The 57,245-nt window shown below is 62.3% G+C and carries 52 protein-coding genes and 2 tRNA genes (2 of these 54 cut by a window edge); 23 read left to right on the forward strand and 31 right to left on the reverse strand.

From position 1 onward, the window contains the following. From AWB83_RS23480 to AWB83_RS23495, 4 genes are all read right to left on the reverse strand, one after another. On the reverse strand, window positions 1-498 hold the beginning of the coding sequence (locus AWB83_RS23480) for a methyl-accepting chemotaxis protein (RefSeq protein ID WP_087048092.1). 1,062 nt of this gene lie to the left of the window's left edge; 498 of the gene's 1,560 nt are visible here — the first part of the coding sequence; the start codon lies at window positions 496-498; its stop codon lies off the left edge, out of view. A 534-nt stretch (window positions 499-1,032) separates the two neighbouring features. Continuing rightward, complete coding sequence (locus AWB83_RS23485; RefSeq protein WP_087048093.1) at window positions 1,033-1,575, reverse strand: response regulator transcription factor; 543 nt, start codon at window positions 1,573-1,575, stop codon at window positions 1,033-1,035. 43 nt (window positions 1,576-1,618) lie between these two features. Next, the gene (locus tag AWB83_RS23490; RefSeq protein WP_087048021.1) at window positions 1,619-2,917 is read right to left on the reverse strand and encodes an ATP-binding protein; all 1,299 of its coding nucleotides are present in this window, start codon (window positions 2,915-2,917) and stop codon (window positions 1,619-1,621) included. Between the two features lie 159 nt (window positions 2,918-3,076). Then, window positions 3,077-3,298 (reverse strand): cysteine-rich CWC family protein, encoded by a 222-nt coding sequence (locus AWB83_RS23495; RefSeq protein WP_087048022.1) that lies wholly within the window; start codon window positions 3,296-3,298, stop codon window positions 3,077-3,079. A gap of 145 nt (window positions 3,299-3,443) precedes the next feature. Here AWB83_RS23495 and argB point away from each other — a divergent pair, with 145 nt between their 5' ends. From argB to AWB83_RS23535, 8 genes are all read left to right on the forward strand, one after another. Continuing rightward, on the forward strand, window positions 3,444-4,343 hold the full coding sequence (gene argB / locus AWB83_RS23500) for an acetylglutamate kinase (RefSeq protein WP_014190130.1): 900 nt from the start codon (window positions 3,444-3,446) through the stop codon (window positions 4,341-4,343). A 67-nt stretch (window positions 4,344-4,410) separates the two neighbouring features. Further along, complete coding sequence (locus tag AWB83_RS23505; protein ID WP_087048023.1) at window positions 4,411-5,175, forward strand: pyrimidine 5'-nucleotidase; 765 nt, start codon at window positions 4,411-4,413, stop codon at window positions 5,173-5,175. Window positions 5,176-5,427: 252 nt separating this feature from the next. Then, the gene (metX, locus tag AWB83_RS23510) at window positions 5,428-6,573 is read left to right on the forward strand and encodes a homoserine O-succinyltransferase MetX (protein WP_087048024.1); all 1,146 of its coding nucleotides are present in this window, start codon (window positions 5,428-5,430) and stop codon (window positions 6,571-6,573) included. Then, the gene (metW, locus tag AWB83_RS23515; RefSeq protein WP_087048025.1) at window positions 6,570-7,178 is read left to right on the forward strand and encodes a methionine biosynthesis protein MetW; all 609 of its coding nucleotides are present in this window, start codon (window positions 6,570-6,572) and stop codon (window positions 7,176-7,178) included. The genes metX and metW overlap by 4 nt, the downstream gene beginning before the upstream one ends. Window positions 7,179-7,224: 46 nt before the next feature. Then, complete coding sequence (locus AWB83_RS23520; protein WP_087048026.1) at window positions 7,225-8,511, forward strand: AmpG family muropeptide MFS transporter; 1,287 nt, start codon at window positions 7,225-7,227, stop codon at window positions 8,509-8,511. Next, a complete protein-coding gene (locus tag AWB83_RS23525; RefSeq protein ID WP_087048027.1) occupies window positions 8,508-9,422 on the forward strand; it encodes a M48 family metallopeptidase in 915 nt (304 codons plus the stop codon). Before AWB83_RS23520 ends, AWB83_RS23525 begins: the two co-directional genes overlap by 4 nt. 52 nt (window positions 9,423-9,474) lie before the next feature. Continuing rightward, window positions 9,475-9,984: a HEPN domain-containing protein gene (locus tag AWB83_RS23530; RefSeq protein ID WP_143750092.1), complete on the forward strand. Its 510-nt coding sequence runs from the start codon at window positions 9,475-9,477 to the stop codon at window positions 9,982-9,984. Then, window positions 9,981-11,510, forward strand: coding sequence for an ATP-binding protein (locus AWB83_RS23535; RefSeq protein ID WP_087048029.1), 1,530 nt, complete (start codon window positions 9,981-9,983; stop codon window positions 11,508-11,510). The genes AWB83_RS23530 and AWB83_RS23535 overlap by 4 nt, the downstream gene beginning before the upstream one ends. A gap of 43 nt (window positions 11,511-11,553) precedes the next feature. On the opposite strand, the gene AWB83_RS23540 is transcribed toward AWB83_RS23535, so the two are convergent. From AWB83_RS23540 to gatC, 5 genes are all read right to left on the reverse strand, one after another. Next, window positions 11,554-12,339, reverse strand: coding sequence for an exodeoxyribonuclease III (locus AWB83_RS23540; RefSeq protein WP_087048030.1), 786 nt, complete (start codon window positions 12,337-12,339; stop codon window positions 11,554-11,556). Window positions 12,340-12,364: 25 nt separating this feature from the next. After that, window positions 12,365-13,204, reverse strand: coding sequence for a PPK2 family polyphosphate kinase (locus AWB83_RS23545; RefSeq protein WP_087048031.1), 840 nt, complete (start codon window positions 13,202-13,204; stop codon window positions 12,365-12,367). Between the two features lie 89 nt (window positions 13,205-13,293). Further along, entirely contained in the window at window positions 13,294-14,769 is a 1,476-nt protein-coding gene (gatB, locus tag AWB83_RS23550) for an Asp-tRNA(Asn)/Glu-tRNA(Gln) amidotransferase subunit GatB (protein WP_087048032.1), read from the reverse strand. Further along, window positions 14,766-16,259 carry an Asp-tRNA(Asn)/Glu-tRNA(Gln) amidotransferase subunit GatA gene (gene gatA, locus AWB83_RS23555; RefSeq protein ID WP_087048033.1) on the reverse strand — a complete coding sequence of 498 codons (1,494 nt, stop codon included), beginning with the start codon at window positions 16,257-16,259 and terminating at the stop codon, window positions 14,766-14,768. Before gatA ends, gatB begins: the two co-directional genes overlap by 4 nt. A gap of 88 nt (window positions 16,260-16,347) precedes the next feature. Continuing rightward, window positions 16,348-16,647 (reverse strand): Asp-tRNA(Asn)/Glu-tRNA(Gln) amidotransferase subunit GatC, encoded by a 300-nt coding sequence (gene gatC, locus AWB83_RS23560; protein ID WP_087048034.1) that lies wholly within the window; start codon window positions 16,645-16,647, stop codon window positions 16,348-16,350. Between the two features lie 377 nt (window positions 16,648-17,024). Between gatC and AWB83_RS23565 the strand changes: the two genes are divergently transcribed. From AWB83_RS23565 to rodA, 5 genes are all read left to right on the forward strand, one after another. After that, window positions 17,025-18,068: a rod shape-determining protein gene (locus AWB83_RS23565; RefSeq protein ID WP_004189550.1), complete on the forward strand. Its 1,044-nt coding sequence runs from the start codon at window positions 17,025-17,027 to the stop codon at window positions 18,066-18,068. Window positions 18,069-18,267: 199 nt separating this feature from the next. After that, entirely contained in the window at window positions 18,268-19,386 is a 1,119-nt protein-coding gene (gene mreC / locus AWB83_RS23570; protein WP_087048035.1) for a rod shape-determining protein MreC, read from the forward strand. Beyond that, window positions 19,383-19,895, forward strand: a complete 513-nt coding sequence (mreD, locus tag AWB83_RS23575) for a rod shape-determining protein MreD (RefSeq protein ID WP_087048036.1) — start codon at window positions 19,383-19,385, stop codon at window positions 19,893-19,895. The genes mreC and mreD overlap by 4 nt, the downstream gene beginning before the upstream one ends. A gap of 89 nt (window positions 19,896-19,984) precedes the next feature. Then, window positions 19,985-22,267 carry a penicillin-binding protein 2 gene (gene mrdA, locus AWB83_RS23580; protein ID WP_087048037.1) on the forward strand — a complete coding sequence of 761 codons (2,283 nt, stop codon included), beginning with the start codon at window positions 19,985-19,987 and terminating at the stop codon, window positions 22,265-22,267. Window positions 22,268-22,289: 22 nt separating this feature from the next. Further along, a complete protein-coding gene (gene rodA / locus AWB83_RS23585; protein ID WP_087048094.1) occupies window positions 22,290-23,438 on the forward strand; it encodes a rod shape-determining protein RodA in 1,149 nt (382 codons plus the stop codon). A gap of 67 nt (window positions 23,439-23,505) precedes the next feature. Here the strand turns inward: rodA and AWB83_RS23590 are convergent, their stop codons facing one another. The 5 genes from AWB83_RS23590 to queC form a co-directional block, all read right to left on the reverse strand. Further along, complete coding sequence (locus AWB83_RS23590) at window positions 23,506-24,186, reverse strand: tetratricopeptide repeat protein (protein WP_087048038.1); 681 nt, start codon at window positions 24,184-24,186, stop codon at window positions 23,506-23,508. After that, window positions 24,183-24,965 carry an HpcH/HpaI aldolase family protein gene (locus AWB83_RS23595; RefSeq protein ID WP_087048039.1) on the reverse strand — a complete coding sequence of 261 codons (783 nt, stop codon included), beginning with the start codon at window positions 24,963-24,965 and terminating at the stop codon, window positions 24,183-24,185. The genes AWB83_RS23590 and AWB83_RS23595 overlap by 4 nt, the downstream gene beginning before the upstream one ends. A 188-nt stretch (window positions 24,966-25,153) precedes the next feature. Next, window positions 25,154-25,600 (reverse strand): 6-carboxytetrahydropterin synthase QueD, encoded by a 447-nt coding sequence (gene queD, locus AWB83_RS23600; RefSeq protein ID WP_087048040.1) that lies wholly within the window; start codon window positions 25,598-25,600, stop codon window positions 25,154-25,156. A gap of 17 nt (window positions 25,601-25,617) precedes the next feature. Beyond that, window positions 25,618-26,250, reverse strand: coding sequence for a 7-carboxy-7-deazaguanine synthase (gene queE / locus AWB83_RS23605; RefSeq protein ID WP_087048041.1), 633 nt, complete (start codon window positions 26,248-26,250; stop codon window positions 25,618-25,620). 28 nt (window positions 26,251-26,278) lie between these two features. Continuing rightward, window positions 26,279-27,013: a 7-cyano-7-deazaguanine synthase QueC gene (gene queC / locus AWB83_RS23610; protein ID WP_087048042.1), complete on the reverse strand. Its 735-nt coding sequence runs from the start codon at window positions 27,011-27,013 to the stop codon at window positions 26,279-26,281. Window positions 27,014-28,378: 1,365 nt separating this feature from the next. On the opposite strand from queC, the gene AWB83_RS23615 reads away from it, so the two are divergent. After that, window positions 28,379-29,350: a glycoside hydrolase family protein gene (locus tag AWB83_RS23615; protein WP_374729132.1), complete on the forward strand. Its 972-nt coding sequence runs from the start codon at window positions 28,379-28,381 to the stop codon at window positions 29,348-29,350. Between the two features lie 171 nt (window positions 29,351-29,521). On the opposite strand, the gene AWB83_RS23620 is transcribed toward AWB83_RS23615, so the two are convergent. The 9 genes from AWB83_RS23620 to def all read right to left on the reverse strand — a co-directional run bounded on the left by AWB83_RS23620 (window position 29,522) and on the right by def (window position 38,307). Next, window positions 29,522-29,597 (reverse strand) — tRNA-Phe (locus AWB83_RS23620). A gap of 83 nt (window positions 29,598-29,680) precedes the next feature. Continuing rightward, window positions 29,681-30,394, reverse strand: coding sequence for a response regulator transcription factor EsaR (gene esaR, locus AWB83_RS23625; RefSeq protein ID WP_087048044.1), 714 nt, complete (start codon window positions 30,392-30,394; stop codon window positions 29,681-29,683). Next, window positions 30,395-32,824 carry a sensor histidine kinase gene (locus tag AWB83_RS23630; protein ID WP_087048045.1) on the reverse strand — a complete coding sequence of 810 codons (2,430 nt, stop codon included), beginning with the start codon at window positions 32,822-32,824 and terminating at the stop codon, window positions 30,395-30,397. A gap of 22 nt (window positions 32,825-32,846) precedes the next feature. Then, window positions 32,847-33,443 carry a DUF4390 domain-containing protein gene (locus AWB83_RS23635; RefSeq protein ID WP_087048046.1) on the reverse strand — a complete coding sequence of 199 codons (597 nt, stop codon included), beginning with the start codon at window positions 33,441-33,443 and terminating at the stop codon, window positions 32,847-32,849. Then, a complete protein-coding gene (rsmB, locus tag AWB83_RS23640; RefSeq protein ID WP_087048047.1) occupies window positions 33,440-34,894 on the reverse strand; it encodes a 16S rRNA (cytosine(967)-C(5))-methyltransferase RsmB in 1,455 nt (484 codons plus the stop codon). Before rsmB ends, AWB83_RS23635 begins: the two co-directional genes overlap by 4 nt. Before the next feature lie 153 nt (window positions 34,895-35,047). Then, window positions 35,048-35,902 carry a zinc metalloprotease HtpX gene (gene htpX, locus AWB83_RS23645; protein ID WP_087048048.1) on the reverse strand — a complete coding sequence of 285 codons (855 nt, stop codon included), beginning with the start codon at window positions 35,900-35,902 and terminating at the stop codon, window positions 35,048-35,050. 133 nt (window positions 35,903-36,035) lie between these two features. Beyond that, on the reverse strand, window positions 36,036-36,686 hold the full coding sequence (locus tag AWB83_RS23650) for a LysE family translocator (RefSeq protein WP_087048049.1): 651 nt from the start codon (window positions 36,684-36,686) through the stop codon (window positions 36,036-36,038). Window positions 36,687-36,754: 68 nt separating this feature from the next. Next, window positions 36,755-37,747: a methionyl-tRNA formyltransferase gene (gene fmt / locus AWB83_RS23655; protein WP_087048050.1), complete on the reverse strand. Its 993-nt coding sequence runs from the start codon at window positions 37,745-37,747 to the stop codon at window positions 36,755-36,757. A 56-nt stretch (window positions 37,748-37,803) separates the two neighbouring features. After that, window positions 37,804-38,307, reverse strand: a complete 504-nt coding sequence (def, locus tag AWB83_RS23660; RefSeq protein WP_087048051.1) for a peptide deformylase — start codon at window positions 38,305-38,307, stop codon at window positions 37,804-37,806. A gap of 199 nt (window positions 38,308-38,506) precedes the next feature. Here def and dprA point away from each other — a divergent pair, with 199 nt between their 5' ends. From dprA to AWB83_RS23675, 3 genes are all read left to right on the forward strand, one after another. Next, complete coding sequence (gene dprA / locus AWB83_RS23665; RefSeq protein WP_087048052.1) at window positions 38,507-39,712, forward strand: DNA-processing protein DprA; 1,206 nt, start codon at window positions 38,507-38,509, stop codon at window positions 39,710-39,712. A 71-nt stretch (window positions 39,713-39,783) separates the two neighbouring features. Further along, a complete protein-coding gene (locus AWB83_RS23670) occupies window positions 39,784-40,161 on the forward strand; it encodes a thioredoxin family protein (protein WP_087048053.1) in 378 nt (125 codons plus the stop codon). Between the two features lie 171 nt (window positions 40,162-40,332). Next, a complete protein-coding gene (locus AWB83_RS23675) occupies window positions 40,333-42,975 on the forward strand; it encodes a DNA topoisomerase III (protein ID WP_087048054.1) in 2,643 nt (880 codons plus the stop codon). Window positions 42,976-43,056: 81 nt separating this feature from the next. Here the strand turns inward: AWB83_RS23675 and gvmR are convergent, their stop codons facing one another. Further along, window positions 43,057-44,145 (reverse strand): transcriptional regulator GvmR, encoded by a 1,089-nt coding sequence (gvmR, locus tag AWB83_RS23680; RefSeq protein WP_087048055.1) that lies wholly within the window; start codon window positions 44,143-44,145, stop codon window positions 43,057-43,059. A 344-nt stretch (window positions 44,146-44,489) separates the two neighbouring features. Then, window positions 44,490-46,361: a phosphoenolpyruvate carboxykinase (GTP) gene (locus AWB83_RS23685; RefSeq protein WP_087048056.1), complete on the reverse strand. Its 1,872-nt coding sequence runs from the start codon at window positions 46,359-46,361 to the stop codon at window positions 44,490-44,492. A gap of 482 nt (window positions 46,362-46,843) precedes the next feature. On the opposite strand from AWB83_RS23685, the gene AWB83_RS23690 reads away from it, so the two are divergent. Next, window positions 46,844-47,860 (forward strand): D-2-hydroxyacid dehydrogenase family protein, encoded by a 1,017-nt coding sequence (locus AWB83_RS23690; RefSeq protein ID WP_087048057.1) that lies wholly within the window; start codon window positions 46,844-46,846, stop codon window positions 47,858-47,860. Window positions 47,861-47,866: 6 nt separating this feature from the next. On the opposite strand, the gene AWB83_RS23695 is transcribed toward AWB83_RS23690, so the two are convergent. The 3 genes from AWB83_RS23695 to AWB83_RS23705 are packed head-to-tail and all read right to left on the reverse strand — an operon-like array spanning window position 47,867 to window position 49,635. Continuing rightward, a complete protein-coding gene (locus AWB83_RS23695) occupies window positions 47,867-48,343 on the reverse strand; it encodes an OsmC family protein (RefSeq protein ID WP_087048058.1) in 477 nt (158 codons plus the stop codon). Window positions 48,344-48,365: 22 nt separating this feature from the next. Further along, a complete protein-coding gene (locus AWB83_RS23700; RefSeq protein ID WP_087048059.1) occupies window positions 48,366-49,223 on the reverse strand; it encodes a patatin-like phospholipase family protein in 858 nt (285 codons plus the stop codon). A 4-nt stretch (window positions 49,224-49,227) separates the two neighbouring features. Then, window positions 49,228-49,635, reverse strand: a complete 408-nt coding sequence (locus tag AWB83_RS23705; protein ID WP_087048060.1) for a PaaI family thioesterase — start codon at window positions 49,633-49,635, stop codon at window positions 49,228-49,230. Between the two features lie 188 nt (window positions 49,636-49,823). Between AWB83_RS23705 and AWB83_RS23710 the strand changes: the two genes are divergently transcribed. The 3 genes from AWB83_RS23710 to AWB83_RS23720 all read left to right on the forward strand — a co-directional run bounded on the left by AWB83_RS23710 (window position 49,824) and on the right by AWB83_RS23720 (window position 51,798). Further along, window positions 49,824-49,899, forward strand: a tRNA-Lys gene (locus tag AWB83_RS23710). A 418-nt stretch (window positions 49,900-50,317) separates the two neighbouring features. Next, complete coding sequence (locus AWB83_RS23715) at window positions 50,318-51,205, forward strand: tyrosine-type recombinase/integrase (protein WP_143750093.1); 888 nt, start codon at window positions 50,318-50,320, stop codon at window positions 51,203-51,205. An 11-nt stretch (window positions 51,206-51,216) separates the two neighbouring features. Next, window positions 51,217-51,798 (forward strand): hypothetical protein, encoded by a 582-nt coding sequence (locus AWB83_RS23720; RefSeq protein ID WP_087048062.1) that lies wholly within the window; start codon window positions 51,217-51,219, stop codon window positions 51,796-51,798. Here AWB83_RS23720 and AWB83_RS23725 read toward each other — a convergent pair. Continuing rightward, entirely contained in the window at window positions 51,792-52,721 is a 930-nt protein-coding gene (locus tag AWB83_RS23725; RefSeq protein ID WP_159463074.1) for a hypothetical protein, read from the reverse strand. The genes AWB83_RS23720 and AWB83_RS23725 overlap by 7 nt on opposite strands. A gap of 381 nt (window positions 52,722-53,102) precedes the next feature. Next, the gene (locus tag AWB83_RS23735; RefSeq protein ID WP_087048065.1) at window positions 53,103-53,900 is read right to left on the reverse strand and encodes a hypothetical protein; all 798 of its coding nucleotides are present in this window, start codon (window positions 53,898-53,900) and stop codon (window positions 53,103-53,105) included. Between the two features lie 344 nt (window positions 53,901-54,244). On the opposite strand from AWB83_RS23735, the gene AWB83_RS23740 reads away from it, so the two are divergent. Together AWB83_RS23740 and AWB83_RS23745 are read left to right on the forward strand one after the other, a co-directional pair. After that, window positions 54,245-54,724, forward strand: coding sequence for a hypothetical protein (locus AWB83_RS23740; protein ID WP_087048066.1), 480 nt, complete (start codon window positions 54,245-54,247; stop codon window positions 54,722-54,724). A gap of 262 nt (window positions 54,725-54,986) precedes the next feature. Beyond that, window positions 54,987-55,250 carry a hypothetical protein gene (locus tag AWB83_RS23745; RefSeq protein ID WP_143750095.1) on the forward strand — a complete coding sequence of 88 codons (264 nt, stop codon included), beginning with the start codon at window positions 54,987-54,989 and terminating at the stop codon, window positions 55,248-55,250. A gap of 210 nt (window positions 55,251-55,460) precedes the next feature. Here the strand turns inward: AWB83_RS23745 and brxL are convergent, their stop codons facing one another. Beyond that, window positions 55,461-57,245, reverse strand: the 3' portion of a protein-coding gene (gene brxL / locus AWB83_RS23750) for a protease Lon-related BREX system protein BrxL (protein ID WP_087048068.1). Its footprint extends 261 nt past the window's final position; the window shows 1,785 of its 2,046 coding nt (coding positions 262-2,046); the start codon falls outside the window, past its right edge; it ends in the stop codon at window positions 55,461-55,463.

Genomic DNA, 57,245 nt, shown 5'->3' on the forward strand with positions numbered 1-57,245 from the left:
GGCGAGCCGCTGAAGCGCGTCGCGCGCCTTCTCGCTCGCGGCGATCGCGCGCGAGATGAGGCCCATCTGGTCGACGTCGACCGGCATCGGCTTTTTGCCCATCTGTATCAGCACGATGTCTTCCCATGCGGCGACGGACTTGCTCGCGGCGTCGTAGAGCGCGATGCCGTCGTCGGAGCGGATCGTCGGGCGCAAGCGCTCGAACGCGCGGTGCATGCTGTCGAGCGAACCCGACATGCCTTCCTTGAGCTTCGCCTTGCCGGCGTCGTCGGCGAAGGTCAGGTTGGCGGCGGCGAGATCGGTGTCGAGCTTGTTCTTGTTGACTTCCTCGACCCAATAGAGGCCGTCCATGTGACGGTCGCCGATGTCCTCGATCAGCCCGTGCATCTTCGCGAGCGAAATCACGCCGGTCGCGCCCACGCACGCGGTAAACAGAATCACCACCGCGAAAGACAGCAACAGCTTGCTGAGCACGGACAGGCGGTCAAACCATTTCATCGATGTCTCCTCTGCCGACCGGAGCGGCGCTTCGGCGCCCTGCTCCGGTCCCACGCCCCGCAGACGGCGTCCGCGGACAGCGCGGCGCGAACCCGGTTCGCGCACAGTGAGGCTTTACGGCGCTCGCTCCAACTTTCTTGAGCGCGCATGGAGGACATAACGGAGGCGGGATGGGAGCCAGAGTCCCGGCGAAAGAATCGCGAAAGCAACGAGAAAAAAACTGCCAAAAAGCAGACAAACTAAGCGGATTCTTAATTGGGAGTTTTCTTATTTGGATGCGGAACGCCGCACCGTATGCTGTCTACGTGCGTGTCCCCATGTTCGCGCATGTAGTCGTTGCAACTCTCCGATTACCGCCCTTGGCACCCGGCTTGGGCGGTTCTTTTTTTGGGCAGTTCTTTTTTGGCAATCGCGTTTGCGCGCGGCGCACGCGGGCGTTGCCGGTTCCCGTCGATATCACGTACTGTCCGCGCTATTTCGCGCGCGTCGGCAGACGTACTGCCGTTCGCACGCGAACTCTGCCGTCCGGAAGAATTACTGCCGCACCGGCTTCTTGGCCAGCTTGCGCTGCAAAGTCCGCCGATGCATGTTGAGCGCGCGCGCCGTCGCCGAGATATTGCCGTTGTTCTCGGCGAGCGCCCGCTGGATATGCTCCCATTCGAGCCGCGCGACGGAAAGCAGCGTCGGATTCTCGATCGCCTCCTCGGCGGTCTGCTCGCTGGCCTGCTCCTGGAGCGCTGAGAGAATCGTCTCGACGTTCGCCGGCTTCGCGAGATAGTTGTCCGCGCCGTCCTTCACCGCCTGTACGGCCGTTGCGATGCTGGCGTAGCCGGTCAGCACGAGAATGCGCGCATCGGGCTGCAGATCGCGCAGCGGCGCGACGAGCCGCAGGCCGGAATCGTTGCCCAGATGAAGATCGACCGTGATCTGGCCGAACTTGTGCTGGTTGGCGAGTTTCAGCGCTTCGTCCCCATCGTGCGCCTGATGCGGGGTGTAGCCGCGCCGTGCGAGACCGCGGGCGAGAATGCCCGAAAAGACTTCGTCGTCGTCGATGATCAGAAAATTGGTATCGCTCATGCTTTTTTCTCCGTAATGCTTGCCTGTGCGCCTGATTTCGAGTTCAGGCCGCGCCGCTTCGTTCAGTCCATGCCGCCTGCCCGTGCGCGGCGGCCGCGCCGCGGTTCGGCAGGCGCAACACCGCGTGCGTGCCGCGCGGCTCGCCATCGAAGAGTTCGATGGAACCGTTCAGGCGCGCCGCCGCGGCGAACGCCAGATAGAGCCCGACGCCGTGGCCGCCCTGCGTGCTGTCCACCGGCGCCGTGCCGAGCGCCGTGCGCAGCGCGGGGGGAATGCCCGGCCCGCGGTCGCACACGTCGAAGCGCACGGCGTGCTTCCCGTCGACGGTTTCGGCCGATGCCTGCAGCGTCACCGATTCGCTGCTCGCGCGCGCCGCGTTGTCGAGCAGAATCGTGAGGATCTGGCCGACCGCGACCGGATCGTCGATCGACGCGCCTGCCGGCGTCTGGCCGATCTGCGCGAACTTCACCTGCGGATGCCGCAGCCGCCATTGCTCGATGAAACTGGCGAGCCATTCGTCGAGCGCCTGACGGCTCGACGGCCCGGTCGCACGGCTGCGCAGGCGGGCGAGCGCCGACGTGCACAGCGCCATCTGCTGCTCGAGCAGTTCGAAGTCCGCTGCGTAGGGCGCGAGGTTCTTGTCGTGCGCGGCGGCGTCGCGTAGTTCCTCGGAGAGCATCGCGATGGTCGAGAGCGGCGTGCCCATCTCGTGCGCGACGGTCGCCGCCTGCACGCCGAGCGCGACCGCCCGCTCGTCGCGCAGATGGCGCTGCTGGACGTCGGCGAGCGCCGCATCGCGCGCGCGCAGCGCCCGCGACATGCGCGCGACGAACCAGCCGATCAGCCCGACGCTCACCATGAAGTTGACCCACAGGCCCATGCGGAAATAATCGAAGAGATTGGCAGGATTCTCGATATTGAGCGGCACGTAGTTGTAGCTGAGGAGCGCGTAACAGGCGACGGCGAATAGCGCGAGGCAGGCCATCATCGTCCACGGGAGAATCGCGGCGGCGATCGCGAGCGAGGGCAGATAGAGCGTGACGAACGGATTGGTCGCGCCGCCTGAGAGGAACAGCAGCGCCGAGAGCGCGCCCAGATCGACGCACATCTGGCCGAACAGTTCGAGGTTGGTCTCCGGACGCGCCCGCGCGACGCGCAGCCACGTGAGTCCGTTGAACACCATTTCCAGCGCGATCACGAGCAGCATCGCCGGCAGCGGGAGCTTCGCGCCGTAGAAGATCTGCACGACGGCGATCGTGCTCAGCTGGCCGATGATCGCGAGCGAGCGAAGCCAGAAGAGATGACCGAGATTGACCCGTCCGGTGTTGGTTATGCGATACATCTGATTGAGTGCCTGTCGTCGCCTGCATGAGCGCTTGAGCCGGGCCGCGGTCGGCGAACTCGCGCTCCCTGCGACATTATCCCGCTTGCATCAGGCTTGCTGCGGCATCTGGCGCGATTTGTCGCACCCCGGCTTGCCCGACGCCACGCGCGCCATCCGCTAGTCCGGCCGGGCGGCGCGCTCGATCTCGCGCGCGAGACACGCCGGACACAGGCAGCTCACGCCGGGCCGCAGACGATCGAGCGGCAACGCCGGCAGCGTCGCGCACCAGCAGGCGGCATCGCCCGCGAGCATGCCGCAGCGAAACGGCGCGCCGCACTGCGCACAAACTCGTGTGCCGTGCGCCTGCTCATCGCTCTGTTCAGGGGGGACGTTCATCATCTTGTCATCAATCGGCCAGAACGATGATCGCATGCCGGCGGCCCCGCCGGAAAACGTGAGGCCGCGTGCGGTAATTCGTCCTGTTGCGTTGCGTCAGTCCTGTACAATTCGGCGTGTTTAAACGCTCCTCGCCTCATTTGCCGCCATGTCCGAGCTACCCGACCTCACGCAAATCGCCCCGACCCTGAAGGCTGAAATCCTGGCCGAGGCGCTGCCCTATATCCGTCAGTATCATGGCAAGACGGTCGTGATCAAATACGGCGGCAATGCCATGACCGAGGAGCGCCTGAAGCAGGGCTTCGCGCGCGACGTGATCCTGCTGAAGCTCGTCGGCATCAACCCGGTGATCGTGCACGGCGGCGGCCCGCAGATCGACCAGGCGCTGAAGAAGATCGGCAAGCAGGGCACCTTCATTCAGGGCATGCGCGTCACCGACGAGGAGACGATGGAAGTCGTCGAGTGGGTGCTCGGCGGCGAGGTGCAGCAGGACATCGTCACGCTCATCAATCACTTCGGCGGCCACGCGGTCGGCCTGACGGGCAAGGACGGCGGCCTCATCCATGCGCGCAAGCTGCTCATGCCGGATCGCGATAATCCGGGCCAGTTCATCGACATCGGCCAGGTGGGCGAGGTCGAGGCCATCAACCCGGCCGTGGTGAAGGCGCTGCAGGACGACGCCTTCATTCCGGTGATCTCGCCGATCGGCTTCGGCGAAGACGGTCTCTCGTACAACATCAACGCGGACCTCGTCGCGGGCAAGCTCGCCGTCGTGCTGAACGCGGAGAAGCTCGTCATGATGACGAACATCCCCGGCGTGATGGACAAGGAGGGCAACCTGCTCACGGACCTTTCCGCGCGCGAGATCGATGCCCTCTTCGCGGACGGCACCATCTCCGGCGGCATGCTGCCGAAAATCTCCTCCGCGCTGGACGCGGCGAAGAGCGGCGTGCGCTCGGTGCACATCATCGATGGCCGCATCGAGCATTCGGTGCTGCTCGAAATCCTGACCGAGCAGCCGTTCGGCACGATGATCCGCTCGCATTGAGCCGCATCGCCCCGTTCCCGGCGCCCGCCCATGCGCGGGCGTTTTCTTTGGTGCAACGTAGAGGAACATGAGTCCACATCGCCCCGCTCGCCGTCGCCGCGTGAAGACGCGCGGTCCCGTCTGGCTCTTCGATCTGGACAACACGCTGCATCACGCGTCGCACCAGATCTTCCCGGCGATCAACCGCGCGATGACGCAGTACATCATGGATCGGCTGAACGTCGACATCGACGAGGCGAACCGGCTGCGCGTCGGCTATACGGTGCGTTACGGCGCGACGCTGCTCGGGCTCGTTCGCCATCACGGCGTCGACGCGGCCGACTTCCTGCACGAAGTGCACACCTTCGCCGATCTTCCGTCGATGCTGCGCGCCGAGCGCGGCCTCGCGCGGATGCTGCGCGCGCTGCCCGGACGCAAGATCGTGCTCACCAACGGGCCGACGCTGTACGCGCGCTCGGTGCTCGCGGAGCTGGGTATCGGCAAGCTGTTCGAACGCGTGATCGCGATCGAGGACATGCGCCGGGGCAACCGCTGGCGCGCCAAGCCCGACGCGCCGATGCTGCGCCATGCGATGCGCCGCGCGCACGTGCGTCTGGAAGATGCGATCCTCGTCGAGGATACGCGCGGGCATCTGAAGCGCTATCGGCGTCTGGGCATTCGCACGGTGTGGATCGTCGGACATCTGCCTGTCGCGCGGACGTCGAGCGGCGGCATGTCGGTGCGCATGCCGGGTGCGGGGCGGCCGCATTACGTCGATCGCACGGTGCGCTCGCTGCGCGCGCTGACGCTCGGCATGCGCGGCGGCGTGCCCAATGTGGCGAAGACGATCTGACGCGCGATCACGAAGCCCTCGAGCGCCCCGCTTGCGGGCCTTATGACGTTTTCCGCTATACTTCACCGCTAACGAGATTTTCTCGAACCATCCACAGCGCGCCGATTTGCTGACTCGATTGCGGGCGCGCGAACCTCAGTGCTTCGTAGCTGTTGGTTCACTATAAATGCGGCTAAAGAGGTCGTCAGCCGCGCACACCTTCCCTTCAGCGCTTCGCCGACACCGTTTAGCCGCTCAATCAAGGCGGAATGAATGGAATCGATCGGCATCGTCACTCCCCAAACACTGCGCTTCGCCGAGCCGCTCGCGATGCAGAACGGCTCGTCGCTCGCCGACTATGAGCTCGTCGTCGAGACTTATGGCGAGCTCAACGCCGCACGCTCGAACGCCGTGCTCGTGTGCCATGCGCTGAACGCGTCGCATCACGTCGCGGGCGTTTATGCCGATGAGCCGAAGAATGTCGGCTGGTGGGACAACATGGTCGGTCCCGGCAAGCCGCTCGACACGAATCGCTTCTTCGTCATCGGCGTGAACAATCTCGGCTCGTGCTTCGGCTCGACCGGGCCGATGAGCATCGATTGCGCGACGGGCAAGCCCTACGGCGCGCGCTTTCCCGTCGTCACGGTCGAAGACTGGGTGCATGCGCAGGCGCGCGTCGCGGACCGCTTCGGCATCGAACGCTTCGCGGCGGTGATGGGCGGCAGTCTCGGCGGCATGCAGGCGATGGCGTGGAGCATGATGTATCCGGAGCGGCTCGCGCATTGCATCGTCGTGGCTTCGACGCCGAAGCTTTCCGCGCAGAACATCGCGTTCAACGAGACGGCGCGCTCGGCCATCCTCTCCGATCCCGATTTCCACGGCGGCGACTATTACGCGCACGACGTGAAGCCGCGCCGCGGCCTGCGCGTCGCGCGCATGATCGGCCACATCACGTATCTGTCCGACGACGACATGGCCGTGAAATTCGGCCGCGCGCTGCGCCGCGCGGAGGGCGCGCTCGACGCGTACAACTTCAACTTCGATGTCGAGTTCGAAGTGGAGTCGTATCTGCGCTATCAGGCGGACAAGTTCGCCGAATACTTCGACGCCAACACGTACCTGCTCATCACGCGCGCGCTGGACTACTTCGATCCCGCGAAAGCCTTCGACGGCGATCTCACGCGCGCGCTCGCCAACACGCAGGCGAAGTACCTCGTCACGAGCTTCACGACCGACTGGCGTTTCGCGCCCGCGCGCTCGCGCGAGATCGTCAAGGCGCTGCTCGACAACAAGCGCACCGTGAGCTACGCGGAAATCGACGCGCCGCACGGCCACGACGCCTTCCTGCTCGACGACGCGCGCTATCACAACCTGATGCGCGCCTATTACGAACGCATCGCCACGGAGATCGGCGCATGAACCAGAACACACTCGATTCGCTCGCGCTGCGCTCGGATTTTCGGGCAATCGCCCGCTGGGTCGAGCCGCGCTCGACGGTGCTCGATCTCGGCTGCGGCGACGGCTCGCTGCTCTCGCTGCTCGGCGAGGAACTGGAGGTAAAGGGCTACGGCATCGAGATCAACGATGCGGGCGTGCTCGCGTGCGCGCAAAAAGGCGTGAACGTGATCCAGCAGAATCTCGAAGACGGCCTGCGTCTCTTCGAGGACGACAGCTTCGATTTCGCGATCCTCTCGCAGACGCTGCAGACCATTCATCAAACCGCCGCGATCCTGCGCGAGACGGTGCGCGTGGGGCGCGAGTGCATCGTGTCGTTTCCGAACTTCGGGTACTGGCAGCATCGGCTCTCGGTGATTCAGGGACGCATGCCGGTGTCGAAGTCGCTGCCCTATCAATGGCACAACACGCCGAACGTGCGCGTGCTGACCATCAAGGATTTCGAGGCGCTCGCGCCGGAAGTGGGCATCGAGATCCTGGACCGTGTGGTGCTGCACGACGGGCAATCGGTCCGTTGGGGCGCGAACTGGCGTGGTAGTCTTGCGGTCTATCGCGTGAAGCGCCGGTGATCCGACCCGGCTTATCGCGCATCGACAACGCATTGCCACCATCGATATGCCCGACACGCCACACGAGGCGCCCGCTCTAACTGCACACGAAGATCATCCCGGCTGGCGCGCGTTCCTGAACGCGCGCATCCTCATCTGCGTCTTTCTCGGCTTCACGTCGGGACTGCCGCTCTTCACGCTCGTCTATCTGGTGCAGGCGTGGCTGCGCACCGAAGGCGTGAACCTGAAGGAAATCGGCCTGTTCGCGCTCATCCAGTTTCCCTATACGTGGAAATTCGTGTGGGCGCCGCTCATGGACCGCTATGTGCCGCGCCTGCCCGGCTGGCGGCCAGGCAGGCGGCGCGGCTGGATGCTCGTCACGCAGATTCTCGTCGCCGTGGCGATGGGCACACTCGGCTTCGTGTCGCCGAACCGGGAAATCTGGACGGTCGCCGCGCTGACCACGCTCGTCGCCCTCTTCGGCGCGAGCCAGGACATCGCCATCGATGCCTACCGGCGCGAACTGCTCGCCGATACCGAACAGGGCCTCGGCAACGCCGTGCACGTGAACGCGTACAAGGTCGCCGCGCTCATCCCCGGCTCGCTCTCACTGATCCTCGCCGATCATCTGCCGTGGACGGCCGTGTTCATCGTCACCGCCACTTTCATGATCCCGGGCATGATCCTGACGCTCGTCGTCAAGGAGCCGGAGATTCACGGCGCGCCTCCGAAGAACCTGCGCGAGGCGATCGTCGAGCCGTTTCACGAATTCGTCACGCGCGACGGCTGGCGCGCGGCGCTGCTCGTGCTCGGCTTCATCTTCCTCTACAAGCTCGGCGACACGATGGCGACCACGCTGTCGACGTCGTTCTTTCTCGACATCGGCTTCAACAAGACGCAGATCGGCGTGATCGCCAAGACGGTCGCTTTCTGGGCGAGTCTCGCGGGCGGGATCATCGGCGGCGTGTGGCTGGTGAAGATCGGCATCGCGCGCGGCTTGTGGATTTTCGGCGTCCTGCAGATCGTCTCGACGCTGGGCTTCGCGTGGCTCGCGAAGCTCGGGCCGTCGCCGCTCGCGCTAGGTGCGCTGTACGGCTTCGAGACCTTCGCCACCGGCCTCACGATGTCCGCGTTCACCGCGTACATCGCGAGCACGACCGACCCGCGCTACACCGCGACGCAATTCGCGCTCTTCACGAGCCTCGCTTCGGTGCCGCGCACGCTCGCGTCGGCGTCGAGCGGCTTCATCGTCGCGCAGACGGGATGGTTCGAGTACTTCCTGATCTGCACTGCGCTGTCGATTCCGGGCATGTTACTGTTGCCCAGAATCGCGCCCTGGAGAACTCAACGATGACGGTGTCCTACTCGCTCCGCGCCCTGGCCTGCGCGCTGGCATTGGCGTCATTCCCGCCTCTGTCCGCGCACGCCCAGGACGAACAGCGCGTGCCGGCGCCGTACACCGCGCCGAACAACCAGATCCGTTTCGGCAATACGGCGCTCTTTCGCAATCTGATTCCGCCCGCGACGCTCGAGGCGCAGTCCGCCGAGGAATATGCGCAGATCATCCACAATGCGGAGCTCGACAAGACCCTGCTTCCCGACAGCAACCCGCTCGTGAAGCGCGTGCGCGAAATCGCGAATCACGAGATTCCGTTCGCGCTCAAGTGGAATGATCGCGCGAAGAACTGGAAGTGGGAGATCAACGTCATCAAGTCGCCCGACGCACGCATGTATTGCCTGCCGGGCGGGAAGATCGTCGTGTATAGCGGGCTCGTCGACAAGCTGCGTCTGAACGACAACGAGATCGGCATGATGATCGGCCACGAGATTGCGCACGCGCTGCGCGAGCATGCGCGCGAGCGGCTCGGCCGTCAGCAGGCGGCGCAGTTGGGCGGGGGCGCGATGCCGCAGCTCTTCGGCTTCTCGAACTATTCGGCGCAGCAGCCCGACCTCGGCGACGAGTTGCTCTCGATGCGTTACTCCCCCGCCGACGAAACCGAAGCCGATGTGATCGGCAGCGAGATCGCCTCGCGCGCGGGCTACGATCCGCGCGCGGCCGTCACCTTGTGGAACAAGATCGATTCGGGCACGCGCCGCGCGGATGAGGGCTTCATCTGGATGCATCCCTATGGGCCGGATCGCAAGCAGGATCTGCTCAAGCGCATGCCGGACATGATGCCGCTCTATGCGAAGGCGGTCGGCAAGACCATCGACCAGTTGTCGAATTACGCGGGAATGGGGCGGTTCAAGAAAACCGGCCGTTAGACATATTCAACAGTACTATCTAATAAGAAGGGACTCACGAGGGAGCAGGAAGGTGCATAAAGGTCTTAAGGAACCACATCTTTTCAACGCGGCATCAAATCCGCTCAAAATGATCCGAAATCTCGCAGGAATTCTGGCGGATTCTGAGTTGGACAAGATAAGAAAAGAAATCGACGCAAACGTGATTGGTCTCTACCGGCTCGGAGAAGCGCATTTCAGATTTGCCGCGGCGGTAGATGAAGGCGAATGGCGCCAGAAGATATCGAGATACTATTACGCCGCCTACAATGTGCGAAGAGCGGTTGCCTTGAAACATGATGGAACATACTCGTCCGACTCAAGTGATCACCAAAAAGTAGATCAGATTCCCGACACATTAAGCAATAGCGCTCTTTACAGAGTGAAGCTTAAGAATCTTCGTGACGACAGAAATCTTGCGGATTACAGCCATCTCGCAAATGAAAACGATTTATTGATAAGCATTGCCGAGGCAAAAACGGTTGTTTCGCAACTTCTAAATGACGCCAAGAAATTTCTTTCAGAAAACGGCATTACTATATGAATAATCTCTCTCCAAAGGACGATTCAGACATCGTTGTCAACGCATTCGCGATCGCCCTCGCCGGGATCAGCCCAGCATTCCATATTAAAGAGCGTCCGGACGGGAGTTTCCTCGTCTTCGAACTTGCCGCACCAAGCGCCCGCTTTTTCGAGTTGCTCGATGGAGTAAACGACAGCCTGCCCGATGAAAACATGTTCAAGAACAGAGTTAGCATTAGCGCTCGGCCTCAAAAACCAACAAATGTCCTGACGATCCCTGAAACTGCGATCCTTCAACAAGAATTATCCGCCAGCCTAACGGTGGACCGAAATACGTTTGGGTCTGATTTTCTTGCGCGCTACACGCCCTCGGTAACAAGCCTTGAGAAGGAAATCGTTGTTCCGACGAATCATATCGTCTACGGTCGACGAGGCTCTGGAAAGTCGAGCCTGCTAGCGTACTCCATGCACCACCTACGCCTATCGCGAAGCCCGTTTTGCTGGGTCGCGATGCAAGCTTATGCGGCTCGATCGGACCGACAGGCGATCGCGAGCGTGCTCTCCGAGATTTTCTCGGAAGCGGCACAGTACGCGGCATCTCCGACCGAACTTCACTCGCTTGCAGATGAGTTGCTGGCGCTCGGTGAATCTGATGATGAAGAAGTTGTTGCGAACAAGTTGAATCGCATGGTTCCCCGCATGCGCAAGACGCTTGCAGCGGTGTCTGGGGCGAAAAGCTTCACGGTTTTTCTCGATGACATTCATGTGCTCGACTATGCGCTTCAGCCAGAGTTATTGTCGTTTATCTACTCTCTGGCGCGGGGCAACAAGACGTATATTAAGGTTTCCGGTATTGAGCAACTAACCAATCTTTGGGCTGGAGATATCAAGCGAGGAATGGAGCCGCCGCACGATATTCAGATATTGATGCTCGACCATAATTTGACCAGCCCGGATCAGTCGAGATCTCACATTAAGAGCATTCTAGATAAGCATGCAGTGTATTGCGGGTTGCCAAATATCGACTATCTCGCAAACCAGGATTATATAGATCGGCTGGTTTTATCGGCTGCAGCAGTCCCTCGGGATGCCCTTAGCCTGTTTTCCAAATCAATCTCGCGCTCTGTGCTCAAGAGTCAAAAGAGCATTTCGATCACAAGCCTAAACGCGGCTGCGTCTGAGGCGATTGAGGAAAAGCTTAAAGACGTGCGCAAGGACGCCTTCAGTACCAGCGAAGGAACTGTCGCTCACCAGCTTCAGATAGTGAAACGCTTTTGTGCTGAAAACAAGAAGAACGCGTTCTTGGTAAAGATCGACAACGCGAACGATACGTATAACGGCGTTCAGAAGCTCGTAGCACTACGGTTTGTTCACGTCCTCCACCAAGGCATCACTCCTCATAAAGCAGGCGAGCGATATTTTGCCTTGATGCTCGACTACGGGTTTTATATAGGAATAAGGGCTGCGCGTAGCATGGAGCTGATTCCAGACACGCCGAGACAACTCGCGGCAAAGGAACTGAGAACGCTGCCAATTCTTCCGTCGTGACGTGCTCCATCCTGCGCTCCGGCGCAGGATGGAAGCGGGAAATTTACTTCTTCTTGCCGAGCTTCCAGTCGTAGTCGATAGTCAGCGGCGCGTGGTCGCTGAACTTGATGTCCCTGAAGATCGACGTCTCCTTCGCGGTCGCGGCGACCTCTTTCGTCGCGATCTGATAATCGATGCGCCACCCGACGTTCTTCGCATACGCCTGGCCGCGGTTGCTCCACCATGTGTATTGCTCGGGCCGCTGATCCAGCGTGCGGAATACGTCGACGTAACCGACCTCGTCAAAGAGCCTGGTGAGCCACTCGCGTTCTTCGGGCAGGCAGCCGGAGTTCTTCTGGTTGCTCTTCCAGTTCTTGATGTCGATTTCCTTGTGCACGATGTTCACGTCGCCGCACAGAATCACTTCGCGCTCTTTCGAGAGCTCGGCGAGATGCGGCATGAACTCGTCCATGAAGCGATACTTCGCCTGCTGGCGCTCGTCGCCGCTGGAGCCCGACGGCACATACACCGACACCACCGACAGCTTGCCGAAGCGCGCTTCCACATAGCGCCCTTCCGGATCGAACTCTTCCGAGCCGAAGCCGATGATCACGTCGTCCGGCTCATGGCGCGTGTAGAGGCCCGCCCCGCTGTAGCCCTTTTTCACCGCATGCTGGAAATAGCCCTGAAAGCCGTGCGGCGCGAGGAACTCGGGCGTCAGGTCGTCCTGTGAGCACTTGATTTCCTGCACGCACACGACGTCGGATTTCTGCTCGCCGAACCAGTCGAAGAAGCCTTTCTTGGCGGCCGAACGGATGCCGTTGAGATTGGCGGTAATCACGCGAAACATACGCTTCCTTTTTTATCGGTTTCGTTTACTCGACCTTCACGCCCTTGAGCGATTCCTTGGCCGGCGGGAATTCGAGCTTCATATCCTGCATCGTGCGCAGCAGGAGCTCAGCGATCATCACGTTGCGATGCGTCTTCGAGTTGGCCGGAATGATGTACCACGGCGCGTATTCGGTCGACGTCGCGCCGATCGCGTCCGCATACGCATCCTGATACGCGTCCCACTGCTTGCGCGCGTCGAGATCGGAGACGTCGAACTTCCAGTGCTTGGTCGGATCGTCGATGCGCGCCTGCAGGCGCTCGCGCTGCTCATCCTTCGAAATATGCAGGAAGCATTTGACGATGGTCGTGCCGCTGTCCGCGAGCAAGGACTCGAACTCGCGCATGTGGCGATAGCGGCGCTCGCATTCGTCGACGTCGATCTGCTTCAACACGCGCGGCACGAGCACGTCTTCATAGTGGCTGCGGTTGAAAATCGCGAATTCGCCGGCCATCGGCGCCTGCGCGTGCACGCGCCAGAGGAAGTCGTGAGCGGCCTCGCGCTCGGACGGCGCGCGAAACGGCACGATGCGCAAGCCGAGTGGATCGACGTCGTGAAAGACCGCGCGCACCGTACCGTCCTTGCCGCTCGTGTCCATGCCCTGCAGAACGAGCAGCACGCGCCGGCGTCGCTGCGCGTGCAGTTTCTCCTGCAAATCGTCCAGTTGTGCGCCGATCGCGGCGAGCCGGTCGCGGTCCGCGTCCTTCGAGCCGAGCGAAAACGGCTTGGCGGACGGATCCACCGCGCTCAGGTCGAACGGCTTCAGCTTCTTGCCGGCATCGAAGAAAGGTACGCGAAAGTCGTCCAGTTCAGATTTCTTTGCCATGTCTTTTTTTCACCTTCGCCAATGAAAACGGGCTGCTGCCGGGCTTAACCGGCAGCAGCCCGCGAGTCTCGCACGCTTGATTCAGGCGATCAGGATAGTTTCTTTTTCAGAAGCTCGTTGACTTGCTGCGGATTGGCCTTGCCCTTGGTCGCCTTCATCGCCTGGCCGATCAGCGCATTGAACGCCTTTTCCTTGCCCGCGCGGAATTCGTCGACCGATTTCTGGTTCGCCGCGAGTACCTCGTCGATGATCGCCTCCAGCGCGCCGGTATCCGAAATCTGCTTGAGTCCCTTCGCCTCGATGATGCGGTCGGCCGCGCCTTCGTCCGTCGCCTTCTCTTCCCAGATCGTCTGGAAGATGTCCTTCGCGATCTTGTTGGAGATGGTGCCGTCGGCGATGCGCTGCACGATCAACGCCAGTTGCGCGCTCGAAACCGGCGATTCGCTGATATCGAGCGACTCGCGGTTCAGTTGCGCGGAGACGTCGCCCATCATCCAGTTCGCGGCGATCTTCGCTTGCGCGGCGCCCGCTTTCTGCACGAGGGCCTCGAAGTACGACGCCATCGCCTTCGACGACGTCAGCACGCCCGCGTCGTACTCGGTCAGGCCGTAGATTTCGACGAAGCGCTTCTGCATGTCCGACGGAAGCTCGGGCATTTCGCCCTTCACGCGCGAGATCCAGCTCTCCTCGATCACGAGCGGCATCAGGTCGGGATCCGGGAAATAGCGGTAATCGTGCGCGTCTTCCTTGCTGCGCATCGAGCGCGTTTCGCGCTTGTCGGGATCGTAGAGACGCGTTTCCTGAACCACCGTGCCGCCGTCCTCGATCAGCTCGATCTGACGGCGCACTTCGTACTGGATCGCTTCTTCGAGGAAGCGGAACGAGTTCAGGTTCTTGATTTCCGCGCGCGTGCCGAATTCTTTCTGGCCGACCGGGCGCACCGACACGTTCGCATCGCAGCGGAACGAGCCTTCCTGCATGTTGCCGTCGCAGATGCCGAGCCACATGACGAGACCATGCAGCGCCTTCGCATACGCGACGGCTTCCGCCGCGCTGCGCATCTCCGGCTCGGTGACGATCTCGAGCAGCGGCGTGCCCGCGCGGTTCAGGTCGATGCCCGTCATGCCCGCGAAGTCTTCGTGCAGCGACTTGCCCGCGTCCTCTTCGAGGTGCGCGCGCGTCAGGTTGATGGTCTTCGAATACGCTTCCTTGCCGGCCTTCTCGCTGGCGGGAACCTGGATCGTGATCTGACCGCCCTGCACGACCGGAATCTCGTACTGGCTGATCTGATAGCCCTTCGGAAGATCCGGATAGAAGTAGTTCTTGCGCGCGAAAATGCTGCGCGGCGCAATATGGGCGCCGATCGCGAGACCGAAGCGGATTGCGCGCTCGACAGCGCCCTTGTTCATCACGGGCAAAACGCCCGGCAGCGCGAGATCGACGGGACTCGCCTGCGAGTTCGGGCTCGCGCCGAACTGAGTGGGCGCGCCCGAGAAGATCTTGGAGACGGTGGAAAGCTGCGCGTGCGTTTCCAGGCCGATGACGACTTCCCACTGCATGTTCATACTCCCGATGCCGATGGTGCCTTGCGGTGCCAGTCGGTCGCGCGCTGGAACGCGTCGGCGACCTGGAGCATCCGGGCTTCGTTGAAATAGTTGCCGACGATCTGCAGACCGACCGGGCGATTGGCATTCGCGCCCGCGCCGAAGCCGCACGGCACGCTCATGCCGGGCAGGCCCGCGAGGCTCACGGACAGCGTGTAGATATCGGCGAGATACATCTGCACGGGATCGTCGGCCTTTTCGCCGAGATTCCATGCCACGGACGGCGCGACCGGCCCCATGATGACGTCACACTGTTTGAACGCTTCCTGGAAGTCGCGCGCGATGATGCGGCGGATCTTCTGCGCCTGCAGGTAATACGCGTCGTAGTAACCGTGCGACAGCACGTAGGTGCCGACGAGAATCCGGCGCTTCACTTCGGGCCCGAAGCCTTCCGCGCGCGACTTCTTGTACATGTCGAGCAGATCCTTGTACTGCGCCGCGCGATGCCCGTAGCGCACGCCGTCGAAGCGCGACAGATTCGACGATGCCTCAGCCGGCGCGATGATGTAGTACACGGGAATCGAAAGCTCGGTCTTGGGCAGCGACACTTCGACGAGCGTGGCGCCGAGCGCTTCGTATTGCTTGAGCGCCGCGTCGATGGCGGCGCGCACGTCGTCGGCGAGACCGGCGCCGAAGTACTCCTTCGGCATGCCGATGCGCAGGCCGGCGAGCGGCTTGCCCGCGTCGCCGCCGTTCCACGTCTTGCCGAGATAGCGCGTGTAATCTTCGTTCTCGCGCTGCAGGCTGGTGGAGTCGCGCTCGTCGAAGCCGGACATCGCGTTGAGCAGCAGCGCGCAGTCGGCGGCGCTTTGCGCCATCGGACCGCCTTGATCAAGCGACGACGCGAACGCGATCATCCCGTAACGCGAGACGCGGCCGTACGTCGGCTTGATGCCCGTGATGCCGGTGAACGACGCGGGCTGGCGAATGGAGCCGCCGGTGTCGGTGCCGGTGGCGGCGGGCGCGAGACGCGCGGCCACCGCCGCCGCCGAGCCGCCCGACGAGCCGCCCGGCACGGCCTTCAGGTCCCACGGGTTCTTCACCGCGCCGAAGTACGAATTCTCGTTGGACGAGCCCATCGCGAACTCGTCCATGTTGGTCTTGCCGAGGCACACCATGCCGGCGTTCTTCAAACGATCGACGACCGTCGCGTCGAACGGGCTCGCGTAGTTTTCGAGCATGTGCGAGCCGGCCGTGGACGCCCAGCCGCGCGTGACGAACACGTCCTTGTGCGCGATCGGCAGGCCGGTGAGCACGCCCGCCTTGCCTTGCGCGATGAGCGCGTCGGCGGCCTTCGCCTGCTCGAGCGTGAGCGCGGGATCGACGCCGATGAACGCATTCAGGTCCTTCGCGGCCTCGATGCGTTGCAGATACGACTGCGCCAGCTCGACTGCGGAGATCTCCTTCGAGTCGAGCGCGGCGCGCAGTTCGGTCAAGCTTTTTTGATGCATTGCAGTTCCCTGATGAGCGCGGTATTCATTGCCGCACGCGGTGTCGCTTGTGGCGCTCGTGTCACATCCGGCGCCGGCCGTCGATGACTTATTCGATCACCTTGGGCACGAGATAGAGCCCGTCCTGCACGGCGGGCGCCGAACGCTGGAACTCTTCGCGCTCGATACGCTCTGAGACTGCGTCGTCGCGCAGGCGCAGCGCGACTTCCTCGATCTGCTCGATCGGATGCGCGAGCGGTTCGATGCCGGTCGTGTCGACGGCCTGCATTTGCTCGACGAGCCCGAAAAAGTCATTGAGCCGCGCAAGCGTCGGTTCCGCTTCGTGGTCGGGCAATTCGAGCCGCGCGAGATGCGCGATGCGTTTTACGTCGGTCAGGGTCAGGGACATGGGATCACCGGAGAAAGCGTGGGCCACTTCAGATTTCGAAAACTTTCGCTGCGACAGTCAGTTACGAACCTGGGCGGAGCCCTCGGAAACAGGTCTGGCGATGGCGGAAGATGCCATCCTTTTCCTATAGATACCCATAAATTATAAGGTATCATTACACGTTCGACTCACCTCTGGAACGGGCTGTCAGCGGCTTTCTCCCTGAATCAATGAATTGTGAGAAACGTTTGCGTCGGGCGTTCCATTCTGCGGTAGATTTCTTCCCGGATTTGCACCTCGCGGCGAGCCTTCGCCGCCCCGGCAAACCGTTATTTTTTCCGCTGCCGTCCCCGGCGCTACGAGCGAGGAACGGCCACCCAGCGAGACAGGATTTTTGAATGTTCGGTTTTTTGCGCAGCTATTTCTCCAACGACCTGGCGATTGACCTCGGCACCGCCAACACGCTGATCTACATGCGCGGCAAAGGCATCGTCCTCGACGAGCCGTCGGTCGTTTCCATTCGCCAGGAAGGCGGTCCCAACGGCAAGAAGACCATTCAGGCGGTCGGCAAGGAAGCCAAGCAGATGCTCGGCAAGGTGCCGGGCAACATCGAGGCCATCCGCCCGATGAAAGACGGCGTGATCGCCGACTTCACCGTCACCGAGCAGATGATCAAGCAGTTCATCAAGACCGCTCACGAATCCCGCATGTTCTCGCCGTCGCCGCGCATCATCATCTGCGTGCCGTGCGGCTCCACCCAGGTCGAGCGCCGCGCCATCAAGGAAGCGGCTCACGGCGCGGGCGCCTCGCAGGTCTATCTGATCGAAGAGCCGATGGCCGCCGCAATCGGCGCGGGCCTGCCGGTGTCGGAGGCAACGGGCTCGATGGTCGTCGACATCGGCGGCGGCACGACGGAAGTCGGCGTCATCTCGCTGGGCGGCATCGTGTACAAGGGCTCGGTGCGCGTGGGCGGCGACAAGTTCGACGAGGCCATCGTCAACTACATTCGCCGCAACTACGGCATGCTGATCGGCGAGCAGACCGCCGAAGCCATCAAGAAGGAAATCGGCTCGGCGTTCCCCGGCTCCGAAGTCAAGGAAATGGAAGTCAAGGGCCGCAACCTGTCCGAAGGCATTCCGCGCAGCTTCACCATTTCGAGCAATGAAATTCTCGAGGCGCTGACGGACCCGCTGAACCAGATCGTGTCGTCGGTGAAGATCGCGCTCGAGCAGACGCCGCCGGAACTCGGCGCGGACATCGCCGAGCGCGGCATGATGCTGACGGGCGGCGGCGCGCTGCTGCGCGACCTCGACCGCCTGCTCGCCGAAGAAACCGGTTTGCCGGTGCTCGTCGCCGAAGATCCGCTGACCTGCGTGGTGCGTGGCTCGGGCATGGCGCTCGAGCGCATGGACAAGCTCGGCAGCATCTTCTCGTACGAGTGATCTCGGCCAGGGCCGCTCGCTCCCGGTTTCCGGCGTGCCGTGTGGCCTTCGGCGCGACAATTAAAATGACCCGCGTAACGCGACGCGCGCACGGCCCGGCTCCAGTCCGGGCCGTTGTCGAAACAGCGTAGGGCAGGTTCCGCCACGAGCGACAAAGCCTGCAGCATCGATCCATCCGTTCACGCCCTCGGCGCCGACCATGGAATACAGTCCGCCGCCACTTTTCAAGCAAGGCCCATCCGCGCTCGCGCGCCTGATCTTCTTTGTGGTCCTCGCGATCGCATTGCTCATCTCGGATGCTCGTTTCAATACGCTGGAAATCGTGCGCGGCATGCTCGGCGCGGGACTCTATCCGTTACAGCGCGCGGCGCTCGTGCCGCGCGACATCTTCATGGGCGCAGCGGATCTCGCCGTGACGAGCGCGACCCTGCGCAGCGAAAACAAGAAGCTGGCCGACAAGAATCTCGAGCTTTCCGTGAAGGCGGGCGACGCGGCGCAACTCGCGATCGAGAATGCGCATCTGCGCGCGCTGCTGAATCTGCAATCGCGCGCAACGACCGACGAAACCCCGGCCGAAATCCAGTACGACACGCGCGATCCTTTCACGCAGAAAGTCGTCATCGGCAAGGGCTCGCAGCAAAACATCCAGGACGGCGCGCCAGTCGTCACCGAAGACGGCGTGATCGGACAAGTGACGCGCGTGTTCCCGTTGCAGTCGGAAGTCACCCTGCTGACCGACAAGGATCAGGCCGTGCCGGTGCAGATCGCGCGCACGGGCTTGCGCAGCGTGATCTACGGCACGCCGAAGGGCGACACGCTCGATCTTCGCTTCGTGCCGATCAGCGCGGACGTGCAGGCGGGCGACGAACTGGTGACGAGCGGCCTCGACGGCATCTATCCGCCAGGGCTGCCGGTCGCGAAAGTGTTGCGCGTCGACAAGCAGGCGGACACGGCGTTCGCGCGTGTCGTCTGCGTGCCGATCGCGGCGGTGCGCGGCGCGCGCCAGCTGCTCGTGCTGCACTACAACGTGAACGTGCCGCCGAATCCGATCGAAGTGGAAGCGGCGGCCGCCGCCAAGGAAGCGAAGGAAAACAAGGGCAAGAAAAAGCCCGCGGCCAAGGCGGCAGCGCCTGCGGCGGGCGCGAGCGGCGCGTCGGCGCCCGCGGGCGCATCAGCGCCGGCGCCCGCCATCGCGGAAAAACCCGCTGAAAAACCGACGGAGAAGGCCGCGGCGCCCAAGGCGGCATCGCGAGCGGCGGCGAAACCGTCGAAAAAGGCGCATATGCCGAAGCCCGCGTCTTCGGGGGGCGCACAATGAACCGCCCGCAATACATCCTGCAGCCAGTCAATCCGTACTTCATCACGTTCAGCCTCGCGGCCGCGTTCCTGCTGAACCTGATGCCGTGGGGACGGCTCATCGGCGTGCCGGATTTCGTCGCGCTCGTGCTGCTGTTCTGGAACGTGCATCAGCCGCGCAAGGTCGGCATGGGCATCGCGTTCATGCTCGGCATTCTGATGGACGTCCATAACGCGAATCTGCTCGGTGAGCACGCGCTGGCCTATACGCTGCTGTCCTACGGCGCCATCACCATTCACCGCCGCGTGCTGTGGATGGCCCTGCCCGTGCAGATGTTCGTCGTGGCGCCGTTGCTCGTGGGCGCGCATCTCGTGCCGTTCGTGATCCGCCTGATGACGGGCGCCGCGTTTCCCGGCTGGAGCTATCTGATCAACGGCTTCGTGGAAGCGCTGCTCTGGCCGGCCGCGAGCTTCCTCTTGCTGATGCCGCAACGCCGCGCCGCCGATCCTGACGATACCCGCCCGATCTGAGCCGGCGGGCATCGTCGCGCCGGGCGATATCCCCGCGCGCGGACTACACTTGAATCGCGAAACGTCGCGAAAAGAATCGCGAAAGCTGCATGACCGAAATAAAGAACACCGAGCAACAGTTATCGAAGTTCCGCCTGCGCGTCGCGGCGGCGGGACTGTTCGTGTTCGTCTGCTTCGGGCTGATCGGGCTGCGCTTCCTGTATCTGCAGGTCTGGCACTTCAGCAAATATTCGCTGCAGGCGAACGAGAACCGCATTTCAGTCGCGCCGATCGTGCCGAACCGCGGCATCATCACCGATCGCAACGGCGTGATCCTGGCGAAGAACTACTCGGCTTATACGCTCGAAATCACGCGCTCCAAGATCAACGGCACGCTCGACGAAACCATCGACGAGCTCGCGCAAGTCATTCCGATCGACGCGCGCGACCGGCGCCGTTTCAAGAAGCTGCTCGAAGACTCAAAGAATTTCGAAAGCCTGCCGATCCGCACTCGCCTGACCGACGAGGAAGTGGCCAAATTCACCGCGCAGCGCTTCCGCTTTCCCGGCGTAGAAGTGCGCGCGCGGCTGTTCCGCCAGTATCCGCTCGGCACGACCGCGGCGCACGTGATCGGCTACATCGGGCGCATTTCGCAGCGCGACCAGGAGCGCATCGACGACGCGAGCGACGCCAACGACGAAAGCTCCGACCACTACGATCCGCGCCTCGACGCCAACAACTACAAGGGCACGGATTACATCGGCAAGATCGGCGTCGAGCAGAGCTACGAGACCGAGCTGCACGGCCTGACCGGCTTCGAGGAAGTGGAAGTGACCGCGGGCGGCCGCCCGGTGCGCACGATGTCGCGCACGCAGGCGACGCCCGGCAACAACCTCGTGCTGTCGCTCGATATCGGGCTGCAGCAGGTTGCCGAGCAGGCGTTTTCGGGCAAGCGCGGCGCGCTCGTCGCCATCGAGCCTTCCACCGGCGACGTGCTCGCGTTCGTGTCCTCGCCGAGCTTCGACCCGAACTCGTTCGTCGACGGCATCGACCAGCAAACCTGGGATGCACTCAACAATTCGCCCGACCACCCGCTTCTGAACCGTCCGCTGCACGGCACGTATCCGCCGGGATCGACCTACAAGCCATTCATGGCGCTCGCCGCGCTGACACTGCACAAACGCACGCCGGGCTGGGGCTTTCAGGATCCGGGGTACTTCACCTTCGGCGGCCACACGTTCCGCAACGACGTGCGCTCGGGCCAGGGCTGGATCGACATGAACCGCGCGATCGTCGTGTCGAACGACACCTACTTTTACATGCTTGCACGCGATCTCGGCGTAAACGCGATGGCCGGGTTCATGAAGCCGTGGGGCTTCGGACAGATCACCGGCATCGATATCGCGGGCGAGGCGAAGGGCATCCTCCCGTCGACGGAATGGAAGCGCAAGGCGTATCGCAAGCCGGAGCAGCAGCGCTGGTACGAGGGCGAAACCATCAGCCTGGGCATCGGCCAGGGCTACAACTCGTTCACGATCCTGCAACTCGCGCACGCCACCGCGACGCTCGCGAACAACGGCATCGTGATGAAGCCGCACCTCGTGCGCGATATCGAGAATCCGATCAACAAGGAGATCCGCCCCGTGGTGCGCGATCCGAGCGACAAGATTCCGGTGCAGCAGAAGGACGTGGATTTCATCAAGCGCGCGATGGAAGGCGTCGTCACGAGCGGCACGGCGGCGAAGGTGTTCACGGGCGCGCCGTACCAGGCGGCGGGCAAGACCGGCACGGCGCAGGTCTATTCGCTGCAGGGCTCGAACTACAAGGGCCACGCGCTCGCCGAGCATCTGCGCGACCACGCGCTCTTCATCGCGTTCGCGCCTGCGGAGCAGCCGAAGATCGCGCTCGCGCTGATCGTCGAGAACGGCGGCTGGGGCGCGGAATCCGCGGGACCGATCGCGCGCAAGGTGCTCGACTATTACCTCGTCGATCGCCTCAAGCCGGGCGCGGAAGCCGCCGCGGTCGCCGCCGCCGCATCCGCGACGGAAGACTCCGGCCTGCCGATGATCGGCGGCGCGCAGCCGCCGGCGGCAGCCGCGCTGCCCGCGTCGGTCGCGCAGAAATCCCCGGCGTTCTCGCCTCAGGCCGCATCGAATCCTGATGTCGCGAAGGCGGCTTCGGCGCCGGCGATTCCGGCATCGTCGGCAAAGGCGGCGAAGCCTCGCGCCGCGTCGGCGCCATCCGCAGCCCCCGCCGCTGCGCTGCCCGCGTCCACGCCCGGCCGCGGGCCTGCGCCGAAAAAGCGCCCGGCCGAGCCGACGCCGACCATGGTGCGCGGCACCGAAAACGAAGGCGTGCGCGTTCTCGCGCCGTCCGGCGGCATCGACGAATAAGGAAACCGCCATGCAACTGCACATGCAATTCGACAAGCGTGAGTGGCTCGACCGCGCCAAGCGCATGTTCGCGGGCTTCGACAAACCGCTCGCGCTGATCGTCTTTCTGCTGCTGTGCGTCGGCATCGTGACGCTGTACAGCGCCAGCCTGGACATGCCCGGACGCGTCGAGGATCAGTTGCGCAACATCATGCTGACCTTCGGCCTGATGTGGGTGCTCGCCAATATTCCGCCGCAGATGCTGATGCGCTTCGCCGTGCCGCTCTATACGGTGGGCGTCGCGCTGCTGATCGCGGTCGCCGCGTTCGGACTCACGCGCAAGGGCGCGAAACGCTGGCTCAACGTCGGCGTGGTGATCCAGCCGTCGGAGATCATGAAAATCGCCATGCCGCTGATGCTCGCGTGGTACTACCAGAAGCGCGAGAGCAATATCCGCTGGTGGGACTACATCGTCGGCTTTCTGATTCTGCTGCTGCCGGTCGGTTTGATCGCCAAGCAGCCCGACCTGGGCACGGCGGTCCTCGTGTTCGCGGCGGGCGTGTTCGTCATCTATTTCGCGGGCCTGAGTTTCAAGCTCATCGTGCCGGTGCTCGCGGCAGGAGTGGTCGTGGTGGCGTGCGTCGCGGTGTTCCAGGACCGCATCTGCCAGCCCGAAGTGAATTGGCCGCTGATGCACGACTACCAGAAACACCGCATCTGCACGCTGCTCGATCCGACTTCCGATCCGCTCGGCAAAGGCTTCCATACGATTCAGGCCGTGATCGCCATCGGTTCCGGCGGCACGCTCGGCAAGGGCTGGCTGAAGGGCACGCAGGCGCACCTCGAGTTCATCCCCGAAAAGCACACGGACTTCATCTTCGCCGTATTTGCCGAGGAGTTCGGGCTGGCGGGCGGGCTGGTGCTGCTCTTTCTCTATATGGCGCTGATCGCTCGCGGGCTGTATATCGCGGCGAACGGCGCGACCTTCTTCGGGCGATTATTGGCCGGATCGCTCACGCTCGCGTTCTTCACCTACGCGTTCGTCAACATCGGCATGGTGAGCGGGATCTTGCCCGTGGTCGGCGTGCCGCTGCCGTTCATGAGCTACGGCGGCACGGCGTTGACGACGCTCGGCGTGGCCGTCGGGTTGATCATGAGCGTAGCGCGACAGAAACGGTTGATGCAGAGTTAGCGATCGTATTCTTCGCCGGACAAAAGCCGCGGATTCGTCCGCGGTTTTTTGTTTTCGGCGCGCGCAGTCACTGCGGCTTCTGATGCTCCAGCTCGGCGCTCAGTTGCAGATATTTGAGCTTGGCCGCCGGATCGCCCTGCGCCGCCGCCGCCGCGTAGTAAGCGCGCGCGACATTCAGATTGCGCTCGACGCCGTCGCCGCCGCGCTCGTAGAACGAACCCGCGACGTACTGCGCGGTCATGTCGCCGCCCTCCGCCGCCTTCTTGTACCAGTTGAACGCCTGCACGTTGTCGCGCGCCGTGCCGCGTCCGTCGAGGAACTGATTCGCGAGCGCCAGTTCCGCCTGCACGTGGCCCTGATTCGCCGCGCGCAGGAACCATCGATGCGCCTCCGCCGGATCCTTCTCCACGAACTGCCCGTCGTCGTACATCTTGCCGTACACGTATTGCGCGTGCGTCATGTTGGCGTCGGCGGCGCGGCGCAGCCACTTCTTGCCCTCCGGCACGTCCGCCGGGCCGCCCTCGCCGTTGAGCAGCATCATCGCGTAGTTGAATTCGGCAAGACGGCTGCCCTTTTGCGCCGCGCGACGGAACTCCGAGCGCGCCGCGACGAAATTGCCCGCGTTGTAATCGGCGACGGCGTTCTGCGTCGCGAGATCGGTCGGTTTCGGTACGTTGTCGGCGTGCGCGGCGCCGCCCGATATCGCCAAGCTCACCGCGGCGGCGACCGACGCCAAGGCGGTTCTCATGATCTCGCCTCCTGCAACGCCTGACGCGTCGCCTTCAACAACCACATCACGTCCGCGCCGATCGCGACGAGCTTGATGCCCGCCTGCGCGTACTGCTTCGCACTCGCAGCATCGAGCGCGAAGATGCCGCTCGCGATGCCCGCGCGATTCGCCGCATCGACGATCTTCGTGATCGCCGCCTGCACGTCGGGATGCTTGCCATCCCCGAGATGACCGAGGCTCGCCGCGAGATCCGCCGGTCCGATGAACAGGCAATCGATGCCCGGCGTCGCGGCGATCTCGTCGACGGCTTCGAGCGCCGCCACGGACTCGATCTGCAGGATGGTCGCGATCTGCGCGTTCGCGGTCGTCACATAGTCGCGTCGCATTCCATATGCCGCGGCGCGCACCGCGCCCGCGACGCCGCGCAGGCCCAGAAGCGCCGCCTCGGTCGGATATTGCGTGAGCCGGACGATGCGCGCGGCATCCTCCGCCGATTGCACGTTCGGGAACATCAACGTGCGTGCGCCGGCATCGAGCGCGCGCTTCACGAGCCAGCCTTCGTTGGTCGGCACGCGCACGATCGGCTCGCTCGGCAGATGCGCGGCGGCGATCGCACGCAGTTGCGCGACCACGTCGCCGCTATCGTTCGGCGAGTGCTCCATGTCGATGCACAGCCAGTCGAAACCCGCGTGCGCAAGCGCTTCGGCGGCGTCGGCGCTGCCGAGCGAAAGCCACAGGCCGAACAACGTGCCCGATTCGGAAAGGCGTTGCTTGATGGGATTCGTGAATGTGCTCATCGCGCGGCTCCTTCGGGTGTTTGAAGGGCGGCCGCGTGCGGCCTCGGGCAAGACAACGAGGGAAGATGTGACGGCATGCGCGCGCTCCGTGTCTCGTCGCCTCGGTGTCGGGCGACTCATCGGACGATCATACCGTGACAAAGGACCGGACGTCGGACGCTCTCCTGGTCGCGATTGCGCGGAAAAAATCAGCCGCGTTCGACGTCGGCCCAGCAGTTCGGCGTCTCGTAAAGACGCAAGCGCTTGAGCTTCAGATTGACGCCGTAATGGGCATCGTAGACGTCCGCGAGAATGGCGAACGCCACGGCCGCCATGTTTTCGACGGTCGGAATCCGGTCCAGCACGACGGTCTTGTGATCCGAGAGCGTTTGCAGGAATTCCCGCACTTTGACGTCGCCTTCGTAGACGATGAACGCATGATCCCACTTGTTGACGAGATGCTCCATCGCCAGTGCCTTGACGTCGGCGAAGTCCATCACCATGCCGCGGTCGGGCGCGCCTTCCACATCGACGAGATCGCCCTGGAGCGTGATTTCCACCACGTAGCGATGCCCGTGCAGGTTGCGGCACTGGCTGCGGTGATCGGGAATGCGGTGGCCCGCGTCGAATTCGAGTTTTCGGGTAATCGTCTGCACGTCGGCTGACCGTCTTATCAGGGGATGTTCAAATATTTGTGCGTCTGCATCGACAGGCGCCACTTCGGATGGCGCTTGCACCAGTCGATCGCCAGCTTCGTGTTGATGTCGCGCGACGGGCCGTCCATCGGTTGCACGAGGAAATAGTCGAAGTCGAGCTTCTCGTACTCGGCAAGACGCTGGTTGTCCTGCGGCACCACGACCTTCAGTTCGTTGCCCTTCGTCACGACGAGCTGCGCGTCGGCCTTCGGGCTCACGCAAATCCAATCGATGCTTTCGAGCACGGGCAGCGAGCCGTTCGTCTCGATCGCCATTTCGAAACCCGCTTCGTGCAGGGCATCGACGAAAGGCTGGTCGATCTGGAGCATCGGCTCGCCGCCGGTGCACACGACGAACCTGTGCGCCGCGCCCTCCGGCCACAACGACGCGATCTTCGCGACGAGTTCCGCCGGTGTCCTGTACTTGCCGCCGTTCTCGCCGTCGGTGCCGACGAAATCGGTATCGCAGAATTGGCAGACGGCGTCCGCGCGATCTTCCTCGCGCCCCGACCACAGGTTGCAGCCCGCGAAACGGCAGAACACGGCCGGACGGCCGGCATTGGCGCCTTCGCCCTGCAACGTGTAGAAAATTTCCTTTACCGCATACGTCATGACTGCCCTGTGAACCTCGAATAAAAAATCAAACCGGCGCGGTGGTGACCTGCTCGCCCGCGCGATACGCCTCGTAGCCGCGCTTGCGCAGCTTGCATGCCGGGCACTGGCCGCAACCGAAACCCCAGTCGTGCAATTCCGCGCGCTCGCCGACATAACATGTGTGCGTTTCGACGCGGATCAATTCGACCAGCGCCTCGCCGCCCAGCGTTTCCGCGAGACGCCATGTGTCGGCCTTATCGAGCCACATGAGCGGCGTTTCCAGCGCGTAGCGCGTCTCCATCCCGAGATTGAGCGCGACTTGCAGCGCCTTCATCGTGTCGTCGCGGCAATCCGGATAGCCGGAGAAATCGGTCTCGCACATGCCGCCCACCAGCACTTTCAGCCCGCGTCGATACGCCACCGCCGCCGCGATCGTCATGAACAGCAGATTGCGGCCCGGCACGAACGTATTGGGCAGACCGCTCGCCGTGTTCTGGATCTCGATCTCGCGCGTCATCGCGGTATCGCTGATCGCGCCGAGTATCGACAAGTCGATCATGTGATCTTCGCCGAGACGCTCCGCCCATTGCGGAAACGCGCTCGCGATTGCCGCGCGGAAACCGTCACGGCACTCCAGTTCGACGCGATGCCGCTGTCCATAATCGAAGCCGAGCGTCTCGACCGTCTTGTAGCGTTCGAGCGCCCACGCGAGGCAAGTGGCCGAGTCCTGGCCGCCGGAGAACAGCACGAGCGCGCTGTCTTTAGCGTCTATCCGAGTCACCGTGAAAACTCCGTACTCCGTGATTGAGATTGGCGTCGCGCGCCGCACTGGCAGCCGGAGTCACCGGACTTGGGCGCTGAGCGGCGCGGGCAGCGACGCCCTGCGAGTCCAGTATAGGCCGCCGACCTTCGCCCGGACGCGCACGCCTTTTATGCCGCCCATAGCGGAACGGGAGAAGGCTCGCCGAGCGTAGCGGAATGACTTCGGCGCATCGCGCGAACGATTCGGAGCGTCGAAAAGAAAAGGACTTGCGGGTCCGAGGACGAGGCAAGTCCTTAATTCGACGCGAATTTTAGCACGGAGCGCGATCGTGCGCCGGCTCGGGCGCGGATGTTCGTGGTGGCGGCGCGCCGGTTGCCATCGCGGGTGATTCGTTTTCGGCGCCGCCGCTCGAGCAATGACCGACCCGCGTTTGCCTGCAAATCCAGTCAGGTTCTCTGCCACTGGTTTCCGGCAAAAATTGCACAATCCCAAATAAATAAATCGGCAATATTTGGAAACCAGCTAAACCCTCAGAACATTCGGCCGATAAACAGGCATAGATACCTGAGACATCCAGATCAACCTGCAATTCTTCCCGAAGTCGAATCATCGTAGGTTTTGCGTCAACTTGCATGCAAACGTTTGCATGCAATGGTGCGCGCCGAGCTTTCTTCGTGCCGACCGATAGGGAAGTCCACGGGCTGTAATCAGACGTTTCGACGTGCCGGCGCAACCGGCGCGGGCTTGGCTTTCCGGCAGCGTCCGTCGTGGAGTCGGACGTTCCTGCCCTCTCACAGGGATCGTTCATTCGGACTCCGAATGACTACCGCTCCCAACACCCTCCCGCAGGGTCAAGCGGGATCGTTGGTCCGTTTTCGATCCGCCCGCTCCGCGGCGCTCCGGCAGACGCACCGAATTCGTCGAATCATCAAATCTATATCAGTTGTACTTATTAATAGCATGAAGAATTCCAGCCAAACTTCTTTTTTCACCGTTCAGCGCGTCTTTTCCGCGCCGAAGGCGAGCCTGATCGCCGCCGCGGTCGCGACCAGCCTCATGCTCGCCGCGTGCGGCGGCGGTAGCGCCAGCGACGCCTTCGATACGGCTTCGACCGTCGATGCGGCCTCCCGTAACACCACCGCCTTCGCGGTGACGTCGCCGGCGGCCAACGCCACCGTCTCCGGCACCGTGACGGTGAAGGGCACGACCGGATCGAAATGGGCGAAGGTCTCCGTCGTCGACATGACGACCGGTAACAAGGTCGCGCGTGACGCCACGCCGGCGAACGGCTCGTTCTCGACGACCGTCGACACGACGCGCCAGGTCAACGGCAATCACACCTGGCAGATCACCGCCACGGACTCGACGGGCGGCACACGCTCGGTGCAGAACGTGAGCGTCGTCGTCAACAACACGAAGGCGACCACGCCGACGACCGCCAAGATCTTCTACGGCGCGAACGGCCACAACAACGAAGGCGGCGCGTACGACATCTCCAGCCCGGCCTTGCAGCTTTCGCAGTTGCAGGATCTCGGCGTGAAGATGTACCGCAACGAGGTGTTCAGCGAGTGGGGCGCGAACAAGCTCGCGGGCATGGCGAAGACGATGGCGGCGGGCGGCGTGACCGTGTACCCGGTGATGCTGATGGGCCTCGACTTCAACAGCGAGACCGACGCCTACAACGCGGGCTATCAGCTCGGCGTATGGACGGCCACCGCGTACAAATACCCGTACTACGAAGTGACCAACGAACTCGAAGCGGACGCGCTCGTCGGCAACGTGGACGGCGTCTATCCGGAGCACTTCGACAACACGAAGTTCCAGATTGCGCGCGGCGTGATCCGCGGCATGATCGCCGGCATCAAGTCGGTCGATACGAACGGCAAGATCATCATGGGCGGCGGCGCGTGGATGCACTATGCCTTCGACCAGATGCTCGCCAACGGCACGCAGCCTGACGGCACGACGGGTCATCCGGTCGTGAACTGGGACATCACCGCGTGGCACTGGTACTCGGATCAGGGCGACATCACGAACGCGTGCGGCGGTACGGGCTGTCACGACATCCTCGCGACGCTGCAACAGCTCGGCAAGCCGATCTGGATCAACGAGTTCGGCGTGCGTCCGTGGTATGGCACCGATCAGCAGATCGCGTCGTATCTCGTCGGCAACCAGATGATGGCGCAGTTCGTTGCTGTGGCGTCGAAGTACAACATCCAGGCGCTCCAGACGTACGAACTGTACGACGATCCGGCGGGCGGCGAAGGCGCGTACGGTCTGCTCATGAACGACGGCAAGACGCCGAAGGCGGCCTACACGGCGTTCAAGAACTTCGTGGCGGCCAATCCGAAGTAAGGACGGCGGCTCTGTGCCGGGCCGCGCGCGCTGAAAAGGAAACGGGCAGGTTGCTTGCGCGATCTGCCCGTTTTTTTGCGTTCGCACACGACGACGCCGTCATACGAGCAATATCGTGCGCGAAAATAGAAAAAGCCCGAGAGCGATAACACTCTCGGGCTTTTTGCATTCTGGTGGCCTGGGGCGGAATCGAACCACCGACACGCGGATTTTCAATCCGCTGCTCTACCAACTGAGCTACCGGGCCAACGAAGAAGTGAGACTATAGCAGAGACCATTGCGCCCCTCAAGCCCCCCTGCGTATTTTTCCAAAATTGTTCGGGATCGGACTCAGACCTCGTTCTTGTTCTTGCCGAGATCGACGCCCAACTGCTTGAGCTTGCGATACAGGTGCGTGCGCTCCAGACCCGTCTTCTCCGCCACGCGCGTCATGCTGCCGTTCTCGCGCGCGAGGTGGTACTCGAAATACGCGCGCTCGAACGCATCGCGCGCATCGCGCAACGGGATGTCGAACGAGATGGACGCGGTCTGTCCCGTCTGACCCTGCGCCCCGCCGCTCGCTGCCGCATCATGCGATGCATTCAAGGCGGAAGCCGTCGGCAACGCAGCCGCCACCGGCACCCCCGATGCACTCGCGCTCGCCGGCGGCTTCGCCGCTGCGGCCGTGGGCGGAGCAGCGGTGCCATGCGCGAGGCCCTGCTCGACGGCCTTCAGCAGCTTCTGCAGCGCGATCGGCTTTTCGAGGAAGTTGAGCGCGCCGATCTTCGTCGCTTCGACGGCCGTGTCGATGGTCGCGTGGCCGGACATCATGATCACCGGCATCGTGAGTTTGCCCTGCGCGGCCCACTCTTTCAGAAGGGTCACACCGTCGGTATCGGGCATCCAGATGTCGAGCAATACGAGATCGGGCGTCTGCTGTAGACGGTAGTCGCGCGCGTGCTGCGCGTTTTCCGCCACATCAACGACATGGCCTTCGTCGCTCAGGATCTCCGAGAGCAGTTCCCGGATCCCCATTTCATCGTCTACCACCAGGATGGTTGCCATTTACGCTGCCCTTGTCTGCACTGTTGCTTTTGTCGTTCCCTGATTCGCTGTCGCACCGACGCCCGGAGGCGTTGCGCCGGGCGCGGCGGTATCGTCCGCGAGTTGTAGAAACAGAATCGATATCTGCGCCCCTTCGACCACATCCGCCGTCCTCGAGCGGTTGCGTATGTCGATGCGCGCGCCGTGCTCGTCGACGATCTTCTTTACCGTTGCAAGTCCCAGGCCCGTGCCTTTCGCTTTCGTCGTCACGTAAGGCTCGAAAGCGCGCGAGAGAATGCGCGCCGGAAAACCCGGGCCGTTATCCGAGACCGTCAGACGAACCGCGACACGCGCGTGCCCCGATGCATCGGGCTCGCCATATTCTACTGTCCTCGTTTCGAGCAGGACGTGCGGCTCCGCCACTTCCGCCACCGCATCCTGCGCGTTCTGGAGCAGGTTGTGGATCACCTGGCGGATCTGCGTCGCATCGCCGCGAATCACCGGCAGTTTGGCGAGATCGATCTTGATCGGGCTCTTGCCCTCTTCGATGCCGTAGAGCGTCAGCACTTCGGCAACGAGATCGTTCAGTTGCAGGTTGCCGAGGACCGCGGGCGGCGTGCGGGCATATTCGCGGAAGTCGTCGACCATCTGCTTCATCGCCTGCACCTGATTCACGATGGTCGTCGACGCGCGCTTGAGCACGTCGGCGTCCTGTGGCGCAAGTTTATCCGCGAGCTTCATCTGCAGGCGCTCGGCCGAAAGCTGAATGGGCGTGAGCGGGTTCTTGATCTCGTGCGCGAGCCGCCGTGCGACTTCGCCCCACGCCACGGAACGCTGTGCGGAGATAACGTCGGAGATGTCGTCGAACACGACCACGTAGCCGGTCGTCTCCGCATCGTCGGATTCGCTTTCGGTCACGCTCAGCAGCTGCGTTCCGCGTACGAGCAGCGTCAGCGGATCGTTCTCGCCCGGCACGGTCACCGCGACCTGCTGCTGCCAGTGCCCACGATCGCCGACCGGATGCCCGCTGCCGACCGCCGCCGCGTCACGCTCGGCAAATGCCTTTCTCACCATCGCGCCGAACTCGGCGAGCGCGTCGATCTGATCGAGCGGCTGATTGAGCAGCGCGCCGAACGGCTGACGGAAGATGCGCTCCGCGCCGCGGTTCGCGGTGGTCAGGCGGAACTGGCGATCGAACACGAACACGCCCGCCGTCAGATTCGCGAGGATGCTCTCCAAATACGCCTTCGAATGTTCGAGCGCAATACGATTGTTCTCAACAGCCGCGCGTGCTTCGGAAAGCTGGCGCGTCATCGCATTGAAGGACTGCGTGAGGAAGCCGAGTTCATCGCGCGAATTGATCTCGCGCTTGGGCGTGTAGTCGCCTTCCGCCACTTCCTTCGTGCCCTGCGCGAGCAGGAACAGCGGACGCGCGAGCTGATTGCCCAGCGCGAGCGCGAGCATCATCGCGATGAAGGTCGCCAGAAACAGCGCGAGCGTCAGCGTGCCGATATACATCTTGCGCAAGCCGGTGCGCCCGAGCCGCTTTTCCTGATACTCGCGATACGCGCGCTGCACGGCATCGGCGTTGCGCGCGAGTTCCTGGCTGACCGGCTGCTCGATCTGCAGGTAGCGGTCGACGTGCTGGAATTCGGTGGTCGTCGTCGGATCTGGGATCTTCGCGATCACGCGCAGCCGCAGCGCGCCCTTCGGCCCGTTCGACTTCGGATCGCCGTCGATCTCCCCTTCGATCGCGCCATACGGATGATCCTGCGCCGCCTTCAGCATCGTGCTGGTCGGCTCGTTCGTCGGCAGGAGCGCATAGTAATTGCCCGATGCCTGCGCGACCGTGCGCAAGCCCGACACACGCTGCGAGCCGTTGCTCGACGCCAGATCCTCGCGGTTGTACTGATCACGCGGCCGCTCGAATACGACAGCATCCTGCACGTTGTACTGATCGCGCAGGCGCAAAAGCGCGAGCGTGAGACTCGAGGGATCGGCGCTTGCGAGCTGATCGCTCATCTGCCGGCCGCGGTTCCTGAAATCGGCGAGCGAGTTCTCGAGCATGCCGCGCCCGAGCGTCAGGCCCGACGTGAGCGCGGTCTCGACGTTGACGTCGAACCACGACTCGATACTGCGCGACACGAACTGATACGAAACCACATAGATGATCGCGCCCGGCACCACGCCGACGAGCGCGAAGATGAACGCGAGCTTCGCGAGCAAGCGCGTGCCGAAGCGCCCCTGCCTCACGCGCGACACGATGATCACGAACAGGCTGATGACGATCAGCATGAAGATGAGCGCCACCGCGACGTTCGCGGCGTAGAGCCAGCCGTAGTAGCGGTCGAAGAACTCGGTGTTCGCGCTCGCGAGCGCGAGCATCACGAGCAGCAGGACTGCCGTGAGCGCAACCGTCGAGACCAGCAACCGAACGACGAAACTCTTCATGTCAGTGCGGCCGCGTCGAAATCTATTTCGCACGTTCTGCCGCCGTAAAAGTAAAACGCTTCCAGTCCGAGGAAAGGTTCCAGTCGCGGTTGTTTACCGCGTCGATCTGGAACGGCTTGGGCATCAATGCGATGTCGAGCTGCATGCGCACCGATGCGGTATACGTTTCTCCGCCATGCACCTGGTTTCGATCGATGACGTGCCACGAGGTCACGTGCTTGATGACCGCGAGCGCTTCGTTGAGCGATGCGAAACGCAATTGCAGGCCGCCCGTCGATACACGATATTCGTTCGTGAGCGGCTGATAGGAAAGGCGGATGCTCTGCGACACGTTGACCGGCTCTTCGTCGAACCAGTACCAGCGTGGCCGCGACAGGTTGAAATCGATCGTGAAATAGAGCGGCACGCTGCGGTTCACGGCTTCTTCGAGACTGTTGTTGAGATCGAAGTCGAAATGCGCATCGAGGCTCCAGCCGGCATTGTCCGCTTGCAGCGACGCGCGCTGCACGGCGATCGTTTCGGCAAACGCGGAATCGGCCGCGGCGAAACTCAGCCAGAGCGTCAGCGCAGTCCAGATGACGGCCGCGAGCCGAAGCGGAAAAAAGCGTTTGATCGTCACCGTTTCTGAAAGCGCGCGTAGAAGAATCCGTCATGATCCGCGAAGGCCTCCGCGTCCCGACTGGACGATTGACGGGCGCCTTGCGCCTCGCCCGGAACGGAGCCTGCGAGATTTGTACCGTCCGGTGAGCCCTGCACCGCACCCGCGCTCGCGCGCGCCGCTGTCGGCAACAATTGCCCCGGCGCGTCCAATCGTACCGCATCTTCATGCGCGGTTCCAAACCAGCGGGCCTGCTCCTCGCCCTCCTCCGGAAAGATCGAGCACGTCACGTAGAGCAGTTCGCCGCCCTTCGCGACGAGCGGCCACAGCGCGCTCAGGATGCGCCGCTGCTCCTGGACGAGCGCATCGATGTCCGACACGCGCCGCAGCCAGCGAATGTCCGGATGACGCCGCACGATGCCCGACGCCGAGCACGGCACGTCGGCGAGGATGCGATCGAAAGGCTTGCCGTCGAACCATGGCGCGGGATCGCCCGCATCGCCGACTTTCGTTTGCGCCCGGAGCTTCAGGCGCGTCAGGTTCTGTCCGATGCGCGTTGCCCGTTCCGCATCGCTTTCCAGCGCGATGAGATCGACGTCCGCCAGTTCGAGAATGTGGCCCGTCTTGCCGCCGGGCGCGGCGCAGGCGTCGAGCACGCGCATGCCGTCTTGCGCGTCGAGCAGTTGCGCGGCGAGTTGCGCGCCCGCGTCCTGCACCGACACGATGCCTTCGCCAAAGCCCGGAATGCGATCGACGGGCATCGGCGACTTCAGGCGCACGGCGTGCAGGCCCGCCGCATCGGCGTCGATATCGGCGTCGCGCAGACGCGAGAGATATTCATCGACGCTGGCGTGACGCGCATTCACGCGCAACGTGAGCGGCCCTTGCAGATTGCCCGCTTCGAGGATGCGCTCCCATGCATCGGGCTGGCCGCGCTTCACCGCATCGATCCACCATTGCGGGTAGTTCCAGCGCACGACGGGACTCGTGCGCGCTTCGGCGATGAGGGCCTCGCGCTCGCGCAGGAAGTTGCGCAGCACCGCGTTGACCAGACCCTTGGCGAAGGAAAATTCGCGCCGCGCGGCGATCGCGCTCACCGCCTGATCGACCACGGTAAACGGTGCGTAGGCCGCGTGCGCTTCGTTGTCCGTGAGCAGCGTGAACGCGCAGACCAGCATGTTCGCCACATGCGGCGGCGGCGCCTTCTTCACGAGCTTGTGCAGGAGCGCATCGGCGAGCGCGAGACGGCGCATCGCGCGATACGCGATGTCCTGCACCGCGCCGCGGGCCACCGCATGCTTCGCCGGCGCGATGACCGTCTGCAGCGCGGCAGGCAGCGCAGAGCCCGCGCGCACCGCGCCCACGGCTTGCGCCGCGCAATCGAGCGCGAACGCGAGCGAATCAGGCGCGAGATGGAGCGCGCCCAAGCGGGAATGCGCGGCGGCGGGCCGGCGGGAAGGCTTGTCGGTCATGGTTGAAACGGGAACGGTCAGTCGGCCAAGCGCGCGGCTTGCGTGAACGAGGATTGTAACGTGCAGGGGTCGCACGCCCGGGCGGACGGCGTCAGGAAAGAAAAAGGTCGCGCCGGTAAAACCGGAGCGACCTTCGTTAAAGCGTCACACGCTTCAGAAGCGACCCGTGCGTGCCATCTCCATCAGACGCGCAACGCGCTCCTCCGTCGCCGGGTGCGTCGAGAACAGATTCGCGATGCCGCCGCCCGAGAGCGGATTCATGATCATCATCTGCGCGGTTGCCGGGTGCGCCTCGGCCGCCGGGAACGGCACGCCGGTGGCATAAGCGTGAATCTTCTCGAGCGCGCTCGCGAGCGCCTGCGGGTCGCCCGAAATCTCCGCGCCGCCACGGTCGGCTTCGAATTCGCGCGCGCGGGAAATCGCCATCTGGATCAACGCGCCCGCGATCGGCGCAAGGATCGCCACCAGGATGCTCGCGATCGGATTGGCCGGACGGCCTTCGTCGTCGCGCCCGCCGAAGAACATCGCGAAGTTCGCAAGCGCGGAGATCGCGCCGGCCATTGTCGCGGAGATCGTCGAGATCAGGATGTCGCGGTGCTTCACATGCGACAGTTCGTGCGCCATCACGCCGCGCATCTCGCGCTCCGACAGCACGCGCAGAATGCCCGTGGTCGCCGCGACCGCCGCGTGCTCCGGATTGCGGCCCGTGGCGAACGCGTTGGGCGCGTCTTCGTTGATCAGATAGACGCGCGGCATCGGCAGCTGGGCGCGCGTGGCGAGCTCTCGCACCATGCGATAGAACTGCGGCGCGGTGGTCTCGTCGACTTCCTGCGCGTTGTACATGCGCAGAACCATCTTGTCCGAGAACCAGTACGAGAAGAAATTCATGCCGAGCGCAACGACCAGCGCGAGCATCATGCCCTTCGATCCGCCGATCATCCCGCCGATCACGACAAAGAGGGCCGTGATCGCAGCCATCAGCATCGCGGTTTTGACCCAGTTGAACATGTCCGGAACTCCTTCTCCCTATGTACGGTGCGCGACGCGCGCGGTTGCCCCGGCCGACGCGACCGGGACGACGATTGTAAGCAAAATGTTAGATATGGACATCCATCAATAATTCAATCCGTGATGACGAGATTTATCGATGCGTGGTCGCGAGCTTGATGCCCAGGCCCACGAACGCGCCGCCCACGCCGCGGTCCAGCCACTTCTTCACGCCGACCTTGCCGGCGAAGCGCTCGGTGACGCTGCCCGCGATCCACGCCACGAAGCTGTTCCAGACCGTGCTCATGGCGATGAACACGATGCCGAGCGTGAGGAACGCGAGCGTCTTGTGCTGGCTATCGGCGGCGACGAACTGCGGGAAGAACGACACGAAGAACAGCACCACCTTGGGATTCAGCACGTTCGTGACGAAGCCTTGGGCAAAAAGCTGACGCAGCGATTTCGGCGCGGCTTTCTCGCTTGCCTGCGTCTCACGCGCGGCGTTGGCGTCGGCGTCGTGCTTCGCGAGGATGAGGCGCGCGCCGAGATAGATCAGATAGATCGCGCCGGCGATCTTGATGACGGTGAACGCCGTCGCCGATGCCGCCAGGATCGCCGTCAGGCCGAACGCGCACGCCAGCGTATGAACGATGCAGCCCGCGGAGATGCCCAGCGCCGACACGATGCCCGCGCCTCGCCCTTGCGCGACGCTGCGCCCGACGATGTAGGCGGTGTCGGGACCGGGCGTGACGTTCAGAAGAAAGACGGCGACGAGGAAAAAGGCAAAACCGGTAATGCCGAGCATCGGGGACTCCAGACAGACACGCGCTTGTGGAAGCGATTTATTTTAGCGCCGCGCCCGTCCGGCGTCCCTTACTCTTGTCCGGCTTGCGGAAGCGCGAAGCGTTGTCCCTTCGCGAGCGGCGCACCCGCGAGAAAGTCGCGTACCGGCAGGCGTTTGCCGCCCGGTTTCTGCAATTGCGTGAGCTTGAGCGCGCCGCTGCCGCAAATCACGACGATACCGTCTGACGAAACCTCGGCGATGGTACCGGGCTCGCCTGCGTGCGAAGAGCCATCGACCGGGTGCGCTGCCCAGATCTTGATCGCGGCCTGATCGAGCGTGCCGGAGGCGCCGGGAAACGGATCGAACGCGCGGATCTGGCGCGCGAGCGCTTCGGCCGGACGTCGCCAGTCGAGCGCCGCTTCGTTTTTCGCGATCTTTTCGGCGTAGGTCGTGCCGTCTTCCGGTTGCGGCGTGGACGGCAGCGCGCCGTCACGCTCCAGATCGCGCAGCGCCGCAACGATCAGCTCAGCGCCCGCTTGCGCGAGCCGATCGTGCAGCGTGGCCGTGGTGTCGTCGGGACGAATCGGCGTGCGCGCTTCGCGGATCATCGCGCCGGTGTCGAGGCCGGCGTCCATCTGCATCAGCGTGATGCCGGTTTCGGCGTCGCCCGCCTCGATCGCGCGATGGATCGGCGCGGCGCCGCGCCAGCGCGGCAACAGCGATGCGTGAATGTTGATCGCGCCGCGCGGCGGAATGTCGAGCACTTCCTGCGGCAGGATCAGGCCGTACGCGGCGACGACCATCACGTCGTGCGGCGTCGCGCGCAAGAGATCGATCGCCTCCGCGGCTTCCTGCGGATACTTGCCCGCGCGCCGCAGCGATGTCGGCTGCGCGACCTCGAGCCCGTGCTCGACCGCGAAACGCTTGACCGGGCTAGCGGTCAGCTTCATGCCGCGTCCGGCCGGACGATCGGGCTGAGTCAGGACGAGCGGGATGGCAAACCCGGCCGCGTGAATGGCCGCGAGCGCGGCGGCGGCGAATTCGGGCGTACCCGCGAAAACGACACGCAGCGATTGAGTCATTGGTTGAAGCTACCCTTTTTGGCGTGCCTGCAAAAAACGTCGATGGAAAGCGCGCGTTACAGCGCCTTTTCCAGCTTCTTCATCTTGCCGCGAATGCGCGTCTGCTTGAGCTGCGACAGGTATTCGACGAACACGTGGCCGTTCAGATGATCCATCTCGTGCTGAACGCACACCGCGAGCAAGCCTTCGCAATCGAGTTCGAAGGTCTCGCCCTTTTCGTTCAGCGCCTTCACGCGCACCTTGTCGGGCCGCTCCACGAAATCGTAGATGCCGGGCACCGACAGGCAGCCCTCTTCCCATTCCTTCTTTTCCTCGCTCGCCCACACGATTTCGGGGTTGATGAAGACCATCAGCTCGTCGTGCGCGTCGGAGACATCGATGACGATCACGCGCTCGTGCACGTCCACCTGCGTCGCGGCAAGGCCGACGCCAGGCGCGGCGTACATCGTCTCGGCCATGTCGGCGACGAGCTTGCGGATGCGGTCATCGACGACGGCGACGGGCTTCGCCACCTTGTTCAGCCGCTTGTCCGGGTAGTTGAGTATCTTGAGCAGAGCCATGATTCGGATTGTCTACGCGCGCCGCGACGCGTGTAAATCGGCCATTCGGCCAGGTTGCGGGTGGAGGGCGGCATGCCGAAGATATGCGGGTGAATCCACGGGATTCAACGCCGCCGGCAAGCGGCCAATGGCGTCGCTTCGGGCCTCTGGACGAGGCCGGGCGACGATTCTTAATCTGTTCCGGATCAAAAATCTTAACATGACGACCGCCGCTCCGCCGACCGAGGAAGCCGCCTCGACGCTCGATGCAGAAGAACTGCGCGCCTGGCTGCAACTCGCGCACGCGAGGGGATTGCGGCCGCTCGCGCTGCGCACGTTGCTCGGTGCTTTCGGCGGACCGCGCGAAGTGATGTCGGAGAGCTTCGCATCGCTTGCGGAGGCCGCCGGCGTCAGTGCCGCCGAAGCCGTGCTCGCGCCGCCGTCCGACATCGAAGGCGTCCCGTTCGACCACTATATTGAAGAGGTTCTGGCGTGGGCGCCGGAACCGGGCAATCACATCCTGACGCTCGCGGATGCCGCCTATCCGCAGGCGCTGCTCACCATGCCGGACCCGCCGGCGCTGCTCTACGCGAAGGGCCGGCTCGACCTGCTCCAGACGCGCGCGGTGGCGATCGTCGGCAGCCGGCACGCGACGCCGCAAGGTCTGGAGGACGCGCGGCGCTTCGCCCGCGTGCTGTCGGATGCGGGTCTCGTCGTGGTGTCGGGTCTTGCGCTCGGCATCGACGCATCCGCGCATCGCGGCGCGCTGGAAGGCGCAACCGGCACGATTTCCGTGATCGGTACGGGCGCGGATCTCGTCTATCCGGCCGCGCATCACACGTTGGCGCATGAAATCGCCCGCGAAGGCGCGATTCTCTCCGAATGGCCACTGGGCACGCCCGCGCGCTCCGCGCACTTTCCGCAGCGGAACAGGTTGATCGCGGGATTGTCGAGCGGCGTGCTGATCGTCGAGGCGGCGATGCGTTCCGGCTCGCTCATCACCGCGCGGCTCGCCAACGAAATGGGGCGCGATGTATTCGCGGTTCCCGGCTCGATTCACGCGCCGCTTTCGCAAGGCTGCCATCGGCTCATCAAGCAGGGGGCGAAGCTCGTGGAAGCTCCGGAGGAAGTGCTCGAAGAATTCGGCTTCTCGCCCGCGCAGACGGCCGCTGCTGCGGCGAAGCGCGCGAAATCGAAACCGGTCAGCGCGTCGTGGGCCTCGGCGCGTCTGCCGGAGCCGGCCGGGACCGGTGACGCCGAACGCGTGCTTTCCGCGCTCGGCCACGCGCCCGCGACGCTTGAAATCCTCGCCACGCGCACCGAACTGGAAGGCGCGGCGCTCCAGGGCGCACTGCTCGGGCTCGAGCTGTCGGGCCGCGTGGCGGCGCTGCCGGGCGGCCGCTTTACGGCGGTCGAGCGCCTGTAACGCCGCGTCGTGCTAAATTCGCGAAAAAACGAGCCGTCCCCGCTGCCGCAAACAAGGATCCCGCACACGCCATGTCCGCGCTGAATCTCGATACCGATGCCGATCGCATCGCTGAGCGCATCGCCGAGCCCGACACGCTGTTCGTCGCCTGTCTGTGCGCCGAATGGTGCGGCACGTGCCGCGAATACAGCGAAGGGTTCGACAGGCTGGCCGACGCGCATCCGGACATCTGCTTCGCCTGGATCGATATCGAGAATCATGCCGACCTCCTCGACGACCTCGATGTGGAAAATTTCCCGACCATCCTGATCGAAGATTCGGTCACGACCCGGTTTTTCGGCACGGTGCTGCCGCAAGTGTCGATCGTCGAGCGGATGTTGACCGACCTGACCGCGCTGCCGAACATGATCGGCGCGCCGAAGCTGCGCCCGGCGCTTGCCATGGCTTGAGCGCGACGGGCGCGAAACGGGCGTTTTGCGCCTTTCGAAATGCGCAACGCGAGCCGGGCGCCGCAACGTCGTGATTCGACCTTCGACGCTCTCGGTGCAAAGCCTGTGCTATAAAGCGGTCGTTAAAGCAGCCCAAACCGGGCTGCTGCCTGTTACCAACCCTATTGAGTCATGTCCAAAGCCCTGATCATTGCTGAGAAGCCTTCCGTCGCGAACGACATTGCGCGTGCGCTGGGCGGCTTCACCAAGCATGACGAGTACTACGAGAGCGACGATTACGTGCTCTCGTCCGCGGTCGGCCACCTGCTCGAGATCGCGGCGCCGGAGGAATACGACGTCAAGCGCGGCAAATGGAGCTTTGCCAATCTGCCGGTCATTCCGCCGCATTTCGACCTGAATCCGATCGCCAAGAGCGAGTCGCGCCTCAAGGTGCTGACGAAGCTGATGAAGCGCAAGGATATCGACCGCCTGATCAACGCCTGTGACGCGGGGCGCGAAGGCGAGCTGATCTTCCGCCTGATCGCACAGCACGCGAAGGCCAAGCAGCCGGTCCAGCGCCTGTGGCTGCAGTCGATGACGCCCGCCGCCATCCGCGAAGGCTTCGCGAACCTGCGCAGCGACGCCGACATGCAACCGCTCGCCGACGCCGCCCGCTGCCGGTCGGAAGCCGACTGGCTCGTCGGCATCAACGGCACCCGCGCGATGACCGCCTTCAACAGCAAGGGCGGCGGTTTCTTCCTGACGACGGTCGGGCGCGTTCAGACGCCAACTCTGTCGATCGTCGTCGAACGTGAGGAGAAAATCCGCCGTTTCGTGCCGCGCGACTACTGGGAAGTGCGCGCCGAGTTCATCGCCGCGAAGGGCATGTACGAAGGCCGCTGGTTCGACCCGAAGTTCAAGCGCACCGAGAACGACCCCGAGCAGCGCGACTCGCGTCTGTGGAGTCTCGCGGCAGCGGAATCGGTCGTCGCGGCTTGTCGGGGCAAGACCGGCACCGTCACCGAGGAATCGAAGCCGTCGACGCAGATGTCGCCGCTGCTCTTCGACCTGACGAGCCTGCAGCGCGAAGCCAACGGCCGCTTCGGCTTCTCGGCGAAGAACACGCTCGGCCTCGCGCAGGCGCTCTATGAGAAGCACAAGGTCCTGACCTATCCGCGTACCGATTCGCGCGCGCTGCCCGAAGACTACCTGGGCACGGTCAAGGAAACGCTGACCATGCTCAAGGAGAGCAACAACTATCTGCCGTTCGCGAAGCAGGTACTCGACAAAGGCTGGGTGAAGCCGAACAAGCGCATCTTCGACAATTCGAAGATCAGCGATCACTTCGCCATCATCCCGACGCTGCAGGCGCCGAAGTCGCTGTCCGAGCCGGAGCAGAAGCTGTATGACCTCGTCGTCAAGCGCTTCCTGTCGGTGTTTTTCCCGGCCGCGGAATATCTCGTGACGACGCGCATCACCGAGGTTTCGGGGCATCACTTCAAGACGGAAGGCAAGGTGCTCGTCGAGCCGGGCTGGCTGCAGGTCTACGGCCGCGAAGCCGCGGGCGAGGAAGGCAATCTCGTGCCGGTGCAGAAGGACGAGAAGGTCGATGTCGAGAAGGTCGAGGCGCATGGTCTCGTGACCAAGCCGCCCGCGCGCTACAACGAAGCGTCGCTGCTCTCGGCGATGGAAGGCGCGGGCAAGCTCGTCGAAGACGAGGAGTTGCGCGAAGCGATGGCCGCGAAGGGCCTCGGCACGCCGGCGACGCGCGCGGCGATCATCGAAGGTCTGCTCGGCGAGAAGTACATGGTGCGTGAAGGCCGCGAGCTGATTCCGACTGCGAAGGCGTTCCAGTTGATGACCTTGCTGCGCGGCCTCGGCGTGGAGGAACTGACCGCGCCCGAACTCACCGGCGAATGGGAACACAAGCTCTCGCAGATGGAGCGCGGCAACCTGCATCGCAATCAGTTCATGCAGGAAATCGCGCGCATGACGCAGACCATCGTCAAGCGCGCGAAGGAATACGACTCCGACACGATCCCCGGCGATTACGCGACGCTCGAAACGCCGTGCCCGAACTGCGGCGCGCAGGTGAAGGAGAACTATCGCCGCTTCGCGTGCACGAAGTGCGAGTTCTCGATTTCCAAGATTCCGGGCGGCCGGCAGTTCGAGATCGCCGAAGTCGAGGAATTGCTGCGCGAGAAAACCATCGGGCCGCTGTCCGGTTTCCGCAGCAAGATGGGGCGGCCGTTCTCGGCCATTCTCAAGCTCGTCCTCGACGACGAGATCAAGAACTACAAGCTCGAATTCGACTTCGGCCAGGACGCCGGCGGCGACGACGGCGAACCGCCGGACTTCTCCGAGCAGACGCCGGTCGGCGCGTGTCCGAAGTGCCAGTCGCGCGTGTTCGAGCACGGCATGAGCTATGTGTGCGAGAACTCGGTCGCAAATCCGAAGACGTGCGACTTCCGCTCGGGCAAGGTCATCCTGCAGCAGGAGATCGCGCGGGAGCAGATGGAGAAGCTCCTGAACGAAGGCCGCACGGATCTGCTGACGAACTTCAAGTCGTCGCGCACCGGACGCAACTTCAAGGCGTATCTCGTGAAGCAGCCGGACGGGAAGATCGGCTTCGAGTTCGAAAAGAAGGAAGGCAAGCCGTCCGCCAAGACGGCAGCGGCGAAGCGCGGTGCGGCAGCGGAAGCCGACAGCGGCGATGAAGCCGGCGATAGCGACGTCGCCGTAGCCGCCAAGACCACGCCTACCAGGCCTGCGGCAAAGAAGGCGCCCGCGAAGAAAGCAGCGGCGAAGAAGACCACCGCACGCAAGACGGGCTGATCGCCCCTTAGGCCGACGCCAAAGTAAAAAACCCCGCGAAACGATTCGCGGGGTTTTTCATTTGCGCTTCGCGCGAGCCTTTCAAAACGGCGATGGTGCGGGCACGCGTCCTCGCGTTCGTGAAGGCTTGGAGACTTTCGGCGCCAGCTCGCCATCGATCGGACGCGAGCGCGGCGGGCGTGCCGCCTCTTCATCGGCATGCTCGTAATGCGCTTGCGCAACCGGGGCGACCGGCTTGCCGCGCCCGTCGCGAATCCATTGCTCGCCGAGCTGATGATTCGGCGTCTGGCTGAAATGCTCGACGAGGTGATCGATGAACGTGCGCACCTTCGCCGGCAAGTGGCGACGGCTCGGATACGCGACGTTGATGTCGACCTGCGGCAACTGATAGTCGCCGAGCAGCCGCACGAGCTGGCCCTTCGTCGTGTCGTTGCCGATCAGATAGCTCGGCAGGATCGCGATGCCCATGCCGAGCAGCGCGAACTGGCGCAGCATTTCCGTGTTGTTCGCGATGATCACGTTCTGCGGCCGCACGCGCACTTCGCCTTCCGGGCCGGTGAACACGCGCTCGTCGCCCCAGTACTCGGACGGCAGGCTCAGGCACGGATGCTCGAGCAGATGCTCGGGGCGCGTCGGCGTGCCGTGCTTCTCCAGATATGCGGGCGTTGCGCAGACGGTCATGCAGCCGGTCGTCAGGCGTCGCGTGACGATGCTCGCGCTCTTCACCTGCCGCGCGATGACGATGCCCACATCGAAACCTTCCTCGACCAGATCGACCTGACGGTCCACCAGCGTGACGTCGGGGACGACCTTCGGATAACGCTGCGCATACGTCTGCAGCACCGGCGCCAGGTTGTGCAGGCCGAACACCACGGGCGCCACGATCCGGAGCGAACCGAGCGGTTCGTGATTGCGCGCCACCACCATTTGTTCGACGTCTTCCAGCTCGTCGAGAATTTGCCGAGCCCGCTCCAGATAGACCTGACCGGATTCCGTGAGCGAGAGGCTGCGCGTCGTACGGTTGAGCAGGCGCGTGCCGAGGCGGCCTTCCAGGTCCGCGACGTGGCGCGTCGCCACCGCATTGGAGATGTCCATCGCGCTCGCGGCCCGGGCGAAACTCCCGAGATCGGCGACGCGGACGAACACTCTCATCGACTGCAAATGATCCATAAGACAACTCCTGCCGCTAGACGGCTCGAATTCTGCTGCAAAGCAATTCAGGATTATCCTAGGACCGGCGGAATCGTGCAGAAGTTGCCGGGAAGCAGGAAAAAGTCGAAAAAAATCTGGCGGTTAGGTGACTTGCGCAAATGAAAGATCACCGATTGTTGCCAATCACACAACACTCGATTGGATTCATTCCGCGAGATGAAATTTTGAAAATGCTGGCCGCGTCAATTTTGACGGTGTAGCGCAGAAAAATCGGGCCCGCCGCAGCGAGCCCGATATATATGGGGATTGATTCGATTCGCGACATCAATCCCGCGCAGGGTCATGCCGGATGATTCACTCGATCACGCGGCCAGGCGCTTCTCCATGTCGGCTCTGGCTTTCGGCAACGCTTCCGGCAAACGCTGCTTCAGCTTCGTGAACAGCTCGTCGTGCAGCGCGAGTTCGTCGCGCCAGGCAGCGTCGTTGACCGAGATGACCTTTTCGAACTGCTCGCGCGTGAACCCGAGCGCGCCCCAGTCGATGTCCTCGTAGCGCGGCGAGATGCCGAACGCGTGCTCCTCGCCCTTCGCCGAGCCTTCGATGCGGCCGATCATCCAGTTCAGCACGCGCATGTTTTCGCCGAAGCCGGGCCATACGAACTTGCCGTCGTCGCCCTTGCGGAACCAGTTGACGCAGAAGAACTTCGGCGTCTTCGCGTTCAGCGCTTCGAGGCGCTCGCCCATCTTCAGCCAGTGGCCGAAGTAGTCGCTCATGTTGTAGCCGCAGAACGGCAGCATCGCGAACGGATCGCGGCGCACGACGCCCTGCTGACCCGCCGCGGCGGCAGTGGTTTCGGAGCCCATCGTCGCGGCCATGTAGACGCCCGCCTTCCAGTCGCGCGCTTCCGTCACGAGCGGGACGGTGTTCGAGCGGCGACCGCCGAAGATGAACGCGTCGATCGGCACGCCCGCCGGATTTTCCCAATCCGGATCGATCGACGGGCATTGCGATGCCGGCGCGGTGAAGCGCGCGTTCGGATGCGCGGCCTTGGCTCCGGTTTCCTTGGCGATTTCCGGCGTCCAGTCGCGGCCCTGCCAGTCGATCAGGTGCGCGGGCGGCGCGTCGGTCATGCCTTCCCACCAGACGTCGCCGTCATCGGTCAGCGCGACGTTCGTGAAGATCACGTTTTCCTTGAGCGTCGCCATCGCGTTGAAGTTGGTCTTCTCGCTCGTGCCCGGGGCGACGCCGAAATAGCCTGCTTCCGGGTTGATCGCGTACAGGCGGCCGTCGCGGCCCGGCTTGATCCAGGCGATGTCGTCGCCGATCGTCGTCACCTTCCAGCCATTCAGATCCTGCGGCGGAATCAGCATCGCGAAGTTGGTCTTGCCGCACGCCGACGGGAATGCCGCCGCGACGTGATACTTGCGGCCCTGCGGCGATGTGACACCGAGAATCAGCATGTGCTCGGCGAGCCAGCCTTCGTCGCGGCCCATGGTCGAGGCGATGCGCAGCGCGAAGCACTTCTTGCCGAGCAGCGCGTTGCCGCCATAGCCCGAGCCGAAGCTCCAGATTTCGCGCGACTCGGGGAAGTGGACGATGTACTTCGTGTCGTTGCAAGGCCAGGCCACGTCCTTGCGGCCACGTCCGAGCGGTGCGCCAACGGAATGCACGCACGGCACGAATTCGCCGTCCTCGCCGAGCACGTCGTATACGGCGCGGCCCATGCGCGTCATGATGCGCATGTTCGTCACGACATACGGGCTGTCCGACAACTCCACGCCGATATGCGCGATCGGCGAGCCGAGCGGGCCCATCGAGAAGGGCACGACGTACATCGTGCGGCCGCGCATGGCGCCGTCGAACAGGCCGTCGAGCGTCACGCGCATTTCCTGCGGATCGATCCAGTTGTTCGTCGGGCCGGCGTCTTCGCGGCGTTGCGAGCAGATGAACGTGCGGTCTTCGACGCGCGCCACATCCGACGGATCCGAGCAGGCGAGGAAGGAATTGGGGCGCTTCTCGGGGTTGAGCTTCTTCATGGTACCGGCTTCGACCATCTGCTGGCAGAGCCGGTCGTACTCTTCCTGCGAGCCGTCGCACCAGACGACGCGATCCGGTTTGGTGAGGGCCGCGATGCGCTGCACCCATTCGATGAGTCGTCGGTGCCGGACGTAGGCCGGCGCTTCGATTTCGACGACGTTGTTATCGTTGTCTTCGACTACTGCGGGCTGGTTCATCGAGCTGTCTCCGTTCTCTGCAATGAAAACCTGGGCCCTCAGACGCTGCATGCGAGAGGCTTTTGCGACTCGAACCGCTGGGCGCTTTCGTGCACTTCCAATGCGCTCTTTCATCGCACGAAATGCGGTTCGCAAGCCATTGCGGCGTCACGGGCATCAATCCTTTACCAGCAAACCGTACCGTTTCGCGGCTTGCGTCGCAAAGGAACAAACTGTTAAAAAGAGATACTAAGTGGCCTGTCTCCTCGCGGATTACCGTGTTTTCCGCTAGTTGCGCTGAAATTCTTTATTTTGGCGCGGACGTGCGAGGCTCCGAAAAAAAGGGAGTCAAGCATAACACCGCATCGCCAGATCGCCTTGATGCAGCGCAATAACGCGGATAGAGCGCAATTTATCGGTATTTACCCGAATTTAAGTGCTCTATTCTCGCGCTCGATGAAAAAGCAGCACGTTTGATGCCTAACAAAAGCCAATCAATGCCCATGAAAATCGCCATTCTCGACGACTACCAGGACGCCGTCCGGAAGCTCGACTGCTTCCATTTGCTCGATGACCATGAGGTGAAGGTCTTCAATAACACGGTGCGCGGTCTCGGACAGTTGGCCAGCAGACTTTCGGAGGTGGACGCCCTCGTGCTGATTCGCGAGCGCACGCGCATCAGCTCTCAATTGCTCGACAAATGTCCGAAACTGCGCATGATCAGCCAGACGGGGCGCGCGGGCGGCGGGCATATCGACATCGACGCCTGTACGGAGCGCGGCATCGCGGTGCTGGAGGGCACGGGCTCGCCGGTGGCGCCGGCCGAGCTGACGTGGGCGCTCATCATGTCGGCGCAGCGTCGCATTCCGCAGTACGTCGCGAACCTGAAGCAAGGCGCCTGGCAGCAGTCGGGACTGAAGACGTCCGCGCTGCCGCCGAACTTCGGTCTCGGGCAGGTGCTGCGCGGGCAGACGCTCGGCATCTGGGGCTACGGCAAGATCGGCAAGCTGGTGGCGGGCTATGGCAAGGCGTTCGGCATGAACGTGCTCGTCTACGGACGCGAGCATTCGCAGAGCGCGGCGCGCGAGGATGGCTTCGCCGTCGCGGAAAGCCGCGAGGCGCTTTTCGAACAGAGCGACGTGCTCACGCTGCATATGCGCCTCACCGACGAGACGCGCGGCATCGTCAAGCAGGACGACCTCATGCGCATGAAGCCGACGGCGCTCTTCGTCAACACGAGCCGCGCCGAGCTGCTCGAAGACAACGCGCTGCTCAACTCGCTGCATCACAACCGGCCGGGCATGGTCGCGGTGGATGTCTTCGAGACCGAGCCGATTCTTCAAGGCTACGGGCTGCTGCGTCTCGAGAACGTGATCTGCACGCCGCACATCGGGTACGTGGAACGCGAGAGCTACGAGCTTTACTTCGGCGCGGCGTTCAGGAACATCCTCGCGTTCGATGCGGGCGACACGTCGAGCGTCTTCAACAAGGAAGCGCTCCAGCACGCGCGCCGCCGTTGAGCGTGACTAGACCGTCGAGATTTCGATCGACGGCTCGCAGCGCACCGGGAAATTCACCGAGTTCGCGATGAAGCAGAACCGGTGCGCCTCCTCATGCAGTCGCGCGGCGAGATCGGTGTCGTTGCCGGCGCCGATCGTCACGCGCGGACGCAGCAGCACATCGACGAAGCGCCCGTCTCCTTTCGCTTCTTCCTGCATCGTGCCGATGGCTTCGTCGACATAGCCCGTCACGACAATTCCGTTCGTCGCGCACAGGTGCAGATACCAGAGCATGTGGCACGACGACAGCGACGCCACGAACAGCTCCTCCGGATTGTGGCGCGCGGGGTCGCCGCGAAACGCCGGATCGCTCGACGCCTCGATCGCCGCCTTGCTGCCGACGCGCACGAGATGATCGCGCGAATAGGCGTCATAGGCCGATGTGCCGGAACCGAGATTGCCCGTCCAGTCGACGGTCAGTTCGTACGTGTGCTTCTTCGCCACGGTCTGCTCCCTAAGCTAGATGCTAAGCGGTTTCCATCAGACGCGGAAGGCGCTCCAGAAAATCCTCTCCGTCCGCGCGGCCCAGATCATAAGCATGTTGCATCTGGGACGGACTCGTATAGTCCCAGCTCGAAATCGGCACCTTGCGGGACGGCTGAATGTAGATGCGCCGCTGCTCGCCGTGCGGCACGACGAACATGCGCTCGCGCGGATACAGGCGCGTGACCATCACGAGGACGAGGCCCGGCGATGCATCGAGGGCGGAGACCGGCACATTGTCGACCATGCCGCCGTCGAGGACGGGACGTCCGTTGCGTCGCAGGATCGGGGTGAACGGCGGCGTGCTCGACGATTGCAGGATGAGATCCGCGAGATCTTCGATCGTCGCGCATTCCTGCGCCTTCACGAATTCCGGATGGAAGCCGAGCGCCTGGCCGAGCGTCGGGTGCAGCGTCTTTCTCACGTACTTCTCGATGTTGTACGCGATGAGACCCGCCGCGACCGCGCTGCGCGCGCCGAGCCAGCGCGGCAGATGCGACACGCCGATGCGGATCTCGGGCGCATTCTGCAGCGATGCGAAGCGCTCGGCGAAGATGTCGAGCAGGGCCTGACGGTAGATGCGGTAGTGCGGAAATACCGATTGCCCGCGCAGCAGATTGGCCCAGTAGGCGTTCCTGGTGTTGTCGCGCAGGGCGTGGGCGTAGTAGTCCATCACCCAGCGCGACTCGTTCGTGTAGAGCATGCAGGCCGTCGCCGCGCCCGCCGATATGCCCGCGATGATGCGCGGCCTGAGCTTCAATTCCGGCTGGACGATGTCCCAGAACCCCGCCTGCCACCAGCAGCGATTGCCGCCGCCCGCGAATACGACCTGATCGAACATTTGCCTATTTATTGATGAGCGCGTAGGTCGTCGTGGCGTGGGCGGCGAGTTCGCCCGTGTCGTCGTGCATGTCGATTTCGCCGAAGACCAGGTTGCGGCCGCGGCGCTGGATGCGCGCCGTGATCAGCACGTCGCCGGATTTGATGGGGCGCATGAAGGTCGTGTTCAGTGAGACCGTGGTCATCGGCGAGAAACCGCCCATGACGTGCGAGATGGCGACGACCATCGCGGTGTCGGCCGCGGCCATGAAGACCTGGCCGCAGATGACGCCGCCGGCGTGGCGCAAGTGATCCGAGTACGGCAGGCGCAGCGTGACGGAGCCTTCAGCGACGGATTCGGGCATGAGGCGCAGTTCCTTGACCCACGGGGCGAGGATGCTGTCGAGCAAGGCGCGGATGGCGGTTTCGTCCATGGTTCCTTTTGATTTGCGGGCTTCATCGCCGCGGAGGATGCGCCATGATAACGGGCTGTCGGACGCTTTCGGGTTCAGCGGGGAGGCGTCTAGAAGCGGCCGTCGGTCGGTTTCGTAAAAATTTTAAGAAATTTCTGCGGAGGGGCTTGCGCTTCTGAAAAAGCCTCCGCTATAATTTCGCTTCTGTTGGGGCGTTAGCTCAGTTGGTAGAGCAGCGGACTCTTAATCCGTAGGTCGAGTGTTCGAGTCACTCACGCCCCACCACCTACACATGCTGCTGCTGCAGTCGAAGCATCAGCAATAGAATCAAGTAGTTACAGTCGATTAGTCGACTGCAAAGAAGCCGCCTAAGCACATAGCTTGGCGGCTTTTTTGTTGCTTTCGTAGATAATCCGTGTGCAATCGGATTGCACACGGGGAAAGCGAGGAACTACTACATGAGCATCGTTCAGTTGCCCTCCGGGCGGTGGCGTCTTCAGATTCGACGCAAGACACTCAAAGTCGACGAGCTGCACGACACACAAGAAGCTGCACAAGCTGCTGAGAAGGGGTATCTGAATCCGCCTGCTGAGGCACCTGCTCAGCATACGATGAAGAGCCTGTGGGAGCGCTACGAAGTATCAACGCTGTTCACCTCGAAAAACTTAAGACACAGAGCACTGAGAAGGGCCGCATCCTCCCGGTGCTCGCCTATTTCGGGAGCAAGACAGTATTCGAGCTGGAAGCTGATACGAGTCTAATCTACGATTATATTGACGCTCGTTTGCAGACAATATCAGAGCGCACTAAGCGCAAGATGAGTAATACGAGTGTGCGACTCGAAGTAGCTGCTTTAGCAGCTGTCGTAGAGTTTGCAAAGCGTCGTAAGATAGTGCGCGAAAACTTTGTCTCGCATATATCTCGCCCGACGACTAAGCGACGTAAGCGCAGAGTTACTATGCAGGAGCAGAAGCAACTTCAGCATACTGCGCTGAGCAGCGAGAATGAGTTTCTGGCGCGAGCTGCTCGGTTTCTACTGCTCATTCGCCACCTCGGATGCCGCCCTGGCGAATTGAAGACACTGCAAATCACAGATTTGTACCTTGGCAACAAAGAGCTAGTATTCCAGGACACGAAGAATCATACAGACCGGCGTATTCACGTTACTGAAATCGCCGATATGCTACTTCGCAAACAACTCGAAACCGTTCCAGATAAGTGCCCCTATCTGTTCTGGACGGCATCTAAAGAAGGTGAATTTGTCGAGTATCACTACCGCAGCGGCGTAGACAGTCTTCGAGATTTGGGAATAATCCAAAGAGACTATCATGCACATGCTGGACGGCGCGAGTTTATCAGCAGAGCGATTGAGTCAAATATATCTCTCGGCACGATTAAGAAGCAAACCGGACATAAGAGCACCGCGGCGCTCGAGATATATGACGAAGGATTATCTACCGCACCTGAGATTAGAGCAGCATTCGATGAACTTGCTGAGAAAGTAAAAAAAGAGCAAGTGCGCGGAACACTTCAAATAGTTGGTGAAACAGAAGAGTGGCACCGACTGAACGTAAACACTAGGGCAGAATAACGGGACGGCGTATGCTTTCTGATATTGATGAGCTGGAGCTTGAAGCAGTTGGCGGCGCGCTGGCGGATTCACTTTCAGAAAGCATTAAAGGAAAAAGTCCGTACAACGGCTCGCTTCCGTTCGCCCTCGAATACAAAGTTGGCAATTATGTAATAGACGACGTGTTTGTCGTAACGGTTACGATGCCCGATGGCGCGGTTATTCGTCATGAAAGCCCTGGCCGCTTTGAGCGCGAGGCAGCATTATGTGACGCTATAAGCGACACATTAGAAATAGGTGCGCTCGAAGAGCTGGCGGATGCGACAGCATCCCTGGCTGCCCGGGGTTACAGATTTATTTCGACAGAAACTGGTCTAGCCAGGGGGCATGTTGAAACGATATTGCTCCTGGCGGATGCAATATCCGAGCTAGACGCTGCTGTTCAGCTGCAAAGCGAGCCTGATTTTATTTACGATTTACTCGATGGCGGCGCGGATGCTATGCGGCATCACATTACGTTCGGAAAGCCATACGACGTCGTACGCAAAATAGCAAAATTACGCCATGATTACGAAGACGTTGCGGCATATATGCGCGGCTATGGTTGTTATTGACCACCGCCAATAGCCGCGACGCCGGCACGGTGCAGCATGAACAGATGCGTATATTCATTTGCTGCATCGTCGCTCAGCGAATCGTAATACTCCTTGCCGATTGGCGGCAGCACAAGCTCAGCGCAGCCCGGCATATACTTGTCGATGATTCGCTGTCTTATCCGGAAAATCCGGCTGAAATACTCGCCCTTATTGTTGTTCTGTTCATAGAAACGATACATGAACTGATAGTATCGCTTCCAGTCGGCATATCTCCAGTCGCATCGCTCTACCGCTTTCACCTGGCACCAGCCATCAGTGTTAATATCGCCGATATAGCTGCATGCTTTTCGAGCTTCTTCGATGAGCCTTTCGTTTTTACGCTTCAGAACTGCTTCAGGAGCATAGTTGTACAGCCGATTCTCACGGTAATAGCTGTCTCGAGCTTCAAGAAAAGCGCAGTGCTCTTCGCTGCTCATGTTGTCGCAGTCTTCGCGAGTAATCTCCGGCCAGCCATCAGCGTCGAGCTGGCGGGCCGGCAGATTGAACTGCTCGAAAACGGCGCTGACACGCTTGAAGTTCTCTTCGCTGAGCTGCAACGCGGCGGCGGCGTCCGCCATCGACATATTCGCAAAGCCCACGCCGGCGTTCACGGCGGTCGGGTCGAAGATGACGCCCGCGCCAGCAGGAAACTGCACGTATGCCAGCGGGTCGATGTGCGGCGTGTAGCTATCGAAGCTGCTCGAGCAGCCGTAGCTGTCGTAGCTGTCGTAGCTGTCGTAGCTGTCGTAGCTGTCGTAGCTGTCGTAGCTGTCGTAGCTGTCGTAGCTGTCGTAGCTGTCGTAGCTGTCGTAGCTGTCGTAGCTCGGTGCGCTGAAGCTCGGTGCCGAAAAGTTGTCGTAACCGAAGTTGGTATTGAAACTACCGAATCCGTCGTCGAGCACGTTAGCATTCCTATGTGTGGCGATTCACTATAGGTGCTCGCTATCGCGTTTACAAGCAGTTTCACCACCCAGACCCAAAAGTGTCGTGTACGCGCATCTGTGATGCTCCCGGCCAACGAGCCGGGAACAGGCGCTAGCTCCGCTCGCAGGCCTCATCCCTGGCTACGGGCCTGCCGGGCCCCGAGAGTGCTGGCGACGCGTCACTTCTTCATCACGTTCAAGAACGCTTGCGTGATGTTCTCGCTGAGCCGTTTGTCTGCGATGTCCTGCGCAGTCTTCCCGAAATTGAGCGATGGAGGAAGGTTACTTCGGCGGGTGGGTCAGTTTCACATCGGGGCTAACATTTAGACGTTAAAAGCCCGATGCCGGGTCTTGCTTCGCTCAGATGTCGATAACCTCACGAGCATACATGTCGAAGTCAATGACATCGTAGTCGTGGGCCTCAAGAGCGAGCTGGATGACGTTAATCGCTTCTTCGTGTCCGACGTCTTCAGCGAAGGTGACGAGACGCCTAACCGTCTCATTGCCGCTGTACGTCTCGAAGCCATTCACATCACGCTTGTGAACGAACGTCGACAGTGAGTCGTAGAACTTGACACGGGCGGCCTCGCGCGTCGTCGCCACCACAACCAAGGCAGCCGGCACCAGCTGCTCAACCGCAGCACCCTGCTCAATCACTTCCGTGCTGGCGAACTCCACTGCGGCAGCCTGGGCCACTGCGCCCGACTTAGCTGCCGTTTGCGCGGCTTGCGGCATGTCTTTGTGCGGTTTTAGGTGCATGCTCGCGCCGTATTTAGCGAAGTATTCAGCGATGAACGGACAGTTCTTGCCGATAGCCGCAAACTCTTTGTTCACGTACTTGACTTTGTTGTCGTTCGCCTTGAGCTCGCCCAGCTGGTGACGCGCGCTCTCGACAATCCAGACGTACTCACTACGCTCGTGGTACTTCGCGAAGCCCGTCTTCTCAATGGCGACGAGGGCAGCGCGCACCGCGTCTTGCGACATGTTCAAGTCGTTGGCGATGTAAATCAGCGGCAGGCGGTACAAGCCGGTGTAGTTCGCCTGCGGATTGCTGAGCAAGTAGAGCGCGGTCAGCTGAGCAGCAGTGCCGGCGCGAGCAAGGTCACGGCCCGTCTGACCGACCCAGAAATTGGGCGAAACCATCACGAAATTACGCATTGGAAGCTCCTTGATTTTGGTGAGAATGTGAAGTAGCGAAATTGCTGTCTACATCATCGTATAGCCCACCAAAGGCCCATGAAAGCCCCTCCGAAGCCCGCTTCGCCCATTTATTAGGTAGAATTTGAAAGACGCCTAGAGATGTTAGGAGATATTTTTATGAAATTTTTCTATTGATTGACCATCCATAATCAATTGAAATAATCTCAATTGAACCTAGCCGTGCATTCCTTCCGAGACAATTCCTTGACTACAGGGGCGGGCCATAGCGGAGCCGGCGATGTTGTTCGAGTTTCTTGTTCCGGAGAGCGTATACTTACGCGACGTAAGAACGGAAATGCACTGTGAACGACCGAAAATTCTCGCTGCGCCTAGTTCACGGCGGAGCAGCCGGCAAGACCGAGCCAACTCCCGAGCCGGCGGCTGTCACCACCGCGCCGCCACCGAGCAGTTCTATCCCGAAGCCGCAGCAGGGCGATGAGCTATTCATCGTTCCGGCGACGCTGCTGTCGCAAGCTGAAGCGGATAGCGCGCGCAAGCTCATACTTGGGTATGTCCTAGACGGCAAGTCTGTGCGTGAGCGCCTGGCCCTAGCTGAGCTAGCGGTCACTCCGGGCGAAAGCGGCTTGTCGTCGCCGGTAAGCACCTATATGGAGATATTCAGAAAGCTTGACCAGATGGGCATCGCTCTATCGACGGGCGGCCCAGCGTTTGGGCTTGCTACGATGACGTATGCCACGGTTCTTGAAAACAAGAAGCTAGTGCGTTACATACCAGAGTTGAAGAATCTTTCCAAAAAACTTCCCGGACTTGCGCTGTACTGAAGAGAAAGCCCGGAAATAACCGGGTTTTTCGTTTACCGGCCACCACACACCCTTACCTTTTCAGTTCGGGACTATCGTTGACGACACCGCCGTCAAGTTGGCAAATATATAATTATGCGCTATACAAATTCATCAAAATAACCATAGAACCATAAAATAAATGCATTTTTATGGTATACCGTACCCGCAAAATGGTTATATTTTCTTGGAGACGAATTTATTGAATTATGGAGGCTCCAACTGGTTTATAGAGGAGTCTTACTTGAAAAGTGAAGCCAAATTCGTGGTCGTGGAAAATTTCGAGGAAGAGTCACGTCTCCATGACGACCGCACGATGGTGCGGGTGCTGCTGCGTCGCCACCTGAATTACCAACCGTCACGGTTCACTTCTGGACCATACTGGCTGGACCTTCACGTTGCTGGGCGGCACTACCCGTACTACGGCTTGTCCGAGCAAAAAGCGCAAGAACTGGTGTGCCGCTTTCTCTTGGAGCATGTTACTGGGGTCGCACCTACCCGGCATTGACTGCTCCAGCGACTTCCGGTTGCCCCCCCTTTCCGACGGCGGCTGGAAGGGGGAGGCCCTCCACACGAACTCGAGAGATATGTGCGGTTGGTTTAAAAATTTGCGGCGTCTATTGTGCGGCCGGCCGCTTCGCGCACTAACGCGTCGCGGCAAATTTCTGAAATTTCGAAACGATGAGGGTCTTTGGGTCTTGGTCCATCAGCTTCTCCCCTAGTCTGCCATCGCTTTCAATAGCGCATCCCGACCATCCTGGTAGAACTCGATGTCCAGTTTGGTCGCCATCTCATCGGACAGCTCGAACAATTGACGCCGGGAGGATACGGGTAGAAGTAACGACTTCGCTCCTTTCTCGACAGCTATCTCGGCCAGCGAAACCACGTTGTGAACAGGTTCGATGGTGCCACCCAGCGTTACCTCGCCGACAACAACGAGGCCGCCACGAATCGACTTCTTCAGCAATGCACTGGCTAGCGCGATGAGAGCGGCCACGCTGGTCTTCGCTCCCGACTTCGCGGCATCAAACCCACGCAACTGGACAGAAAACTCGTGTGAGCGCGGGTCTCGGTCTCCGACCAGCTGCTGCGCCCTTGCATAGAGATTCTGCTCGGCATAGCGAATCGACTCCTTGAAAGCAGCGGGCACCGGGTTGTTAAGCACTCTCACGCCGCTACCCGGTCCCTCGGTAACCTCAAGGCGGAACAGCCCCGGGTGCTCGTCCTGACCGCCAGGACTCAATGTCCAAATCTGTCCGCACTCCAGCGGTTCATCGCCGATACCGCCCTGGCTTTGCAGTTCGGGCGTACTCACAAACTTTTCGACACCTTCAGTGCCCATGGTGTAGCTGAAATGCGTGTTGCGGAACTCGGCCGCGCCGATACGCTTCTGCTGCTCCTTCACGCGGCGGCGCACCTCCAGGGCCAGCCGCACGGCCCATTCCAGGTCTTCATCACTAACCGGCGTTTCAGCGTTCGGGTAGAGCAGTTTGAGCAGGCCGCTGACAGTCTTGTTGACGCCGTTCAGGTCGCGGCCGGACAAAGCGCCGCCCCAATAGACGCGACCTTGCAGCGTCGAGACACGGCTTTGGTTGCGCAACTGGGTGAAGCACTCGGACAGGAAGTCGCTCACAAGGCCAAAGTGTTCGGTAAACAAGCCTGGGTTCAGCTTGGGCACATCCCAGCCCGGCAGGAAGCAGTGAATGCGGTCCATGAAGGCAGTGTCGTCCCGCATCTCAGGGGGCAGCGGGCCAAACAGATGGCCGACACGCTGCTGGTGCTCGACATCGACGTCGAAGTTACCCACTAACACGATGGAGCCATCGGCGCGGATACTCTCCTTGCCACGCGAGAATTCGCCGCTCTCCATATAGCCTTTCATGATATTCACGCCGTCCTTCTGGTCGAAGGAGACGCCAGAGACCTCATCGAAGCAAACTACGTCGTACTGGCACACCAGGCCACGTTGACCATTGGCGTTGTTGACGAACATGCGCGCTACTGTCGCTTTGCCACCAGAAATCAGGTGCGCGTAGGGCGAGACTTGCTGGAACAGGTGCGACTTGCCGGTGCCACGCGGACCCAACTCAACCAGGTTATAGTTGCGCTCGACGAAAGGCACCATGCGCAGCAGCAGCGCATCCTTGGCCCGCTCGGACAAGGTCTCCGGTTCAAAGCCGACGCTGCGAAGCAGCAGGTCACGCCACTCGGCCGTCGAAAAGCTCTCGCGCCCCTTGGCCAGCACGTCCAGTACTTCGCGCTTCGAGAGTTGAATCGCGCGCAGTGCGTCCACACCGAAGGGTCGGCCGCCTTTTTCCTGAGCAATTGACGCGTCGTAGCCTAGCGTGACTTCGGCGTAGAAGCCGCCGGTCAACATGCGCTCATTGTCCTTCACCATCTCGGGCGTCAAGCGGACGTCGTTCAGACGCAAGCTGGGCAAGCTAGCAACGTACGAGTCGGTCTTCGAATCCAGGCGAGCCGTGATGATGTCGATGATTTTCAC

It is taken from the genome of Caballeronia ptereochthonis (assembly GCF_001545075.1).
Taxonomy (GTDB): Bacteria; Pseudomonadota; Gammaproteobacteria; order Burkholderiales; family Burkholderiaceae; genus Caballeronia; species Caballeronia ptereochthonis.

Coding starts and splice junctions, on each gene's coding strand:
- AWB83_RS23485 (WP_087048093.1), bottom strand. CDS start 1,575: ATGAGCGATACCAATTTTCTGATCATCGACGACGACGAAGTCTTTTCG.
- AWB83_RS23490 (WP_087048021.1), bottom strand. CDS start 2,917: ATGTATCGCATAACCAACACCGGACGGGTCAATCTCGGTCATCTCTTC.
- AWB83_RS23495 (WP_087048022.1), bottom strand. CDS start 3,298: ATGATGAACGTCCCCCCTGAACAGAGCGATGAGCAGGCGCACGGCACA.
- argB (WP_014190130.1), top strand. CDS start 3,444: ATGTCCGAGCTACCCGACCTCACGCAAATCGCCCCGACCCTGAAGGCT.
- AWB83_RS23505 (WP_087048023.1), top strand. CDS start 4,411: ATGAGTCCACATCGCCCCGCTCGCCGTCGCCGCGTGAAGACGCGCGGT.
- metX (WP_087048024.1), top strand. CDS start 5,428: ATGGAATCGATCGGCATCGTCACTCCCCAAACACTGCGCTTCGCCGAG.
- metW (WP_087048025.1), top strand. CDS start 6,570: ATGAACCAGAACACACTCGATTCGCTCGCGCTGCGCTCGGATTTTCGG.
- AWB83_RS23520 (WP_087048026.1), top strand. CDS start 7,225: ATGCCCGACACGCCACACGAGGCGCCCGCTCTAACTGCACACGAAGAT.
- AWB83_RS23525 (WP_087048027.1), top strand. CDS start 8,508: ATGACGGTGTCCTACTCGCTCCGCGCCCTGGCCTGCGCGCTGGCATTG.
- AWB83_RS23535 (WP_087048029.1), top strand. CDS start 9,981: ATGAATAATCTCTCTCCAAAGGACGATTCAGACATCGTTGTCAACGCA.
- AWB83_RS23540 (WP_087048030.1), bottom strand. CDS start 12,339: ATGTTTCGCGTGATTACCGCCAATCTCAACGGCATCCGTTCGGCCGCC.
- AWB83_RS23545 (WP_087048031.1), bottom strand. CDS start 13,204: ATGGCAAAGAAATCTGAACTGGACGACTTTCGCGTACCTTTCTTCGAT.
- gatB (WP_087048032.1), bottom strand. CDS start 14,769: ATGAACATGCAGTGGGAAGTCGTCATCGGCCTGGAAACGCACGCGCAG.
- gatA (WP_087048033.1), bottom strand. CDS start 16,259: ATGCATCAAAAAAGCTTGACCGAACTGCGCGCCGCGCTCGACTCGAAG.
- gatC (WP_087048034.1), bottom strand. CDS start 16,647: ATGTCCCTGACCCTGACCGACGTAAAACGCATCGCGCATCTCGCGCGG.
- AWB83_RS23565 (WP_004189550.1), top strand. CDS start 17,025: ATGTTCGGTTTTTTGCGCAGCTATTTCTCCAACGACCTGGCGATTGAC.
- mreC (WP_087048035.1), top strand. CDS start 18,268: ATGGAATACAGTCCGCCGCCACTTTTCAAGCAAGGCCCATCCGCGCTC.
- mreD (WP_087048036.1), top strand. CDS start 19,383: ATGAACCGCCCGCAATACATCCTGCAGCCAGTCAATCCGTACTTCATC.
- mrdA (WP_087048037.1), top strand. CDS start 19,985: ATGACCGAAATAAAGAACACCGAGCAACAGTTATCGAAGTTCCGCCTG.
- rodA (WP_087048094.1), top strand. CDS start 22,290: ATGCAATTCGACAAGCGTGAGTGGCTCGACCGCGCCAAGCGCATGTTC.
- AWB83_RS23590 (WP_087048038.1), bottom strand. CDS start 24,186: ATGAGAACCGCCTTGGCGTCGGTCGCCGCCGCGGTGAGCTTGGCGATA.
- AWB83_RS23595 (WP_087048039.1), bottom strand. CDS start 24,965: ATGAGCACATTCACGAATCCCATCAAGCAACGCCTTTCCGAATCGGGC.
- queE (WP_087048041.1), bottom strand. CDS start 26,250: ATGACGTATGCGGTAAAGGAAATTTTCTACACGTTGCAGGGCGAAGGC.
- esaR (WP_087048044.1), bottom strand. CDS start 30,394: ATGGCAACCATCCTGGTGGTAGACGATGAAATGGGGATCCGGGAACTG.
- AWB83_RS23630 (WP_087048045.1), bottom strand. CDS start 32,824: ATGAAGAGTTTCGTCGTTCGGTTGCTGGTCTCGACGGTTGCGCTCACG.
- rsmB (WP_087048047.1), bottom strand. CDS start 34,894: ATGACCGACAAGCCTTCCCGCCGGCCCGCCGCCGCGCATTCCCGCTTG.
- htpX (WP_087048048.1), bottom strand. CDS start 35,902: ATGTTCAACTGGGTCAAAACCGCGATGCTGATGGCTGCGATCACGGCC.
- AWB83_RS23650 (WP_087048049.1), bottom strand. CDS start 36,686: ATGCTCGGCATTACCGGTTTTGCCTTTTTCCTCGTCGCCGTCTTTCTT.
- fmt (WP_087048050.1), bottom strand. CDS start 37,747: ATGACTCAATCGCTGCGTGTCGTTTTCGCGGGTACGCCCGAATTCGCC.
- def (WP_087048051.1), bottom strand. CDS start 38,307: ATGGCTCTGCTCAAGATACTCAACTACCCGGACAAGCGGCTGAACAAG.
- dprA (WP_087048052.1), top strand. CDS start 38,507: ATGACGACCGCCGCTCCGCCGACCGAGGAAGCCGCCTCGACGCTCGAT.
- AWB83_RS23670 (WP_087048053.1), top strand. CDS start 39,784: ATGTCCGCGCTGAATCTCGATACCGATGCCGATCGCATCGCTGAGCGC.
- AWB83_RS23675 (WP_087048054.1), top strand. CDS start 40,333: ATGTCCAAAGCCCTGATCATTGCTGAGAAGCCTTCCGTCGCGAACGAC.
- gvmR (WP_087048055.1), bottom strand. CDS start 44,145: ATGGATCATTTGCAGTCGATGAGAGTGTTCGTCCGCGTCGCCGATCTC.
- AWB83_RS23685 (WP_087048056.1), bottom strand. CDS start 46,361: ATGAACCAGCCCGCAGTAGTCGAAGACAACGATAACAACGTCGTCGAA.
- AWB83_RS23690 (WP_087048057.1), top strand. CDS start 46,844: ATGAAAATCGCCATTCTCGACGACTACCAGGACGCCGTCCGGAAGCTC.
- AWB83_RS23700 (WP_087048059.1), bottom strand. CDS start 49,223: ATGTTCGATCAGGTCGTATTCGCGGGCGGCGGCAATCGCTGCTGGTGG.
- AWB83_RS23705 (WP_087048060.1), bottom strand. CDS start 49,635: ATGGACGAAACCGCCATCCGCGCCTTGCTCGACAGCATCCTCGCCCCG.
- AWB83_RS23720 (WP_087048062.1), top strand. CDS start 51,217: ATGCTTTCTGATATTGATGAGCTGGAGCTTGAAGCAGTTGGCGGCGCG.
- AWB83_RS23735 (WP_087048065.1), bottom strand. CDS start 53,900: ATGCGTAATTTCGTGATGGTTTCGCCCAATTTCTGGGTCGGTCAGACG.